The sequence below is a fragment of the Pseudomonas sp. BF-B-26 genome (assembly GCF_019956495.1).
Classification (GTDB): Bacteria; Pseudomonadota; Gammaproteobacteria; order Pseudomonadales; family Pseudomonadaceae; genus Aquipseudomonas.
Map to the genome: position 1 here is coordinate 1 of NZ_JAHBDP010000069.1, position 57671 is coordinate 57671.

Annotated in this window: 49 protein-coding genes and 1 pseudogene (1 of these 50 running past the window's edge); 13 read left to right on the forward strand and 37 right to left on the reverse strand. The window is 59.5% G+C overall.

Annotated features, from left to right (window positions below; genetic code table 11):
* Positions 1-118: 118 nt before the first annotated feature.
* The 19 genes and pseudogenes from KGB03_RS12495 to tssA form a co-directional block, all read right to left on the reverse strand.
* Positions 119-1135: a serine/threonine-protein kinase gene (locus KGB03_RS12495; RefSeq protein WP_223527195.1), complete on the reverse strand. Its 1017-nt coding sequence runs from the start codon at positions 1133-1135 to the stop codon at positions 119-121.
* The gene (locus KGB03_RS12500) at positions 1132-1860 is read right to left on the reverse strand and encodes a PP2C family protein-serine/threonine phosphatase (RefSeq protein ID WP_218536574.1); all 729 of its coding nucleotides are present in this window, start codon (positions 1858-1860) and stop codon (positions 1132-1134) included. Before KGB03_RS12500 ends, KGB03_RS12495 begins: the two co-directional genes overlap by 4 nt.
* Positions 1860-5384 carry a type VI secretion system membrane subunit TssM gene (gene tssM, locus KGB03_RS12505; RefSeq protein ID WP_223527196.1) on the reverse strand — a complete coding sequence of 1175 codons (3525 nt, stop codon included), beginning with the start codon at positions 5382-5384 and terminating at the stop codon, positions 1860-1862. The genes KGB03_RS12500 and tssM overlap by 1 nt, the downstream gene beginning before the upstream one ends.
* 13 nt (positions 5385-5397) lie before the next feature.
* The gene (gene icmH, locus KGB03_RS12510; protein WP_046045023.1) at positions 5398-6273 is read right to left on the reverse strand and encodes a type IVB secretion system protein IcmH/DotU; all 876 of its coding nucleotides are present in this window, start codon (positions 6271-6273) and stop codon (positions 5398-5400) included.
* A gap of 5 nt (positions 6274-6278) precedes the next feature.
* On the reverse strand, positions 6279-7610 hold the full coding sequence (gene tssK / locus KGB03_RS12515) for a type VI secretion system baseplate subunit TssK (RefSeq protein ID WP_046045022.1): 1332 nt from the start codon (positions 7608-7610) through the stop codon (positions 6279-6281).
* Between the two features lie 2 nt (positions 7611-7612).
* Positions 7613-8113 (reverse strand): type VI secretion system lipoprotein TssJ, encoded by a 501-nt coding sequence (gene tssJ / locus KGB03_RS12520; RefSeq protein ID WP_134098426.1) that lies wholly within the window; start codon positions 8111-8113, stop codon positions 7613-7615.
* A gap of 5 nt (positions 8114-8118) precedes the next feature.
* On the reverse strand, positions 8119-9315 hold the full coding sequence (tagH, locus tag KGB03_RS12525) for a type VI secretion system-associated FHA domain protein TagH (RefSeq protein WP_111448258.1): 1197 nt from the start codon (positions 9313-9315) through the stop codon (positions 8119-8121).
* A gap of 17 nt (positions 9316-9332) precedes the next feature.
* Positions 9333-9473, reverse strand: a complete 141-nt coding sequence (locus KGB03_RS12530; protein ID WP_008150087.1) for a hypothetical protein — start codon at positions 9471-9473, stop codon at positions 9333-9335.
* A gap of 348 nt (positions 9474-9821) precedes the next feature.
* A complete protein-coding gene (locus tag KGB03_RS12535) occupies positions 9822-11339 on the reverse strand; it encodes a sigma-54 interaction domain-containing protein (protein ID WP_218536571.1) in 1518 nt (505 codons plus the stop codon).
* Between the two features lie 10 nt (positions 11340-11349).
* On the reverse strand, positions 11350-14004 hold the full coding sequence (tssH, locus tag KGB03_RS12540; RefSeq protein WP_223527197.1) for a type VI secretion system ATPase TssH: 2655 nt from the start codon (positions 14002-14004) through the stop codon (positions 11350-11352).
* A 13-nt stretch (positions 14005-14017) separates the two neighbouring features.
* Positions 14018-15025, reverse strand: a complete 1008-nt coding sequence (gene tssG, locus KGB03_RS12545; protein ID WP_033059313.1) for a type VI secretion system baseplate subunit TssG — start codon at positions 15023-15025, stop codon at positions 14018-14020.
* The gene (gene tssF, locus KGB03_RS12550; RefSeq protein ID WP_192408861.1) at positions 14989-16776 is read right to left on the reverse strand and encodes a type VI secretion system baseplate subunit TssF; all 1788 of its coding nucleotides are present in this window, start codon (positions 16774-16776) and stop codon (positions 14989-14991) included. The genes tssG and tssF overlap by 37 nt, the downstream gene beginning before the upstream one ends.
* A gap of 66 nt (positions 16777-16842) precedes the next feature.
* The gene (locus tag KGB03_RS12555; RefSeq protein WP_111448254.1) at positions 16843-17226 is read right to left on the reverse strand and encodes a hypothetical protein; all 384 of its coding nucleotides are present in this window, start codon (positions 17224-17226) and stop codon (positions 16843-16845) included.
* A gap of 20 nt (positions 17227-17246) precedes the next feature.
* Entirely contained in the window at positions 17247-17630 is a 384-nt protein-coding gene (locus KGB03_RS12560; RefSeq protein ID WP_218536569.1) for a hypothetical protein, read from the reverse strand.
* 1149 nt (positions 17631-18779) lie between these two features.
* Positions 18780-19074: pseudogene (locus KGB03_RS31185) on the reverse strand (PAAR domain-containing protein); the annotation flags it as partial.
* Positions 19075-19084: 10 nt separating this feature from the next.
* Positions 19085-19492: a type VI secretion system baseplate subunit TssE gene (gene tssE / locus KGB03_RS12570; RefSeq protein WP_008150080.1), complete on the reverse strand. Its 408-nt coding sequence runs from the start codon at positions 19490-19492 to the stop codon at positions 19085-19087.
* A 13-nt stretch (positions 19493-19505) separates the two neighbouring features.
* Positions 19506-20981, reverse strand: a complete 1476-nt coding sequence (gene tssC / locus KGB03_RS12575; RefSeq protein WP_111448251.1) for a type VI secretion system contractile sheath large subunit — start codon at positions 20979-20981, stop codon at positions 19506-19508.
* 28 nt (positions 20982-21009) lie between these two features.
* Positions 21010-21513, reverse strand: coding sequence for a type VI secretion system contractile sheath small subunit (gene tssB, locus KGB03_RS12580; protein ID WP_008150078.1), 504 nt, complete (start codon positions 21511-21513; stop codon positions 21010-21012).
* A gap of 32 nt (positions 21514-21545) precedes the next feature.
* Positions 21546-23102 (reverse strand): type VI secretion system protein TssA, encoded by a 1557-nt coding sequence (tssA, locus tag KGB03_RS12585; protein ID WP_111448249.1) that lies wholly within the window; start codon positions 23100-23102, stop codon positions 21546-21548.
* A gap of 675 nt (positions 23103-23777) precedes the next feature.
* Here tssA and tssI point away from each other — a divergent pair.
* The 4 genes from tssI (at position 23778) to KGB03_RS12605 (ending at position 29815) form a co-directional block, all read left to right on the forward strand.
* Entirely contained in the window at positions 23778-27200 is a 3423-nt protein-coding gene (tssI, locus tag KGB03_RS12590) for a type VI secretion system tip protein TssI/VgrG (protein WP_223527264.1), read from the forward strand.
* Positions 27193-27879 (forward strand): DUF2931 family protein, encoded by a 687-nt coding sequence (locus KGB03_RS12595; RefSeq protein ID WP_111448247.1) that lies wholly within the window; start codon positions 27193-27195, stop codon positions 27877-27879. The genes tssI and KGB03_RS12595 overlap by 8 nt, the downstream gene beginning before the upstream one ends.
* A gap of 14 nt (positions 27880-27893) precedes the next feature.
* On the forward strand, positions 27894-29000 hold the full coding sequence (locus tag KGB03_RS12600) for a hypothetical protein (RefSeq protein ID WP_111448246.1): 1107 nt from the start codon (positions 27894-27896) through the stop codon (positions 28998-29000).
* A 419-nt stretch (positions 29001-29419) separates the two neighbouring features.
* On the forward strand, positions 29420-29815 hold the full coding sequence (locus KGB03_RS12605) for a DUF6124 family protein (protein ID WP_111448245.1): 396 nt from the start codon (positions 29420-29422) through the stop codon (positions 29813-29815).
* Positions 29816-30263: 448 nt separating this feature from the next.
* On the opposite strand, the gene KGB03_RS12610 is transcribed toward KGB03_RS12605, so the two are convergent.
* From KGB03_RS12610 to KGB03_RS12625, 4 genes are all read right to left on the reverse strand, one after another.
* Positions 30264-31538 (reverse strand): glycoside hydrolase family 68 protein, encoded by a 1275-nt coding sequence (locus tag KGB03_RS12610; RefSeq protein WP_111448244.1) that lies wholly within the window; start codon positions 31536-31538, stop codon positions 30264-30266.
* Positions 31539-31956: 418 nt separating this feature from the next.
* Positions 31957-32232, reverse strand: a complete 276-nt coding sequence (locus KGB03_RS12615) for an HU family DNA-binding protein (RefSeq protein ID WP_003213368.1) — start codon at positions 32230-32232, stop codon at positions 31957-31959.
* Positions 32233-32424: 192 nt separating this feature from the next.
* Positions 32425-33573 carry an NAD(P)/FAD-dependent oxidoreductase gene (locus tag KGB03_RS12620; RefSeq protein WP_008150072.1) on the reverse strand — a complete coding sequence of 383 codons (1149 nt, stop codon included), beginning with the start codon at positions 33571-33573 and terminating at the stop codon, positions 32425-32427.
* 20 nt (positions 33574-33593) lie between these two features.
* The gene (locus KGB03_RS12625; RefSeq protein WP_007954349.1) at positions 33594-33761 is read right to left on the reverse strand and encodes a rubredoxin; all 168 of its coding nucleotides are present in this window, start codon (positions 33759-33761) and stop codon (positions 33594-33596) included.
* Between the two features lie 200 nt (positions 33762-33961).
* Here KGB03_RS12625 and KGB03_RS12630 point away from each other — a divergent pair, with 200 nt between their 5' ends.
* Complete coding sequence (locus KGB03_RS12630; RefSeq protein ID WP_223527199.1) at positions 33962-34525, forward strand: chorismate--pyruvate lyase family protein; 564 nt, start codon at positions 33962-33964, stop codon at positions 34523-34525.
* Positions 34525-35415, forward strand: a complete 891-nt coding sequence (ubiA, locus tag KGB03_RS12635; protein WP_223527200.1) for a 4-hydroxybenzoate octaprenyltransferase — start codon at positions 34525-34527, stop codon at positions 35413-35415. Before KGB03_RS12630 ends, ubiA begins: the two co-directional genes overlap by 1 nt.
* Before the next feature lie 89 nt (positions 35416-35504).
* Here ubiA and KGB03_RS12640 read toward each other — a convergent pair whose 3' ends face one another.
* Positions 35505-35888 carry a hypothetical protein gene (locus KGB03_RS12640; protein WP_111448241.1) on the reverse strand — a complete coding sequence of 128 codons (384 nt, stop codon included), beginning with the start codon at positions 35886-35888 and terminating at the stop codon, positions 35505-35507.
* A gap of 152 nt (positions 35889-36040) precedes the next feature.
* On the opposite strand from KGB03_RS12640, the gene phoB reads away from it, so the two are divergent.
* From phoB to KGB03_RS12655, 3 genes are all read left to right on the forward strand, one after another.
* Positions 36041-36730: a phosphate regulon transcriptional regulator PhoB gene (gene phoB / locus KGB03_RS12645; RefSeq protein ID WP_046045002.1), complete on the forward strand. Its 690-nt coding sequence runs from the start codon at positions 36041-36043 to the stop codon at positions 36728-36730.
* Between the two features lie 45 nt (positions 36731-36775).
* The gene (gene phoR, locus KGB03_RS12650; RefSeq protein WP_095126878.1) at positions 36776-38098 is read left to right on the forward strand and encodes a phosphate regulon sensor histidine kinase PhoR; all 1323 of its coding nucleotides are present in this window, start codon (positions 36776-36778) and stop codon (positions 38096-38098) included.
* Positions 38099-38221: 123 nt separating this feature from the next.
* Positions 38222-39562, forward strand: coding sequence for a hemolysin family protein (locus KGB03_RS12655; protein ID WP_033059291.1), 1341 nt, complete (start codon positions 38222-38224; stop codon positions 39560-39562).
* A 197-nt stretch (positions 39563-39759) separates the two neighbouring features.
* On the opposite strand, the gene KGB03_RS12660 is transcribed toward KGB03_RS12655, so the two are convergent.
* The 7 genes from KGB03_RS12660 to KGB03_RS12690 all read right to left on the reverse strand — a co-directional run bounded on the left by KGB03_RS12660 (position 39760) and on the right by KGB03_RS12690 (position 49053).
* On the reverse strand, positions 39760-40656 hold the full coding sequence (locus tag KGB03_RS12660) for a peptidoglycan DD-metalloendopeptidase family protein (protein WP_223527201.1): 897 nt from the start codon (positions 40654-40656) through the stop codon (positions 39760-39762).
* A 224-nt stretch (positions 40657-40880) separates the two neighbouring features.
* The gene (locus KGB03_RS12665; protein ID WP_223527202.1) at positions 40881-41831 is read right to left on the reverse strand and encodes a response regulator; all 951 of its coding nucleotides are present in this window, start codon (positions 41829-41831) and stop codon (positions 40881-40883) included.
* Between the two features lie 167 nt (positions 41832-41998).
* On the reverse strand, positions 41999-42760 hold the full coding sequence (phoU, locus tag KGB03_RS12670; RefSeq protein WP_008150055.1) for a phosphate signaling complex protein PhoU: 762 nt from the start codon (positions 42758-42760) through the stop codon (positions 41999-42001).
* 71 nt (positions 42761-42831) lie between these two features.
* Positions 42832-43665, reverse strand: a complete 834-nt coding sequence (gene pstB / locus KGB03_RS12675) for a phosphate ABC transporter ATP-binding protein PstB (protein ID WP_008150054.1) — start codon at positions 43663-43665, stop codon at positions 42832-42834.
* Positions 43666-43858: 193 nt separating this feature from the next.
* On the reverse strand, positions 43859-45529 hold the full coding sequence (gene pstA / locus KGB03_RS12680) for a phosphate ABC transporter permease PstA (protein WP_192408848.1): 1671 nt from the start codon (positions 45527-45529) through the stop codon (positions 43859-43861).
* A 15-nt stretch (positions 45530-45544) separates the two neighbouring features.
* Complete coding sequence (locus KGB03_RS12685; protein WP_411740297.1) at positions 45545-47578, reverse strand: ABC transporter permease subunit; 2034 nt, start codon at positions 47576-47578, stop codon at positions 45545-45547.
* A 473-nt stretch (positions 47579-48051) separates the two neighbouring features.
* On the reverse strand, positions 48052-49053 hold the full coding sequence (locus KGB03_RS12690) for a phosphate ABC transporter substrate-binding protein PstS (protein WP_111448236.1): 1002 nt from the start codon (positions 49051-49053) through the stop codon (positions 48052-48054).
* A gap of 187 nt (positions 49054-49240) precedes the next feature.
* On the opposite strand from KGB03_RS12690, the gene KGB03_RS12695 reads away from it, so the two are divergent.
* Together KGB03_RS12695 and KGB03_RS12700 are read left to right on the forward strand one after the other, a co-directional pair.
* On the forward strand, positions 49241-50299 hold the full coding sequence (locus KGB03_RS12695; protein ID WP_223527204.1) for a helix-turn-helix domain-containing protein: 1059 nt from the start codon (positions 49241-49243) through the stop codon (positions 50297-50299).
* A complete protein-coding gene (locus KGB03_RS12700; RefSeq protein WP_223527205.1) occupies positions 50296-50787 on the forward strand; it encodes a type II toxin-antitoxin system VapC family toxin in 492 nt (163 codons plus the stop codon). Before KGB03_RS12695 ends, KGB03_RS12700 begins: the two co-directional genes overlap by 4 nt.
* An 18-nt stretch (positions 50788-50805) precedes the next feature.
* On the opposite strand, the gene KGB03_RS12705 is transcribed toward KGB03_RS12700, so the two are convergent.
* On the reverse strand, positions 50806-52104 hold the full coding sequence (locus KGB03_RS12705; RefSeq protein ID WP_223527206.1) for an MFS transporter: 1299 nt from the start codon (positions 52102-52104) through the stop codon (positions 50806-50808).
* 362 nt (positions 52105-52466) lie between these two features.
* Between KGB03_RS12705 and KGB03_RS12710 the strand changes: the two genes are divergently transcribed.
* On the forward strand, positions 52467-52871 hold the full coding sequence (locus KGB03_RS12710) for an acyl-CoA thioesterase (protein ID WP_111448233.1): 405 nt from the start codon (positions 52467-52469) through the stop codon (positions 52869-52871).
* A 57-nt stretch (positions 52872-52928) separates the two neighbouring features.
* Positions 52929-53828 (forward strand): D-hexose-6-phosphate mutarotase, encoded by a 900-nt coding sequence (locus KGB03_RS12715; protein WP_223527207.1) that lies wholly within the window; start codon positions 52929-52931, stop codon positions 53826-53828.
* Positions 53829-53953: 125 nt separating this feature from the next.
* On the opposite strand, the gene KGB03_RS12720 is transcribed toward KGB03_RS12715, so the two are convergent.
* The 5 genes from KGB03_RS12720 to KGB03_RS12740 form a co-directional block, all read right to left on the reverse strand.
* Positions 53954-54490, reverse strand: coding sequence for a DUF3299 domain-containing protein (locus KGB03_RS12720; RefSeq protein WP_192408840.1), 537 nt, complete (start codon positions 54488-54490; stop codon positions 53954-53956).
* 89 nt (positions 54491-54579) lie between these two features.
* Complete coding sequence (locus KGB03_RS12725) at positions 54580-54825, reverse strand: GlsB/YeaQ/YmgE family stress response membrane protein (RefSeq protein ID WP_008030708.1); 246 nt, start codon at positions 54823-54825, stop codon at positions 54580-54582.
* A gap of 110 nt (positions 54826-54935) precedes the next feature.
* Positions 54936-56018, reverse strand: coding sequence for a 5-(carboxyamino)imidazole ribonucleotide synthase (locus tag KGB03_RS12730; protein ID WP_008150034.1), 1083 nt, complete (start codon positions 56016-56018; stop codon positions 54936-54938).
* Between the two features lie 11 nt (positions 56019-56029).
* Complete coding sequence (purE, locus tag KGB03_RS12735; RefSeq protein WP_008150032.1) at positions 56030-56521, reverse strand: 5-(carboxyamino)imidazole ribonucleotide mutase; 492 nt, start codon at positions 56519-56521, stop codon at positions 56030-56032.
* Positions 56522-56852: 331 nt separating this feature from the next.
* A protein-coding gene (locus tag KGB03_RS12740) for a LysR substrate-binding domain-containing protein (RefSeq protein WP_008150030.1) crosses the window boundary here: on the reverse strand, positions 56853-57671 show its 3' portion. 99 nt of this gene lie beyond the right edge of the window; the window shows 819 of its 918 coding nt (coding positions 100-918); its start codon lies beyond the right edge, outside the window; the stop codon is at positions 56853-56855.

The window sequence follows — 57671 nt, forward strand, 5'->3', positions numbered from 1 at the left end:
TTCGGTGCCGGTGAACGACAGCACTTGCAGGTCGCCGACGTAGTCTTCAACGGTCAGGCTGAAGTGGGTTTCGTTAGCTGGGTTGAACATTGCTTGCTCCCTGTTCGGTAGTCATCCGTTACGCCCGCAGTCGCAGACGTTGCAGCAAAGACGAAGTGGCGCCCAAGGCGTCACGCAATTGGGCGGCGGTGATGGTGCGCTTGGCCGCATCGAAAGCCAGCGCCGTTCGTAGCGCTGGCCAGCAGTGTTTCGGAAGATTCCTGGGGGCGTGCAGCTCGCGTTCGAGGTGGCCGTCGCGGGCTTCGGTCGAGGGCAAGCGGCGGAACGGGTGTTTGCCGCCCGCCAATTCGTAGAGCACGCAGGCCACGCCGTAGACATCGGCACTGGCCGACAGCGGCTGGCCTTCGAGCAGTTCGGGGGCGGCGTAGCCGGGGGTCCAGGCGTTGAAGCGGTTACGGCTCAGGTGTGGCAGGCCGGGCAAGATGCCCTCCTCGGCCTGGCCCAGACCGAAGTCGAACAGGCGCACGCCTTCTTCGCTGAGCATGACGTTGCTCGGTTTCATGTCACCGTGCAGCACGCCGCGAGCGTGGGCGAAGGCCAGCGCGTCGAGCAGCGGCAGCGCGATGTCGCGCAGTTCTTTCCACGGCAGGCCCAGCGGCCGCTCGCAGAGTAATTTGTCCAGGGTCAGCCCACGCATGAGTTCCATGGTGATGAAGGCGCGCTGGCAATCGGTGTCCACTTCAAAGCTGTGCAAACGCAGCACGTTGTCGTGGCGCAGGCGTCGGGTCAGGGCGAACTCGCTGTAGAGCAAGGCACTGGCGTCCGGCGATTCGGCAAATTCTTCGCTGAGGATTTTCAGCGCGATGTAAGGGTCGGGGTCGCCGAACTGTTCGCTCAGCAAGTCCCGTGCGCGGTAAACCGCGCCCATGCCGCCGGCACCGAGCAGGCGCTCGATGCGGTAACGGCCTGCAAGTACATCCGGCATTTCGCCGACGCTGGCCTTGGTTGGCGCCAGCGCGGGCTCAGCCTTATGCGGCTTTCCATTTAGAGGCTTGGCGAACGCAAAGTAAGTCAGGTTATTGGCTTCCTCGTCGGTCACCAGCAGGTCGTCGAGCGGCGGCATGAGTTGGGTCATTTTCGGATCACCACAGCGGTCAAGTTGTCCCGGGCCGAGCCACGCAGAGCGCCGTCGAACAGACGCTCCAGCGCAACGTGCGGCGCGGTCAGGCTCAGGGCGTTGCCCAAGGCATCGGTGCTCAGCCCTTGGTACAAGCCATCGCTGCACAACAGAAACGCATCGCCGGGGTAAACCTCGAGTTCGAGCACATCCAGCGTCAACTGCTCGGCGGCGCCGACCGCTCGGGTCAGCGCGTGAGCGGAAGGATGGGCACGGGCGTCTTCGACGCTCATGTTTTGCTCGTCGATGAGCTGCTGTTGCAGCGAATGGTCCTTGGACAGCTGATACAAACGCTGGCCGCGCCACATATAGCAACGGCTGTCACCGGCCCAGATGCAGGCCGCGCGATTACCTTCTACGAGCAGCGCCACTACGGTGCTGCCCATGATGCTGTCGTGACGCCCGGCCGTGACGGTCAACTCCTGACCCAAGCGGCGGTTGAGCCAGTGCAAGCACTGGCGAATGCCTTTGAGTCGTTCGTCGAAGTCGTCCTGCTCCGGCAATTCCGCCAGGCTGGCGACGATCAACTGGCTGGCGATGTCGCCACCCTGATGACCGCCCATGCCATCCGCGACCACCCACAGCCCCTGCTGTGGGGAGTCGAGGAAAGCATCTTCGTTGCGCGCCCGAACCTTGCCCGGATCGGTACGCGCAGCGCTGCGCCAGGGACTGGCAACCAGCATCAGAGCTGCACCGGCATACGGAAGGTACGCAGCACGCCCATGTCGAACGGGTTCGGGGTGCGCTGGCTCGACAGCAAGTAGTTGGCGCGCAGGCCGCCTACGTCAGCTTTGAGCACCAGCACATCGCGACCGCTCAGGTACTCGGTCTGCATCAGGTCGAACAGACGGAACAGCGACCATGGGCCGGTGTTCTTCTCGATGCCGATCGGGCGGCCAGCCATTTTGTCGAGGACCAGGCTGGTGCGACCGTCTTCAGCATCGGTCGGCCATTTGAACGACACCGGCACGATCGGGCCGTGACGGTACTCGATGGTCTTGTCGCCAAACTTGAACTCGGAACGGCTGACGGCCGGGTCGAGAGTGTACGGCTCCAGTTTGAATTGCACTTGCGGCTCGGCCGGGTTGATCGAGAAGAAGCTCTGGCGAATCACTTGTGCCGCGGCCATCTGGTCGAGGTAGACCTTGGAGATCGGCATGCTGTGACCGTCGATGTTGCGCAGACGGTAGTTGCCTGGATCGCCACTCACGAACGGACGCATGTAGGTCTCGAAGAAGCGATCGTTGATGCCCTGCGCCTTGAAGAACTCGCGGAAGTCGCTGATCGCAACGTCGCTGGTGCTGTGGGCGCTGAACGGGTAACGCTTGTTGATCGCCTTGCCGTAGAAGCTGTACAGCTCGCTCTGATAACGCTGGTTCAGGTACTGGTAGGAATCGTTCAGCACCAGACGCCAGGTGTCTTCAGCCAGGACGTTGAACCACACGCTGACCGGACGCGGCAGACGGTTGGAAGCATTGCGCAAGTTGCTCAGCGCATCACGCTGGCCGCTCATGCGGGTCTTGGCCATTTCGAACGCGGCCTGTTCCGGCGCACTGGCACGCGCCAGGCTCGCCAGTTGCAGTTGCAGGTCGTTGAGCGCCGTCAGGGCCGGGGTCAAATCAGCGGCCGGGCCGTTGTTGTCGTCCAGCAAACGGTGCAGCGGTTCGAAGCGGCGTTGCAGGGATTTCTTCGCGGTGTCCGGTAGGTTCTTGGTCATGTCTGCGGCTTTGTCAGCCGCGGCCGCCGCGAGTTTGCCGAGCTTGCCGCCCTTCTCGCCCAGTTTCTCAGCCGCTTCGGCCGCTTGATCAGCATTGTCGGCGATCACCGAGAAACGGGTGTTCTCGCGCACTTCCACCAGCAGTTGCAGCACGGGGGAGTTGGCGGACGTCAGGCCCGCCAGTTGCTCGGCGCCCTCACTGAAGTCGCTGATTGGAGGCAGTGCAACCTGGCCGACCGCTTCGCTCCAGAAGTTGGCGTAGTCGCGGAAGTACAGTTGCTCCAGTTCGACCATCAGGCGACGCAAGTCCATGCCGCTGATGCCCGAGCCTTCGCCCAGCACCCAGTTGTCACGCAGGATATCGGTGACCAGCGCAGAGCCCTGCACCGAGAAATACTGCTGATAACCCTGTTGGGTGTAGAAACCCGGGATCACGTATTCGGTGCCGACAAACAGCGCACCTTGTGGGCCCAAGTGTTGGCTGAGGCGATATTCCGGCAGGTTGCGGGCCTGCTCGCGCAGCATCCGGTAAACCACGTTGGCCAGCGATTCGCTGCGCAGTACCTGACGCGCTTGGGCCACCAGTTGATCATTCAGCGGGTAGATAAACGGCTGCTTGAGCAAGCGCTCGAAGTGGGTGTTCAAACCGTTCTGCACCGCGGTGTTGCCGGCGTAACGCTGGGACCATTCGGTGGCCACCCAATCCTTGAGCCACGGGCCGTCGCGACGGTCTTTCATGTTCAGCATCAGGTACGCACGCAGGCTGTTGAGCAGGCGTTCGCGGTCCTTCATGTTGGCGCGGATCTGCCCTTCCAGCAGGGTCGCAACCTTCGGCAGCAGTTGCGCTTCAAGCTCACGCTCGTAGGCCTCCTTGACCACCGGATTGACCTCTTCGCCTTGGTACAGGCCACCCCGTTCGTGGTACGACACATCACCTTTTTTCGGGAAGACCTGAGTCGCCGCGTAGCTGGTGTCGAGAGGCTTGAGTACCGCCATGGAATCATCACGCGCGGTCAATGCCGAGCGCTGTTGTGTCCAGTTGGTCGCCAGATTGCGCAGGTTTTCCAGGCGCTCGTAGTTAGCCGAGAATCCGCCCGCCCACAGCATGCCGAACAGCGCCAGTGCCGCCAATGCGCCCACGTACAGGGCACGCTGGCCCCAATGGATACGACTGCGTTCGCGTTTGTCCAGACCGGCCAGGTCGGCCTCGGGGAAAATCACCCGGCTGAGCAAGTGGTGAATGAAGCGCGAACGGCCGCTGCGCAAGGTCGGCAGCACACCAGCGTTCATCCCCAGATTGGCGCCGATACCGGCGGTGGTCTGGTCCATTTCTTGAGTCAGGTGCGGTGCGCTGGTCAGGTAGAAACCGCGCAACTGGCTGACACGCTGATAACGGTTGCCGGTGAACGCCATGTCGACGAACAGGCACAGACGCTCGCCGATCTGCCCCAGTTGATGCGGGAAGTCGAGGATGCGACCACGGCGCTGAGTGTCGCGCTCCTGGTGCATGCGCATGATCACTTGGCTGTTGAGGCGACGCAGCAGCTCTTCGAACTCGGCGCGCAGGACGGCGACGTCGGTGCCGCTCTGCTCTTTGCGGAAGCTGGTGCCGAGCACCTGATCGCTTTCTTCGCGGGTCAGTTGATCGAAGAACTCGTCAAAACCGAGCAGCTTGTCCGCCTTGCTCAGCACCAGATAAACCGGCACATCGACGTGCAGTTTCTGATGCACGTCTTGCAGACGCGCACGCACCTGGCGAGCCAGGGTGTCGAGGTCTTTCTCGTCGGGGCACAGCAGGGTTTCCACCGGAATGGTCACCAGCACACCGTTCAACGGACGGTTGCGGCGACGCTTGCGCAGCAGGTCGAGCAAGGTGCTCCAGGCGCTGCCATCGACTTCGGCATCCGGCTGGGTCAGGTAACGCCCGGCGGTGTCGATCAGCACACCGTGGTCGGCGAAATACCAGTCGCAATGACGGGTGCCGAGGGTGTCGCGGGTCAGCTTGCGGTCGATCTTGTTGATCGGAAACTCAAGGCCCGAGAAGTCCAGCAGGCTGGTCTTGCCGCTGCCCTGCGGGCCGATCAGCAAGTACCAAGGCAAATCGCTGCGCCAGCGTTCGCTGCGACCGCGATACAGGCTCGAAGTCTTCAGGGTTTTCAACGCATCCTTGAAGCGCACGCGAAGCTCTTTCTGCTCTTCGTCGATCAACTCTTCACGGCGGATACGATCCTGGCCGTCTTCGGTGTCTTCGATGGCTTTCTTGCGTACGCCAGCGCGCCAGCTGACGAAGACCATGGTCAGGCCCCAGATCAGGAACAGCACACTGATGGTCAGCAGGCGGGAGGTCGAACCTTCCCAGAACTTGTAGTCATTGACCGCCAGCAGCGGCCCGACGAACCACACCAGCAGCGCGACAAACAGCACCAGCAGCAAGGTCCAGACCCAGGTCTGACGCAAGAATGCGCCGACTTTCTTGAAAAACTTTTTCATCACACGTCCCTGTTTACGGCTGCGACTGCGGCTGGACCGCGGCCGGATCTAGCTGCTGATAAGGTTGCAGAACGGTTTCGCGTTGCTCGCCCAATACCCAGGCGAAGCCCGAATACATCACCACCAGGCAAACCACGGTGAACAGCACCACCATCCACGCCGGCACGATGCGCACCAGGCTGCGGCGCTGATCGTTCAAGCCTTCCCAATGGGGCGACAGTTCGCGAGGCACGTCACCGCGCAACTGACGAATCTGACGATACAAGGCGTCGCGGATGCCTTCGAGCTCGAGCATGCCGCGGGCTTGCACCCGGTACTTGCCTTCGAAGCCCAGCGACAGGCACAGGTACATCAGCTCCAGCATCGGCAGATGCTTGACCGGGTTTTTCGACAGGCGATCCAACAGCTGGAAAAACTTCTCGCCGCCGAAGGTTTCGTTGTGGAAGCTGCTGAGCAAGCTCATCTGCGACCACTCGCTTTCGTTGCCCCACGGCGTGGTCACGACGGCTTCGTCGACCACGGTGCACAGCACGTAACGCGCGGCCATCACCTGGCTGCTTTCGGCGCCGTTGTGCAGCGCCCGCACTTCAAACAGCTTCAGCCCGGCAGTCAGTCGCTCGTTGAGCGCGTACATGTCTTCGCGGGTGTCGCTGTGCTTGAGTCGCACCACTTCCGACAACAGGTCAGAGGCGGCTGCGACCAACGAATTGAGGCTGATGTTGAAGGCTTCGGCCGGGCGCAGGCGCGCGGCATAAATCATCCGTTCTTCGAGCTGTTCAAAACGCGGCGGTGCAGCGAAATCTGTCAGCGGACTCGAAGCAGGGCCGTGGCCCTGGCGGTCGAGCAGGACGGTTTTGTCGTCCTGGGTATGTTCCATGTCCTTGATCATGTCGGTCAGTTCCTGATGGCCCAGAATTTCAGTTCAAGCTCGGCAAATTCGCCGGACACGTGGAACGCGAAGCCGCCGGAGCGCTCGAGTTGTGCCAGGTCTTCGGAACTGAGTTCGAGGATGAAATAGGTTTTGTTGGAGTGGAACGCGATCTGCCGCGGGGCCACCGGCAACGGTTTGACCTTGATGCCCGGCAGATGCAGGTTGACCAGTTGGCGGATGCGCTCCACCGGGCCGACCTTGAGGTGCGCCGGCAAGCGATGGCGCAGTTCTTCGGAGTCGCAGTTGGCACTGGCGGCGAGCACGAACGAGGCCGAACCCAGCAGTTTGTGGTCGTGCAACGGCGAGACGATGATCCCGTACTGGCGCGCTTGCAGGACCAGTTCGATGGCGTGCTGTTCGAGCACCATCGACAGCACCTGACGAATCGCTTCCATCAGCTTGCGGAAGCTCGCGCCCTGGTCGCTGTGCTGGTAACGGCTGTCCAGACGCGGGCGTTTGCTGTCGCTGGAAAACGTCGCCAGATCGCCGAGCATGGTCAGCAGCGTGCGGTACAACTCTTCCGGGTGAACCTGTTCCAGGCCGAGGTAGTGGCGCAGCAGCAGTTCGGTGCGGTTGATCAGTTGCAGCATCATGAAGTCGCCGACTTCCGCGCCACCGACCTTGCCGTTGGAACGGATCCGCTCGGCGATGGTGTCGCCACGGTGGCCGAGCATGCTGATCACTTCTTTCAGGCACGACAGCAGGTAGCTGGACGAATGCGCCTGAATGTAGGTCGGCACGAAATCCGGGTCGAGGCTGATCACGCCGTCGGGCGTGGTGTCGAGCACTTCACAGATCTTCAGTTTCACGTAGGCCTGGTCGCTCTGCTGCTCGCCGAGCAACAGTTTGAAGTCCGGGCGCCCGCAGCTGACCTGGCTGGCGGAATCGTCGCCGGCGTTGGAATCGGCGACTTCCGCTTCGTACGCGGTGTAGCGCGCCAGCACGTCGGATTGCTCCGGACGGCGCGACTCGATGTGGTTACCGGTGACCAGCGGCAGCGCCAGGTAGATCGGCGTGTTGCCGGTGTTCGGCGGCACGTCGAGGGCCAACGGTTCGGTGTTGCCGCCGAGTTCGAACAGGCTGCCGTCCGGCAGAATCCCCGAGGCCTGGCTGATCACCAGTTTGCCCATGTTGAGGAACTGCAAGTCGATGTCCAGGTTCAGGAAGCCCCAGGTGTAGCTGCCCAGCAACTGCGTGCGGGTCTTCATCTGGTGGTCGTAGTAGCGATCGTTGTGCTGGAAGTGCTGCGGACGCAGCAGCATGCCTTCCTGCCAAATCACTTTATGGGAATTCATGATCAGTCATCCGCCTTGGCGAGCGTTTCGTTGCTATTGCGAATACCGGCCTGGTCGAGGGTCAGATCAGCGTCGGTGACTTCCACCGGGGTGACTTGCACCGTGTAGCGCCATTTGGTTTCCGGCAGATCGCGGTAGGCGGCGAGGATGCCGACGTAGCGACTGCCCTCCTCCACGCTGAGTTTCATCTCCACGGTTTCACCTGGACGCAGTTCGATTTCTTCGCTGGCCACCAGGTCCGGGGCCAGGGATTCCTTGGCGCGCTCGTACAGGCTGAAGAAGTCAGCGTTCTCGAACGTCACCGGATGCTTGAGCTCGAACAGACGCACAACGATCGGCGACGGACGCCCGTTGAGGTCCGGGTTCAGCTGATCGCTGGCGGTCAGCTTCAGGTTGAGCTTGGTGACGTGGGAATACGGCGACAGTGACGAGCAGCCAGCCAGCAGCACCAGGGCCGCGAGCGCCGTCAGCGTCTTGAAAAAAGCGGTCGAGCAGCGAGACATGCGCATCATCCTTGGTGGTCGGTGTGAAGGGTGGAAATCAGGCGGATCTGTTCTTCGTAGGCCTGAGCGAAGTCGCGGGCCAGCAGGCGCTCGCTCCAGTCATCGTCCTGACGCAGGGCCTGGTGATAACGACCGTAAGCTCTCCAGCGACTGCCGGACGTGGCGAGCAACGGCTTGTTGTCGCGCTCGAAACGCAGGGTCAATTGCTGTGGCGAGAAGTGCTCCAGCGTGCCGCGAACGGCAGCGCGGCTGGCGGTCAGCAACGCCACCTGATGCGCCTGCAAATCGCGGAACGCACGGGAGATCGCCTGCTCGGCCGGCAACTGGCCCGGCTTGTTCGGCTGCAACAAAATGCCCAGCGCTTCGCCGGCATCGACGGCAAATTTCAGCGGGTTCTTTTGGGTGCCTTGCACGGTGGTCTGGGCCAGACGCAGTTCATTTTTCAGTTCGCTGCGGGTACGCAGGCTCTGCTGCAAACCGCCGACGCTTTGCTTGAGCAGGCGTGCAGCGTTGAGCGCCAGGGCTTCGCGGGCGTCGTGGTCGAGGCCTTTGAGGTCCACGCCCAACGCGGCGCCGAAGTGCTCCCAGAAACCTTCACTCTGACGCTCGACCACTTTCGGCGGCGGAGCTGGCGCAGGTTCTGCCGGGGCGTCGATCAGCTCCGGCACCATCAGGCTTTCCATGTCGATGCGCGCATAGTCGGCGCGCTGACGGGTGTCTGAGAGGGTGGTGCTCGGGGAGATCAGTTCGTCGATTTCCGAATACACGCGCTCTTGCTGATCGAGGGCATTGAGCGGGTCGAGATCGAGAAACGCATCGTCCGGAATGATGCTGCCTGCTGCTTGCGGACGGCCGACTTCAACGTCGAAGGTCGCCGGATCGCGTACCAACCGCGCACGGATCTCGAAGTCACCCAGCACGTAGACACTGCCGTGCTCGATGCGCATCGCTTCGCCCTTGCGCAGGCGCGCGCCGCTTTCGCTGTCCGAAATACCGTTGCTGCTGGTATCGGTCAGGAAAAACGTGCCTTCGCGGTAGCTGATCAACGCGTGGTGGTTGGACAGGTGACGCTTGCGGTCCGGGATGATCCAGTCGCAATCCTCGCCCCGACCGATCACGCCACCGGCCTGTTTGAAGGTCTTCTGGCACAAATCCGTGGGCACGAACTGCTTGGTGTTGAGCATTTCGAAAACCAGTTCCATGGTGATACTCCTTGCGGTCACTTGCCGCGATTGACCGCCTGCGGATCACCCAATGGGCGATAGGTGTTGTCGTTGTATTTGTAATTGCCGCTACAGCCGCCGAGGCCGCATAGAACGACGAGGGTCAGCAGGACGGCTTGCCAGTGACGAACAGACATCAGAGGGTCTCCAGGGGTAGACAAAGTACAAAGCGCCGACCCGTTTGGGCGGCGCTATCAAAAGCGGATGAGGTGAAGCCGAGCGCTCTAGTCAGTGGCCTTGAGCCGATCTCCCGTAAAAGGGTGATTCCCTGCTGCCAGTGAGATTCCTGTGGCGAGGGGACTTGTCGGAATGCCGCACCACCCCGTTGGGTCGCGAAGCGGCCCCAAAACCGGCTACCCCGTTTATTCAGGCAGACCGCGTTGGCTGAATTGCGACTGCTGCGCAGCCGAACGGGGATAAATCCCCTCGCCACAGAGAATTCGCTGGCCACAGGTGGAATTCCAACCAAGGTGAGGAAATTGATATCAGCCATCGAAATCACCCAAATTGATATTCAGGCGCCCGAGGCGGTACAGCAGCGTGCGGCGTGGCAGCCCGAGTTCGCGGGCGGCGAGGGTCTGGTTGCCGTCGTTTTTACGCAGGGAATCGAGCAGCAGCCTGCGCTCGACCTGCTCCAGGCGTTCGCGCAGGTTCAGGCTGCTGTCTTCCGGCATGGCTTCCATGCGCAGGGAGAAATGCTCGGCCAGTAACTCACCGCCCTCGCACAGCAGCACCGCGCGTTCGACCAGGCCTTTGAGTTCACGCACGTTGCCGGGGAAGGTGTAACCGGACAGGTGATCCAGCGCCGCATCGGACCAGCACACCGCATCGCGCTGCAAGAACGAGCAGGCCTTGTCGGCGAAGTGCCGGGCCAGGTCGAGGATGTCGCCTTCGCGCTGACGCAGCGCCGGCAACTCGATCGGGAATTGCGCGAGGCGGTAGTACAAGTCCTCGCGGAATTTGCCTTCGCTGACCAGCACCGACAAATCCCGGTGCGTCGCTGCGATGATCCGCACGTCGATCTTGTGGGTGTCGTTGGAGCCCAGCGGGCGGATCTCGCCCTCCTGCAGAACCCGCAACAGCTTGGCTTGCAGGGACAACGGCATGTCGCCGATTTCATCGAGCAGCAAGGTGCCGCCGTTGGCCGCGTCGAACAGCCCGGCACGGTCGCGATCAGCACCGGTGAACGCACCTTTGCGGTAGCCGAACAGTTCGCTTTCCAGCAGGTTCTCGGGGAACGCCGCGCAGTTCTGCACGATGAACGCCTGGGAACGGCGCGGACCGCAATCGTGAATCGCCCGCGCCACCACTTCCTTGCCGGTGCCGGTTTCACCGCGCAGCAACACGGTATACGGGCTGTGCAGGACTTTGCTGATCAGCGAGTAGGTCCCGCGCATGGCCTTGCTCTTGCCGATCAAGCCGTAACCGCTGGCGCTCGGGACGAGGACCTTCACCGGTCGTGCATCACCGGTTGGCTGACGCAGACGTTGCAGCAAATGCAGCTGGCCGAGTACGAACGAGCCCAGTTGCCCCAGGGAGTCGGCAAAGCCTTGCAGGTCGATGTGCCGGCGACTGGCGCACAGGAGCAAGCCTTCGACGGCTTTCTGCTGATTGACCATTGGCACGCACAGCAGCGACTGCCAAGGCGTGGCCTGAGGCGGCAGGAAACTGGTTTCGTGCAGGCTGCCGCTCAGTTCGCTGAGGCTCACCACGCGGTTCTGGCACAGGGCGAATTGCAGCAGTTGTTCACCGTTGTAATCCGCCGGCAGGCTCGCCGCTTCCCGGGGTTGCAGGATGCCGTTGAGGCATTCGGCGTTCATCCCCAGGCACGTGTGAGTCGCGTCCAGCAGGTACAGCTGCGTCAACTCGCAACCGCTGAGCTCGGCCAACCCGCGCACGAAGTCACCCAGCAGCGCAGCACCGTCCGCCGCGCGCGACAAGCGGGCGAACTGCGCCAGCAAGGCTTCGGCATAGACCAGCGGTTGCGGCACCTGAGTGAACATCACACCCACCTCAGGCGAACTCGCACGTCACGCTGGCGTTGCCGTCGAGCGTCGCGTGGACACGCTTGAGGCTTTCGCCCGTGGCCATCGCATCGAGCAAGCGGTCAGCCACCAGCGGCAGCACGTGCAGGTCGAGCAAATGGTCGATCAGGCGCGCGCCGCTGTCGCTCTGGGTGCAGCGATCTGCCAGGTGATCGACGAGGTCTTGCGAGTAAGTGAAATCCAGCTGACGACGGTTCAGGCGCTCGCCCAAACGGCCGAGTTTGATTTCGATCAGCTCGCGCAGCACCGGGCCGCCCACCGGGTAGTAAGGCACCACGCGCATGCGCGCCAGCAGCGCCGGTTTGAAGTGTTTGCTCAGCACCGGGCGGATGGTTTCTTCGAGTACTTCGGCCGACGGCCGCGCGCCGTTTTCACAGAGCTCGGCGATGCGGTCGCTGCCCAGGTTCGATGTCATCAGAATCAGCGTATTGCGGAAGTCGATCTCGCGCCCTTCGCCGTCGTTGGCCACGCCTTTGTCGAAGATTTGGTAGAACAGGTTGAGCACGTCCGGGTCGGCCTTCTCGACTTCATCGAGCAGCACGACCGAGTACGGCTTCTGGCGCACGGCTTCGGTGAGCATGCCGCCCTCGCCATAACCGACGTAGCCCGGCGGCGCGCCGATCAGGCGCGACACGGTGTGCTTCTCTTGGAACTCGGACATGTTGATGGTGGTGATGAAACGATCGCCGCCGTACAGCAAATCCGCCAGGGCCAGCGCGGTTTCGGTTTTGCCGACGCCGCTCGGGCCGACCAGCAAGAACACGCCGACCGGCGCATCAGGTTTGTTCAGGCCGGCAGCGGTGGCGCGCATCGAGCGGTCCAGTGCGTGAACGGCTTGTTCCTGGCCCCGGATGCGGGTGCGCAAGTCGGTGGCGAAGCTCGCAACCTTGGCGTTGTGCTCACGGGCCAGTTGGGCCAATGGCACACCGGTCCAGGCGCTGATCACTTCGGCGACCAGACGCGGGCAGACTTCGAAGCTCACCAGACGTTCTTTGATCTGAAGTTCGGTCAGGGCTTTGTGGGTTTCGTTCAGCGCAGCTTCCAGGGACGCGACGCTTTGCGCTTCGTCCACAGGGGCTTCGAGTGTTTCGATCACAGTGCCTTCGGCATCTTCTTCAACCGTGACAGTGGGCTCGACGGCGGCAGCTTCGCGGGCCTTGGCCAGTTGCTGACGCAAGTCCAGCAGGCGCTCGGCCAGTTCTTTCTGTTCGGTCCAAAGGGTTTCCAGCGCGACCCTTTCGTCTTCAGCTTCGGCCAGGCGATCTTCCAAAGCGTCCAGCGCTTCGTGGTCGATCAGCAGACCGGCCTCGGCATCACGGCGCAAGGCCTGACGCTGACGGCCGCCTTCAGCCAGTTCACCCCGCAGGCGCTCAAGGCTTTCCGGTGCGGCGGCGAGGCTGATGCGCACGCGAGCGCAGGCGGTGTCGAGCACGTCGACGGCTTTGTCCGGCAGCTGACGGCCCGCAAGATAGCGAGCAGACAACTCGGCCGCCGCCACCACTGCGTCGTCGCGCAGGTAGATGCCGTGGCTCTTCTCGTAGACCTGGGCCAGGCCACGCAGAATGGTCACCGCTTCGCTGACGGTCGGTTCGTGCAGTTGCACCGGTTGGAAACGACGGGCCAGGGCCGGGTCTTTTTCGAAGTACTTCTTGTACTCCGCCCATGTGGTGGCGGCGATGGTGCGCAACTCACCACGGGCCAGGGCTGGCTTGAGCAGGTTGGCCGCGTCGGAACCGCCGGCATTGCCGCCCGCGCCGATCAGGGTGTGAGCTTCGTCGATGAACAGGATGATCGGTTTCGGCGAGGCTTTGACTTCGTCGATCACGCCTTTGAGGCGACGTTCGAATTCACCTTTGACGCTGGCGCCCGCCTGCAACAGGCCCATGTCCAGCGACAGCAGTTCGACGCCTTTCAAGACTTGCGGCACTTCACCCGCCGCGATGCGCGAGGCCAGGCCCTCGACAATGGCGGTTTTACCGACGCCGGCTTCACCGACCACAATCGGGTTGTTTTTGCGGCGACGGGCGAGGATGTCGACCATCTGGCGGATCGCGCCATCGCGGCACAACACCGGGTCGAGTTTGCCGTCGCGGGCTTGTTGGGTCAGGTTGTGGGTGAAGCGCTGCAGCAGCGATTCGCCGGGCACAGCGGGTTTACCGGTGGCCGGTTGCTCTTTCTGTGACAGGGCGAATTCTTTCAGGCGCTCGATGTTCAGTTTGGACAGCAACGACTGGTAGCGGCTGCCGGCGTAGCGCATCGGGTTGCGCAACAGCGCGAGGATCAACGCGGCTTGCTCGACCTGGCTTTGGCCCAATTCAAGGTTGGCTACCAGCAACGCGTCTTGCAGCCACTGCACCAGTTCCGGGGCGAACACCGGGTTGCGCGACGCGCTGTGCTCGACCCGCGATTGCAACGCGGCGCTCAGCTCACCGGCATCGACTTCGGCGTCTTGCAGCGCGCGTGCGAGCAAGCCTTGCGGGCGCTCCAGCAAGCCCAGCAGCAAGTCTTCGACGAGGATCTTGCTGCCGCCACGGGCGACGCAGCGTTCGGCCGAACTTTCCAGGTCACGACGGGTTTCGGCATCCAGCGCCTGGATAAGTTGTTGCAGGTCTACGTTGATCATTGGTCATCTGTCCTTAATGAATTTTGCTGCCCAGGGTCACCACGCCGTCCGCTTTTTCGCGGCCGAGCCAACTGGTCCATCCCAGGCGACAGGCGTTCTGCTCACCGATGCGCAGTTCGCGGATTTCTTCCTGGCGCAGCACCAGGCGAATGTCGTAATCGAGCGGGTCACGCAGGGTGAACCGCACCAGCGCACAGAGCGGCTGGTAGCCGAAACCGATCGGCAGGAACTCGTGGAAGCGTTGCCAGTCGAGTTCGCGGATGTGGATGCGGAACTTGCCGCTGCGGTCGCGCACGTGTTCGCCCAGCACCAGGTCTTCGCCGAGCAGGCTGTTGGCGCGGCCCAAGCGATTGCGCTGCTCGTCGAGGATTTCGACGCGACGCTCGATGCACTGCTCGATAGTCAGTTCTGCATGTTTGAAGTAGTAACGCAGCACCGCTTCGATCAGCGCCGCCGAATGCGCGCGCAAGCTGAGCAAGCCGAGGTACGGCAGCAGGCGTTTCCAGTTCAGTTCCTGAGCCCTGCGGATCTCTTCACCGCCGAGGCCGATCAACGCAAACAGCTGCGACGAAAACGGGTCGAGGGCGCCGCTCTGGAAGCTTGCGCGGTAGCGGTATTTTTTCCAGATCGGCAGCATCAGCCGTTGCAGGCGATGGTGGAACAGGTCGAGGAAGTTGCGGGTCGGGTTGCCGTCTTCACTATCGCCCAGGGCCTGTTCGCCGTAGAACGCCGGGAGCGGCGAGCCGGAACCGACCAGGCCGATCAGGTTGAAACGCAGACGCGCGCGCATCTGCCCGTGCTCTTCGAAAAACTCCACGCGATCGACGTCACTGCCGGGGAAACCCAGGCTCGGATTGGCCTGGAATTCCAGCTGGTCGTACAGATCGTCTTCGCTCAGGTACGGGTGCGCCTCGCGCAGCCGGTCAACCACCAGCAGCACGGCCTGAAACAGCGAGTACTCGCGTATTACCCGGGTCAGCCCGCTTAAAGCAGGGGTTGCAGACCCATACGTGGTGTCCATTGGTACACCTCTCCCTGTGTGCTTTTTACCCGCAGCTCGTGGTACGAATTGAGACTGGCGTAAAGCGCGAAAAACTCGTTAAGAACCGAAGCGAAAACGAACAGGTCGCCCTCACCGATATACCCTTCCGGGTCGATGGTCAGCTCGGTGCGCAACCCGCGTACCGGCAACCCTCGGTGCAAGCGGTCGACGTGTTGGTGCTTGATCGACTTGAGCCCGCCCAGCAGACGCTTGCTGACTTTTTCAGCGTGTTGGTCGTAGTAGCGCGGCAGGTCGTAGGTTTCGAGAATCACCTTCAACGCATTGACGTCGGCCAGCGACAGGTAGTTAAGCGACATGTTGCTGATCAGCTTCCAGAGGAAGTCACGGTTCAGCGGCGGCGCATAACTGGGCGTGGCCGGGGTGATGTTGCGGAAACTGAGGAACTCCGGCGTCTCTTCGCAGGCCATGCAGATGTCGCCGAGCTTGAGCTTTTTGGGCAGATTCTGGTTGGTGCACATCAGCTCGATCGACAGGGTTTCGTGGGCTTCGGTGTGACGGATGCCGAAGCTCAGGTACGTGTCGAGGCCGTCGTGCAACGAGGACGAACGCTGGCGGATGCTGTAGTGCGGACGGCTGTTGGGCACGTCGAAACTCGGGTCGTGCTCGAACGATTCGAACGGCACGTACGCCTGATAACCGAGGCCACCTGGCTTCCAGCCGGTGACGGTTTCCACCGAAAACACACCGCAGTTTTGCAGGTCGTATTCGGCGGGCAGCAGCAGGTATTCGTCCTGCTTGCCGTCGAGGCGGATCGGCAACGCATCGTGCTTGAACAGGTTAACGATCGGCGTGCAGTAGAGCTTCACATTGTCCAGCGTCGGACGCAGGCGCTGGATGCCGCTCTTGCGAATATCGAAGCGCAATTCCAGGCCGCGCATCTGCTTGAGCGTGTCTTCCGGCAGAGCCTTGAGCAGGTCCAGGCCGTTGATATCGACGAACAGGAATTTGTCCTGGAAGGCGAAATATTCCTGCAGGTAGCGGTAGCCGCGGAAAGTGTTCAGCGGATACGGGATCAACGCCTCTTCTTCGGCAAAACCCACTGGCTGCACGCGGTCGCCGGGCATCTTGAATGCCATCGGCGTGCCGTTCACGCCGTTGATGGGCTTGCCGGCACCGTCCAACGGGATCAGCTCGATGCCTTCCAGGTTGCGCAACAGGCTCAGATAGAGCATCTGGCTGATGTAGCGCTCGCCGGCGAAGTGCAGACGCAGACGGCTCAGCTCCAGCTCACCGAGGTGACCGTCAGCGCTCATCTCCAGACGCAGGCTCAACAGCGAACCGTCGCCCTTCACTGAGTAATTCAGTGCAGCCAGGTCCAGCGGCAAGACTTCGGTCGGGTAGCAGGTGCGGAAACGGCAACGCACGTCATCGATTGGCATGCTCTCGACCGGTGTGTCGCGCTCGACCATCAACGCAGGACCGGAGCGTTTCAACGGATCGAACTGCAAAATGCTGAACGCCGGCAGCGGCCGCATGTAGTTGGGCCACAGCAGGTGCATCAGCGAGTGGCTGAGCTCCGGCAATTCGTCGTCGAGCTTCTGACGCAGGCGACCGGTCAGGAACGCAAAGCCTTCCAGCAACCGCTCCACGTCCGGATCCCGACCGGCCTGACCGAGGAAAGGCGCCAACGCCGGGCTACGCTCGGCGAAACGACGACCTAACTGGCGAAGTGCGGTGAGTTCGCTTTGGTAGTAGTGGTTAAAGGACACGGGGGGTTACCTGTTTGTCGTTTTTGCAAAATTTTTCAGAGCTGGAACATCCAACAACTGCGTGCGTCATGGGCAAAAAGAACGGTCATCGACAGTCCATGAACGCACGGCTTTTTCTTCGACCTTCTCAACCCGCGCCAAAGCCGTGCGCAGCGCTTGCCCATCAATGGTTTTGACGGCGCTGGCGCTTTTAATCGACAGGCTGTACTGGTCGCTTATCTGGCCCGACACGTCCTTGCCCGCCGACGTGTAGTTGGCGATGGAACGGCGCTCGTCGGGCCTCAACGTAAAGCTGCGGGGCTGATCGTCGTAGTTGGAGTCATGGGCCAGGGACAGCTCCAGCGGGACTCCGCAGGTGTTGAGCAGGTACACATCGTTGCGGTAGACCTGCTGCGCAGCGCAGGCCGTCAATGACACGAAGAAGGCAAAAAGACCGGTCCACTTAAACATCGAATTCATCCTTGGCAGCTTCATGGGCACACCGACGTATCGTTGATCGTCCACTCACGCTGAGTGCCGTCGCTGATCTTCTCCACGCCGCTCAGACGCTGTTTCAGCTGGGCGCCATCAATCACTTTGCTTCCAATGGCATCGGTGATTTTCAGCGAATAGTTGGCCGGGATTTGCTCGATCACGTCTTCGCCATAAGAGGCGAAGCTCGCGACCAGCGCCCGGGAGCCCGCTGCGGATGTCACGTTACGTTCCAGCGAATGCATGTTGGAGCTGTTGGAAATCTTCATTTCCAGAGGCTGGCCGCAGCGGTTTTCGACATACACGTGGTTGTTGTAAACCTGTTGTGTCGCGCAACTGGTCAGGGAAACGAAAAGCAGGCTGAAGCCGGCGAACTTAATCATCGAATTCGACCCTGGCCAGCCATAGCAGGCTTTTGACGTCTTGTTCAGAGGCTGCCGTACGGCTTTGCCGTTCGGAAGTTGTACTGGTGTAACTGCTGAAGTACTGCATGACGTCGAGCTCGCCCGCGCCTGGCGTCGGATGATCTGCCTTCGGGTTTTGCATCAGCGAGGATGAATCCTTGTGGGTCCACGAGTAGGTCGGAATCAGACCACCGCCATACTCGTTGAGAATCAAATGCCCGAACTCATGGGCAGACGTTTCCTTGAACTCTTCGGTGGCATAACTCGCCGCGTAGCCCGCGCCGATACCTTGTCGAGTGACGAATTGGTCATACGCATAACCGGCGTTGTGATACACCTTTCTGGCAATCGCCAGACTGGTAGAGCGTCCGAAGTCCTTGGACAACGAATCAATCAGCGGGAAGTTTCCAGCTTTGGGTGTGGCATTGATGTCAGCTTTGACCGTAACTTTGTAAGCACCCTTGCCAGTCGTGATCCCACTGGCAATACCACTGGCTCGTGAGCCATTACGCGACCAATAGAGCTCGATACCTTCCTTGGCCCAGCCCAGCAACGTGCTGAACGGCGTCGGCGCCAGGCCCGGGGTAGAGCCGCTGCTGCCGCCATCGGAAAAGCTCGGCCGCAACACGACATCAACCGTCTTCGCATTCCGATCAACCCGAACATCAACCCACTTCACTTCTTGCGCCGAGCACTCAAGCGTCAGATCGGTGACCTGTTGTTCGCCGCCCTGAGTCGCGGTCAGACGCACTTTAAGGTTCGGGCTTTTCAGAACACGGGTATCGAGAATGCCCGCCGTGTCGTAGCCATCCCACTGCCACGGATGCTCACCGCTCGGCAGGAACTGGGCAGTGTTGGGTTCGGTGTAGATCAGCTTTTCGCCGTCCAACACCTCCAGCTTCACGGTGTCGGCAGCGGCTTTGCGGTTGTCGATGAGGAAGTCGATCAGCTCACGATTTTTCGTGGCACCGCTTTTGATTTCATCGTAATCCGGGACCTCCAGCGGCGTCAGAACCGAATTGCCCCCGGACTTCAGCTTCAGCCGGTAATCGAGTTTCTTTTCATCGGCACTGGCCTCTGGAATCAGCGCCGCGACCACAGCACCCAGCGCGGTCGCGATAATCCCGGAGAACGGTGCCGGCGAATGCGAGTTACCGATAATCACGGTCCCGGAACCCGCCGTCACCTTGTTGCCATGAGTCCCAACGGAATCCACAGTCGCCGCCGCTTTGCCGTTGATCAAAACCGTCGTCGCCAACCCACCCGACATCGCACCACCACACGCCGAGGCATCGCCTTGGCGGGCGGCCGCGAGGCCGTCGAAGAATACGTCGCCGGAACCGGCGGCGATCGGGTTGGTGCCGTGACCGGGGAGCGGGCAAGCGGTAGGGTCGGTGACACGTGCTGCGGGTTTGCCGGACATACGAATCTCCTTAGTTGACCTTCACTTGACCGCTGCCATCCAGGCGCGCGGCGAAACTGACCTGACGCTTGAAACCATCAACTTCCAGCAAGCCTTCGATGCTGAAGGACAGGCGAAGCTGATCGTGATCACGCGGCAGGGAAATGACACGCACATTGCTCAGGCGTGGCTCGTAGGCTTCGATGAAATTTTCGATGGCCAGACGGGCCTGACTCAGGGAGTCGTGCAGGCTCAGACGCATGTCATTGAGATCGGGTAACCCGTAATCGGACAGCGTTTGCACGCTGCCCGCACGGGTGCTGAGCATCTTGGCCAGATGGGCAGCCACGGACGCCATGGCGGAGACCTCGCGGCTCCAGCCGACGCGTTTGTCCGCGTCGCCACCCAGGCGTTCGAAAAGGCTGCCGTATCCAGTCATGAATTAGCTCCGCTTACTCTTTGTCCAGCTTGCCAACCAGCGACAGGGTGAAATCGGCCCCCATGTACTTGAAGTGCGGGCGCACGTTCAGGCTGACGCGGTACCAGCCAGGCTCGCCTTCAACATCGCTGACGATGATCTGGGCAGCGCGCAGTGGACGACGGCCACGCACTTCGGCGCTTGGGTTTTCCTGGTCGGCCACGTACTGGCGGATCCACTTGTTGAGTTCCAGCTCGAGGTCGGTACGTTCTTTCCACGAACCGAGTTGCTCGCGCTGCAGCACTTTCAAGTAGTGAGCCAGGCGGTTGACGATCATCATGTACGGCAGTTGGGTGCCGAGCTTGTAGTTCAGCTCTGCTGCCTTGCCTTCTGCGCTGATGCCGAAGAACTTCGGCTTCTGCACTGAGCTTGCGGAGAAGAACGCCGCGTTGTCGGAGCCTTTGCGCATGGTCAGGGAGATGAAGCCTTCCTCGGCCAGTTCGTATTCACGACGGTCGCTAACCAGAACCTCGGTAGGAATCTTGGTTTCGATTTCGCCCATGCTTTCGAAATGGTGCAACGGCAGGTCTTCAACCGCGCCACCGCTCTGCGGGCCGATGATGTTCGGGCACCAGCGGAATTTGGCGAAGCTGTCAGTCAGCTTGGTGCCGAACGCGTAGGCGGTGTTGCCCCACAGGTAATGCTCGTGGCTGTTGGCGACGGTTTCTTTGTACACGAACGATTTGACCGGGTTTTCTTCCGGGTCGTACGGGTTACGCAGCAGGAAACGCGGCACGGTCAGGCCAACATAACGGGAGTCTTCCGACTCGCGGAAGCTCTGCCATTTGGCGAATTGCGGGCCTTCGAAGTGATCTTTCAGATCCTTCAGGTCCGGCAGACCGGTGAAGCTTTCCAGGCCGAAGAATTTCGGGCCGGCCGCGGCGATGAACGGCGCGTGGGACATGCAGGCAACGCTGGACACGTACTGCATCAGTTTCACGTCCGGCGAGCTTGGGGACATGAAGTAGTTGGCGATGATCGCGCCAACCGGCTGACCACCGAACTGACCGTATTCAGCGGTGTAGATGTGCTTGTACAGGCCAGACTGCATCACTTCCGGCGAATCTTCGAAATCGTCCAGCAGGTCGTCTTTGGAGACGTTGAGGATTTCAATCTTGATGTTTTCGCGGAAGTTGGTGCGGTCAACCAGCAACTGCAGGCCACGCCACGACGATTCCAGGGACTGGAAGGACGGGTGGTGCAGGATTTCGTCCATCTGGCGGCTGAGCTTGGCATCGATCTCGGCGATCATGCGGTCAACCATGGCCTTCTTGACTGGCTCACCGTTGTTCTGCGGCTTGAGCAGCTCTTCGATGAAGGCCGACACACCGCGCTTGGCGATGTCGTAGGCTTCGTCGTCCGGCGTCAGGCGGGTTTCGGCGATGATGCTGTCGAGAATGCTGTATTCGCCGTTCTCTTTGCTCTTTTGCTGTGCTGCGCTAGTGCTCATTGTGTTGGCTTCCTTGGCTGATGGAGACTCAGGCGTCCTGGGCTGCGGCATTCAAGCCCAGCTCACCCAATACGCGACCGCGGGATTCGTCGTCGGCGAGAACGCCTTCGATGGCTTTGCGGAACGCAGGCGCGTTACCCAGCGGGCCTTTGAGGGCCACCAGCGCGTCGCGCAGTTCCATCAGTTTTTTCAGCTCAGGCACTTGCTCGACCAGGCTGGCCGGGTTGAAGTCCTTCATCGAGTTGACACGCAGTTGCACGCCCAGCTCTTCAGTGCTGCCCTCTTCCTGAAGACGGTTCGGCACGTTCAATGTCAGGGTCAGCTCTTGCTTGGCCAGCACTTCGTCGAAGGTCATCTTGTCGATGCTGATCGGCTTGCGATCTTCGACTTTACGTTCGTCCTTGCGGTGGGTGTAGTCACCGATTGCCAGTAGTTTCAACGGCAGTTCAATCTCTTCCTGAGCACCACCGGTGGCAGGTTTGAAAGTGACGTTGATGCGTTCCTTGGGGGCTACCGAGCCTTCTTTGGCCATGGCTATTCTCCTTGCGGTTGTGGCCCTGGGGCCTATTCGAGTACCACTTCGAGATCGAGGTGGCACAGCCTGCGATAAATCTCTTCCTTGCGTTCACGTACGGCATGGTTCTGCGGCAACAACTCGCAGCAGCTATGCAGTAAATGCAGCACTTCCAGCGCAAGATCGGGCTCCCAGGCGTTCAGGCCTGAGTCCTGTAATGTTTGGTCCAGTGTTTCGAGTTGGGTCCTGGCCAGTTCGTATTTCTTGGCCATGAAGCACAGCCGCGCGAGGGCGAACTGCCAGAAGAACCGGGCGCGTCCGCCTTGGGCGCTTTGCAGGCCTTGCTTGAGGATCTGCACGGCGGCCTTGAGGCCGTCCTTGCGCAGGATCGGCAAGACTTCTTCCAGGGCCACTTCCCAGGCTGGCTGGGTGTCGGCGACTTCGACCTTGCGCGGCGCACTGGCGCTTTGCAGGTGCGGCATGACGTGGGCGCTGACCCAGGCGCGGGTGGCCGGATCGGCAAACGGGGCGCCGTCATGGAATCGCAATTCGATGATGCCGGGCAGGCGTTGAATCAAAAGCGCGAAGTGGATTTCCACTTCGCGCATAGCCATCTCGGCGTTGAGCCCCTGGAGGCACTCCCAAACCATTCGCTGGCCATCGAACCAGAACGGCGCCTTCGCCAGGCTCGCCTCCAGTTCCACCAGCAGGTCAGCGTACTTGGCCTGGTCGTAACGGTCCTGGTAGGCCTTGAGCTTGTCGGCCGGCAAGCCGCGCAGAACGGTGATTTGCTCGGCGTTGCGCTCGGGCACCGCGTCGATGGGCAACCACAACAGTGTGCGATTGAGGCGCAAGGCGCGCAGGTCCGTGGCTTTCTGCTTGAGCCACCAGGCACACAACGGCCGCGCGCTTTCCTGCTGGGCACGCAGGGCCTTGTGGGCTTCTTTTTCGTTATCAATCGGCGCGCCGGGGGTGAACAGCTGCGTGGCGGCCTGTTTGACCTGGGCCACCGCGGCACCCACTACACCCGGTTCGGGCTGGTTGTCGGCGGCGCGCTGAACCATGTTTTTCAAGCGGCGGGAGATCGGCAGCAGCAACGGCGCATCGTCGCCCAAGTGCTCGGTGCAAGCGGCATCGAGGCCTTCAAGGTGTTCGACCAGCCGCCGGAACATCGGCAACTGCTCTTTGATCGCGACGTTTTCAGTCAGCACCTGCTCAAGACGCGGCACCAACCAACTGATGGCAGCGGAGCGGGTGCGGGCCTTGTTGGGATGAAGCTCGGCCCAGTGGCTTTCGCACAGGTGGTGCAAAAGTCCGAGGCCGGCCAGCAGCCCTTGAAAGGATTCGCGCTGGTACAGGGCCCAGGTCAGCCAGGCGCCAACCCGCAAGTCCTTGGACTGGGTGCGCAGCAGGCTTTCACTGTTTTCACGGATTTTCAGCCAGTCGATCTGACCGCTTTCGTGCATGGACGAGGCTTTGGCCAGCTCGCTTTCCAATGCCTCATATTCGCTCGAAAAGCGAACATCCTCGCCCGCGAAATTCTCTTTGGAAACAGAGGCTTTTGCGAGGTCGAGGTAATGAGCAGAAAGTTTGCTTGAGTAGGACATCCATGGCCTTTAATTAGGATTACAGTCATACGTCTATTGGATTTCCAACGACGCGGGACAGAATCAAAGAGCTGCGATGAGTCTCATCCAATTGAGTTCGTGCTCTTTCAAGTGCGCGCATCGTAATCACAATGATGGCCACTAGCAAGCATCTGATTAAACAACAAGACGAAGTGTGTTTTTATCTCGTAGGAGATGTCCCTATATGTAGCAGGGGAATCCCTGAGATTGGTTTAATTGTTCATCGTGCGACCAGCTGGCCTGAAACCACTGAGATAGAGGCTTCAGCCCCTCAACCTTAATAAACGCCGTATTCATTGCCGATTCGCCCCCTGAGACAGGCGCGAATCATGCCAAAAATACAAAATGATGAATGTAGGAGCATTCCGAAATGTTACCGATATCTATGAATTAGACGATGAGTGACAACCGTCAATAAGAAAAGTGCCATCATTTTGATAGCACTTTATATTTCAAGCAAAGTTCCAAAATGGAACTTCCGGTATCGCGGGAATTTCATACCAAATTTCAAGACCCCTCCTACATCAATACTTTGGATGCCTTGTTAGCGTGCACGGCATTTTTGGCGACCTGTTCGGGCCAGGCACGACTCGGGCATCGCGATTTTTTCTCTCTCAGCTTAAGGACGAGCTAAAAAAGCAAAAGGACAAGCGCATGTTCGCACCGGCTAATGCCCCTCAATTCACCCTCGTAATCCCGACGGTTCGCAACGACTTTAAGGTGCTGGCCTTTAAAGGCACTGAAACCATCAGCGCGCTGTACTCAATCAGCGTCGATCTGGTCAGCGAGTACCCGGATATCGATCTGGAAAGCCTGCTTGACCAACCTGCCTATTTGCAATTCGGACTTAACGGCGAAGGTATTCACGGTCACATCGTAAGCGTGTCCGCGGGTGATGCTGGTAAACGCCTGACCCGCTATCGCGTAAACCTTGTCCCGGCGCTGCATTACCTGCAGTTCAGCCAGGATCAGCGAATTTTCCAGGGTCAGACGGTGCCGCAAATCATCGCTCAGGTCTTCAAGGGGCACGGCATTCTGGCCGATGCGTTTGCCTTCCACGTCAAAGCAAGCCCCCCGCGCGAATACTGCACTCAATACCGGGAAAATGATTTGGAGTTCGTCCAGCGGCTCTGCGCCGAGGAAGGCATTACGTGGCATCACCAGCATTCCTTGCAAGGCCATGTGCTGGTGTTCACCGATGACCAGACATTCTTCCCAAAACTGGGCGAAACGCCGTATCAGCAAGACTCCGGCATGGTGGCGGAGCATCCGGTCGTCAGCCAGTTTTCCATGGGTTTCAAAACCCGCCCCAGCGTGGTAACCCGCCGTGACTACGACCTGAAACGCCCGAATGCGTTGTTGGAAAGTCGCTTTACTGCTGAGTTCGACCCCAAGCTGGAAGACTATAGCTACCCGCTACCATTGGAGAGCGAAAAGCGCGGTAAACAACTGGCCCGGCAGGCACTGGAACGGCATCGGGTCGATTATCAGTTGACGGAAGGCAAAAGCGACCAGCCCACGCTGCGCAGCGGCCACTTTTTCGACCTGACGAATTGCCCACACGAAACGCACAACGATCTATGGCTGCTGTTAAGCGTGACCCACTCTGGAAAGCAACCTTCGGTGCTCGAAGAGTCAGTCACCAACGCGACCGAACCTGAGGACGGCTTTTCCCAAGGCTACCGCAACAGCTTCAGTGCGATTCCCTGGGATGTGTTTCATCGGCCACCGATGCCTGCACCAAGACCCATGCTGAACTGCCAGACCGCCCGCGTCACCGGACCTGTCGGTGAAGAGATCTATTGCGATGAATACGGTCGCGTCAAAGTCAAATTTCACTGGGACCGGTCTGAACGCAACACTGAAAACAGCAGTTGCTGGCTGCGGGTAGCGTCCGGCTGGGCGGGGGACAACTTTGGCACAGTGATCATTCCGCGTATCGGGATGGAAGTCCTCGTCACCTACCTCGAAGGCAATCCCGATAATCCATTGATCACCGGCTGCCTGATCAACAAGGTCACGCCGCCGGCCTACCCATTGCCCGAAAACAAAACCAAAACCGTACTTCGTACCCACAGCTCCCCCACTACGGGTGGCTACAACGAATTGTCGATGGACGATCGCGCTGGCGATGAGTTGGTCCACCTGCGTGCTCAGCGGGATATGGAGCAGAAGGTTGGAAACGACAGCCGGATTGAGGTGGGTAATGAGAGTCGAGTCACCATCAAGGGCGACCGTATTACGGTGCTCGGATCTGAAGAGCACCTCACTATCACGTCGGATCGAAAAATCCAGGTCAGCGGCAACGACTACCTGCATGTCTCTGGCGACAGCCACACGAGAACTGATGAAACGCTGGTTATAGAAGCCGGTGAGCACGTGCACATCAAGGCAGGCGCGCACCTCGTAATTGATGCGGGTGAGAGTATTTCTGTGAAGGTCGGCGGTCAGCACATCGTGATGAACGCCGACGGTATTTTCAGTAGTAGCGCGATTGAGATCGGTGGCTCTCCCAAGCCGGGTGCGGCCGCACATACATTGCTTCAGGGGGCTGCGGCGGGCTTGTTGGTATCCGTCGCGCCTGAGCCATCAGAAGAAAATGAATCGGATGAGCTGGAGGAAGAGGAGGAAGAAGTCGAAGAGGAAGGGATTACTTTGCGGATTGGCGTGTTTTTTGATGGCACCGGGAATAACCGATCCAACAGTGAAATGGTTACCGGGTGTTATGCGCGGGATGTGAATCTGCTGGAGGAGGCTGAGGATATTCGACAGTTTTGTCAGGCACATGGGTATGACGTTCAGGGGAACACGCCGGACAGCAGTTATGGGAATGACACGAGTAATGTGGCGAAGCTGCATGACTTGTATGGCGATGACAGTAAGCGGTTATTGGCTATTGAAGAAACCATTGGGTACATCCCAATTTATCTGGATGGAATTGGCACCAGCAGTGGTGAAGAAGATTCACCTTTTTCATTGGCAACCGGCGTAGGTGCACACGGTGTATTAGCACGGGTTGCGCAGAGTCCAGCGCGTATTCTCGAAAGGGTTGAGCGGTTCAAGCGATCTAATCCTGATCGAAAGGTTGAACGTGTCGAGTTCGATATCTTCGGTTTCAGTCGCGGTGCCGCCGCTGCGCGGCATTTTGCCAATGAAGTCCAGAAAGGAGAGAAGAGTCCATTGGCAGCGCTGCTTCCAGGCAATGCGACGTTGTTTACCGAGGACTTTTCCTGGCGCACCAACACCGATGTCTCCATCAACTTTATCGGCATTTTCGACACCGCTGCCGCAATAGGCAGCATGGCTGACGGTGACTTTAGCGTCCACGACGCCAACAACCCCGGTGTTAACTTGTATCTGGCGCCCGATGTGGCAAAAAAGGTCGTGCATTTGGTGGCGCGGGATGAGCGTCGCCATAACTTCTCACTCAATAGCGCCGGCGCTGCTGATATCAAGCTGCCCGGCGTCCACTCCGACTTGGGTGGAGGTTATATACCAAATTTCATTGAACGAGTTCTGCTTAGCAAGCCGCGCTGCAGCCGCGATATGGAACTTCACGTGCCTTCCACAGCGTCAACCGCCTATCGTTGGGCTGAGCAAGAGCTAGGCCGCCTTCAGGATCAACTCAATCTGTATGGGCTAACACTGGAGGTGAAAACCTGGGCGGTGGAGATGACTGGCAACGCAAAAGGCGACAGATCCAAATCGAAAAATGCTTATGCCGCGGTCCACAGCGAGCGGACTGTCCGCAACGATCTGGCGTTGGTTTACCTGCGAATCATGCGCGAGTTGGGGGCCAGGCACGACGTCCCGTTCAAGGTTATTGACGAAGAGGATCAAACGTACGCATTACCGACAGAGCTGAAACCGATTGCCCAAAAACTGATGGCTTATGCGTTAGGTGACACTCGCCGCACGAGCCTGAGCCTCGACGAAGAGGAGCTGCTTTACCGCCGTTATATCCATCTGTCTGCGAACTGGAATGCTGCCAAAGGCTGGAACAATAGCGATCTGAACGTCGTGTTTATTAATCGACCTGCCGAAAACTATAAACGCGTGGTGCATCCCAATGCATAGGTGCTCACCCTTGCTTAAGTCCGGCTTTGCACTGCTTTTTGTGTTGTTGGGAGGATGTGCCTCTGTCGAGAGCAGATCACTACCTTATGACGCGTGGAGCCTTGATTTTTTTTCGCCTGACTATATGGAAGTCTGGATCGAAACGGCCAGTGTCGTTGATATCAATGAGCGCGTGTTCCTTCGCGCGGGCAGCGGTATACCGGCTATGGGGTATCCACGCGCAATGAGCAAAGGCGTACCGTCCGAGTTCAGAGGCAAACCAGCTGGATGGCGAGAAGATCCTGCAGGAAAAGGCCGGTATGTCACCGGGGCTGACCTGCCTCGTTTGGTCTATGTACGTTGGCAGTCCATGGCAGAACCGCAGACCTACGGGGCCTACATCGAGATCCCTGAATCTGCGCGGGACACCATGCTCAAGGGTGAAACAGCTTATTGCGGTGCGGTAGGCAAATGGAAAACCGATTACCGAAAGTTTTTGACTATCGGCCTGGCGCCAGGAGGAATCGCCAAGGTGTGGTTGGGAGGGCCTTGTCTTAAATCGACCGAAGTCACCCGAGTCCAAGGCACGATCCATCCCAAAGGCCCCTACGGGGGCACATCCAACGGGAAACACCGCCCGCTTTCAGAAGAATCAAAAGCCTACATCGACAAATTCGGCATCCCGTTCGAAAGCTGGTAAGGAGAGAGAATCAAATGGATTTAAGAACAATATTTTTCGCAGCGCTTGTGTGGCTGCCTTTTGCAAACGCCGCAGAGTCCCGCCCAATAGAGGGGGATTATTATTTGTACGGGGCCATGGAAATGGCCGCTAGGCTGGTTCTTCAAAAGGACGGATCTTTTGCAGCAGCTGCTGCGTACGGGAGTGCCAACGGTGCTGCGAAGGGAACGTGGAGTATCGAGAGTAATACGCTGACGCTAACAAGTGAAGCTGACCCTCATGCAGCTAAAAAACTGGCTTTCGAAATGCCCAGAACAAGGAACCTGGCTGAATTGGAGGAGAGTTATCGAATCCAGCACGGCAATTACGACGAGATCGATAACGACACGGCTAACTTCGCACAGACTCACTACATTTTGCAGATGCAATACGACCAGCGCCCAAAACCTCCGGCCATCGATCCTGTGTACCTTTATTTTGAGTTTTCCGCAGGCCCCGGGAGCCAGCAGTTATTGAAGTCAAATGAAACAACGGACCTCTGGCTGCCTTACGACCCACAAAGAACGCTGACAAAAATAGGCTTTGGGACCTCCCGTGATTCCGGCCCGACTCAATGGATTGACGTTTCGCCGGATAGCCGCTGGTTCGGTATCGGCTGGAAAAAAGAGAAAAGCCAGCCTATCGCGTTCACCCCGCGTAAAGAAAAGGGACTGGCCGAAATTCAACGTGATCTGAACGATGATGAGCAAAGTCGAATTCTGAAGAATTACCTCATCACGGTTTATCACTTCGATCCAATCAGCACGCCCGCCATAACGCCTGTCGATGTGTACTGGAGATTTGACGATGGCTCTACCAAGCAACAGGTCTGGGCGGATTCGAAGCAAGAGAGATTATCCCTGCCCTACTCTCCCACGAGGACCTTGGAGAAGATCGGCCTGCACACTCAAGGCTCAAAGGACGAAATCGAGTGGATTCCTACCCTGCCTGATATGAGATGGATGCGTGTGGATTGGAAGGATTACGCCGTACCCGCCAATGGTGAGTTGTCTCTTCTGTTTCAGGACCTGCGACTCGCCATCGAGCCTGACTGCCTCGCGGTAGATTTTGGCAACGGCAAGGCATGCTTTCGCCGTCGTTAACATGCTCGGTCTGGTGAGGATTTTCAGGAAGCTCAGGTGTTGCTTCTCCACGGCTTAAACATCGCTCGACAACGACCCGTTTAAAACGCCTCAAGGTTACTTCCTGCAAGCTACAACACCTTGCGCCGTTGCCTACGGCTACGCCAGAATCCGCCGGCTTGTGCGCCTTGGGCGCGGTCGGTAACTTGGTTCCTGTCACTGCCCATCAGTGATCGGGTTTAGTCGCTCGCTGGTAATTGAAGATGCACAAGCTTCTGTCAGACAGGTATTTCCTACCTGCATTTGATGGTGGCTGTGCGTAGGGCACCTTCGGGTGCGCCGGCTTCTTCAATTCCCCGGTCCGACTAACCTGCGCACAGCTGCCACCCCTTCGTTTAGTCGGCGAAGTGTTGTCAGCATCATTCAAGGAATTGAAGATCATGTTCAAGGTCACACCCAACCCACCCGACACCGATCCAGTCTCCCCCTACGAAAGCCCCGATTCAAACAAACTCAACGAAGCCGCCGAGCGCGCCCTCAATCACCACTTTCCACCAGCCGAACCGAAACCACCCAAACGCAACGGCCAGCTCTTCAGCGTCTGCCCGGGCATCAACCCTGAAACCCTTCTCGCCAATGCCTCGGAAGATTTGCTGTCCATCAGCGCCATCGCCGCCAACCTCGCCGACGATGTGGACGGCTCACGCCGCTCCGTAGCCCTGGCGCTCAGCCGTATGGCTGACGGGGTGCATTTGTTGGTGGAGCGAATGCTGGATCATCTGGATGAGCCGGAGATGGCGGCGATTCTCGCCAGGCAACACAGCCGAGTCAGTTGATCGACCAAGAAAAAAAGTACTCCGCCCCCCATAAAAAAAAGGTTCTTCCCCGGAAAACCGTGAAGAACCTTTTTATGGGTGCGCCAGGCATGGCGAGTAACGCCGTGACTGGCGCCGTTTGGCTCACTGTGGTGGTGAGTTGGAGGTAGAAGCCCTTTACACACCCGGCAAGAGGAGGTGTTCGCCAGAGGCAAGGGTGTCGCGGGTGACTGCGAATCTGAAGGAAACGCGAGGCAAAATGCTGGCCTGACGAACAGGAGGCGGTAGCGCAGGGAAGATATTCGTTACTGGCTGCATCCTTGCAACCAGCAACGAAGGGCTGTTACTTCACATTGTTCAATGGGGCTTGCGAGCAACGTCGCAGTGAATCAGGCGGGATATCTCGATCATATCCACAACGGTTTTTTCGTCGACCTCAAACCCGCAGCCTGAAAGCCCTGTATCGCTATTACTTGAGCGTGACGTCGAGCATCGGCGGGATATAACCGTAGTCGTACTCGGCCACCACGAACGTCTGCTGCCCTTTTATCTTCATGCCCACCGTCGGCGCCTCAGTGCCGCCGATACGAATCTGCGTGCCGGTTTCGTCGGTCGGTACGCTGTCGATAAAGGAGGTCACCAGGCCGTTGGGCATCACATAGTGCGAGTAGGTCTGGAACGGCTGAGAAGACGGGTTGCCCAGCACCAGGCCGGAACCGTTCAACGGCACGTAAGGGCCGAACAGCGAATCCGCGACAAAACCGTACACCCCGTCCGGCCCGGTCACACCATCGGCATAGGTGAACGTATGGCTGATGGTGAACAGGTAGTACTTGCCGTCCTGGAACACGAAGTGCGGGCGTTCGGTCTGGTCGTTGACCCCCACAGCGGTCAGCAGCGGCGGTAGCATTTCCCAGTCGTCACCGTCCGCGTCACGGGCCACCGCGATGCCGACACAGGCGGTCTGGAAGCGCGAGTTGCCGACGTTTTCATAACCCGGCGGTACATCGCCGATTTCCGCTTCACCCACCTTGTGCGAGCCGCGCTCGCCGGCCACGTTGCCTTCGAACAGCATGTACAGCTTGCCGTCCTTCGGGTCGCGGAATGGCCATGGATCACGGAAGCCCCAGAAGGAATTCTGTGCTTCGGTCTGGTACATCTTGCCGTCGGCCTCGAACAGCGGCTTGACCTTCTCGAAGCCGACCATGCTGACGCCATGTTCGGTGGTCACCACCCGGCCCCGCACCTTGACGATGGTCGCGCCCGGGGTGACGGCGGTGTAATACAGGTCCACCTCACCCTGGTCATTCAACAGGATCGGCGAACCGGCCCATTCGCGAACGGTCGGCGAAACCCCTTCAGCCATCACACGGCCGCCGAGTTTCCAGTCCTTGCCGGTACGAGAAAACCAGTAGTACATCTTTGCCCGACCGTGGCGATCGTTCCAGTCGCGGGTGATGTTGTAGTTGCCGTTCTCGTCGATGTACTCCGGGTCGTTTGGATGACGATCGGCAGTCAGGGTGAAGATCACCGACCAGCCATCGACGGACGTCACGTTACCATCCAAGTCGCGCAGCGGCATGGTGTCCCAGATGAACACTTCGTTGCTCAATACCGGGAAATCCGCGCTAACCAGCGGTTGGGTGGTGGTGGGATCGTCCGCGCGGACTTTCAGCGCATCAGCGCGGGTCCAGAGGCTGGATTGATGGGGCGTTTTGCCGAATTTTTCAGTGTTGCTTTTCATAGGGTAATGCCTCGTCCATGAATGGATTAAATATTGATCAAAAAATACTGTATGTGCATACAGTGACTTAACCTTAAGAGACTCAATCTTATGGGTCAAGAAAAAAATGCATTTGTGCATAATTAAATGTTTTTCTGAAGCTGATACGTTTCAGCTTGCGATTTTTATAGAAGTTTTTTCTGAGCCAGATCGACGACGTTGCCTGCAAAACAGGTGCGTTTAACCGCTGGTCGGTCGAGGGTATGCGTAGCGGATGCAACGGGCGGAAGCAGGGACTGGGCGGATCGGTCAACTGAGTCAGCGCATCCTGCGCAAAGCCCAACAAGGCCGTGAAGAACCAAAAAAAAATGGGCACCCAACCCAGTTGGCGTGCCCATTTTTTATCCCGCTCCCGCGCTACGCGGGAAGTCGGTGCGTGTTACGGATTAACGCTGTCTTTCAACGATTTGCCTGGCTTGAACGCAACCGTGTTGCTGGCCTTGATTTTGACGGGCTCACCGGTTTGCGGGTTTTTGCCGGTGCGGGCACCGCGGTGGCGTTGCAGGAAGGTACCGAAGCCCACCAGCGTGACGCTGTCCTTGCGGTGCAGAGCGCCGGTGATTTCTTCGAGAACGGCGTTGAGAACGCGGTTGGCCTGCTCTTTGGTGAGGTCTGCTTTTTCAGCAATTGCAGCGGCGAGTTCTGGTTTACGCATTAGTGAAGCCCCTTTGACGGTTTTTTGTTGTTATGTCCGTGCTGTTCTCGTTGGAACAGCGCCCAAAGCGCCGCAGATGCTCTACTCTGCGGCAGACGGGAGTGAGGATGGCACGCAGTGAAGAGCCGCGCCAGTCTCGACGCGACCTTTGTAGGGGCAAAAGAGGGGTGATTCCGACAGAACGACCGGTATTTACGCCAGCAGTGCCGGAAGCTCTTTGTTCAGGGCCAGTTTTTCCATCACCGCCGCGCCTGTCAGGGCATAGCCCAGCAATTTGCCGCTGGCATCGCGGCACAATACCTTGATGTCCGCGCCCTGCCCTTCGACTGTCCAGACGCCCTCCAAACCCCGTGGTGGCGGCGAAACCACCAATGGGCAGACCGGCGTTTTAACGGTGATGGGCATCGGGCCATAGCTCACCGCCGTCGGGTTTCCGGCGAGGGTCTGAGCCAGCGCTCTCGCACAGCTCATGAGGGGCATCACGTACAACAGATTCAGCCCATCGACTTCGGCGCAGTCGCCCAGGGCATAGATATTGGCGTGGGAGGTTTTCAGGTGGCGATCGACCACCACGCCGCGATTGACCTGCACACCGGCCGCAGCCGCCAGGTCGATGCGCGGACGCAGACCAATGGCCGACACCACCACATCGCAAGGGATCACCTGGCCATCGGACAGATGCGCTTCCAGTCCATCTTCAACGCGCTGCAAGCGGTTGAGCACCGGCCCGAGGTGGAAGCGTGCGCCCAGGCTTTCCAGCCCGGCCTGGACCGCAGCGGCCGCCGCCGGGTGCAACAGGGTCGGCATGACTTGCTCGCACGGTGCAACCAGTTGCACCTCGTAGCCGCCAAGAATCAGGTCGTTGGCGAATTCGCAACCAATCAGGCCGGCGCCGAGCAGCAACACCCGACGTTTGCCGGCCGCCGCGGCGCGAAAGCGTGCGTAGTCTTCCAGGTCGTTGATCGGAAAGACTGCGTCAGCCGCATCGCCTTCGATCGGCACTCGCACGGTTTCAGCGCCCCAAGCGAGGATCAGGTCACGGTAAAACACCGCTTCCTCACCGATCCACAAGCGCTTGTGGCCAGGATCAATGCCGCTGATGCGCGTGTGTGTGCGCACTTCGGCCTTCAACTGCTCGGCCATGGTGCCGGGTTCGGCCATGCTCAGGCCGTCAGCGTCTTTGTTTTTGCCGAAGCCGGTGGAGAGCATCGGCTTGGAGTAGGAGCGTCCGTCATCGGCAGTAATCAACAGCAGCGGGGTTTCGCCATCGAGTTTGCGAAACTCCCGGGCCAGGTTGTAGCCAGCCAGCCCGGTGCCGACGATCACGACAGGTGCGTTCATTCCTTACTCCTCTAAAAGTCTTAGTTGATTTCGATCATTTCGAAATCCATTTTGCCTACGCCGCAGTCCGGGCACAGCCAGTCTTCCGGCACGTCTTGCCACAGGGTGCCCGGCGCAATGCCGTCATCCGGCCAGCCGTCGGCTTCGTTGTAAATCAGGCCGCAGACCACACATTGCCACTTTTTCATTCACGTACATCCTCAGGATTCAGGCTTTTGCCGGCACGAACGGTCGATGGTTGGAGCGCTGCCGTCCGGCTCAGCGCGTTTTGTACTGATCGGGCCCGGCAGATGCAAGCCTGTTCGACGCAATGGCCGGCCGGATCAATCAAAATCGCAGGCTGACATGGTAAGCTCGCCGCCTCATTTGCTGCCAATAATGACTCACTGTGCCGCACTCAAAATCCCCCGCCGTGACCCCGCTTTGGCTCCCTCGAAGCCAACTGACGCCCCTCCCCGACACGTCTACGCTCGACTGGTTGTTCGATGAAGGCTCTTTGACCCGACGGCTGATCCGTCTGTCGAATGACGGTTTCAGCGTCACGCCACTCTTCGAAGGCTGGCAATCACTGCGCGCCGACGAATGTGCCGCGCTGGACCTGGCCGAAGGCAGCGAGGGCTGGATTCGCGAGGTGTATCTGCGTGGCCACGGCGAAGCCTGGGTGTTTGCCCGCAGCGTGGCGGCGCGCAGTGCATTGCAGGGCGATGGTCTGCACATGGACGAATTGGGCAGCCGCTCCCTGGGCGAATTGCTGTTTTGCGATCAGGCATTTCAACGGCGCGTCATTGAGGTTTGTCATTACCCTCAGGCGTGGCTGCCGATGGAGTGCCGCGCACCTGAACTGTGGGGCCGCCGTTCGCGTTTCGACCGCGGCGCCTTGAGCGTGCTGGTGGCCGAAATTTTCTTGCCGACCTTATGGAACGCTACCCGCGCCCATCCGGAGAACTGCTGATGTACCAGAGCCTGCTCAAGTCCCTGAATCGCTTGAATCCACGGGCCTGGGATTTCATTCAGCTGACCCGCATGGACAAACCGATCGGCATTTACCTGCTGCTGTGGCCGACGCTGTGGGCGCTGTGGATTGCTGGTAAAGGTTCGCCGTCGCTGGCCAACATCGTGATTTTCGTCCTGGGCGTGGTGCTGACCCGCGCCGGCGGTTGCGTGATCAATGACTGGGCGGATCGCAAGGTCGACGGCTACGTCAAGCGCACCGAACAGCGGCCCTTGGTGAGCGGCAAGATCAGTTCCAAAGAAGCACTGGTGTTCTTTGCGCTGCTGATGGGCGTGAGTTTCCTGCTGGTGTTGTGCACCAATGCGGCAACGGTCTGGCTGTCGTTCGGCGGTTTGGCACTGGCCTTCACTTACCCGTTCATGAAGCGCTACACCTATTACCCGCAAGTGGTGCTGGGCGCGGCGTTCTCCTGGGGGATGCCGATGGCATTCACTGCCCAAACCGGTGAATTGCCGGCGGCGGCGTGGTTGCTGTGGATCGCCAACCTGCTGTGGACGGTGGGCTACGACACTTATTACGCCATGACCGACCGCGACGACGATTTGAAGATCGGCGTGAAATCCACGGCCATTCTGTTTGGCGAAGCAGACCGGGTGATCATTCTGACGCTGCAAGGGATGGCGCTGGGTTGCCTGCTGCTGGCCGGGTCGAAATTCGAACTCGGTGGCTGGTTCCACTTGGGATTGCTGGCGGCGGCGGGCTGTTTTGCGTGGGAGTTCTGGTACACCCGTGGCAAGGACCGGATGCGTTGCTTCAAGGCGTTTCTGCACAACCATTGGGCCGGGTTGGCGATTTTTGTCGGGATCGTGCTGGATTACGCGCTGCATTGACCGTTGGAAAAGATCGCAGTCTGCGCCAGCTCCAACAGGGGGATGGAGCGACCGCAGGCTGCGAACTGTTTACGGCGCAGGCGAATCGCTTATTTATGCTCGCGCATGATGTGCCAGACTTCTTTCATATTGTCGCCTGCCATGTCACCCGGTTTTTTGTCCTTCATGAACGTGTAAAGCGGCTTGCCGTCATAGGCCCACTGCATCTTACCGTCGTCACGCTTGATCGTGCTCCACTTGCCTTCGGGCTTGGCGCCCGCCGGCGCCATCATTGGCGGCCAGTATTCTGCGCACTCGCCGTTGCACATCGACTTTCCGCCTGAGTCCTTGTCGTATGTGTACACCGTCATGCCCTTATGATCGACCATCATCCCGTCTTTCATCATCGCCGGATCGGCGGCGAAGGCCAGTGTCGGCAGCGTTAGCGCAGCCGTGACCAGCAGAGCCTTCCAAGTTTGAGCAATGTGTTTCATGGAAACCTTCCTTTGTGGTTGTCAGGAGTCGGACTTAGAGCTTAGTTCAGGATCATGACAATCGCCGGGCGACTAAAATACTGTCACACGACTGCAATAATTCCGTTATCTAATGCGGCGCAAGACAGTTAAATGACAAGAGGATTAAAGGCATGGTTGGCAGGAGCATTCTGATCGTCGACGACGAAGCGCCCATTCGCGAAATGATCGCCGTTGCGTTGGAGATGGCCGGCTATGACTGCATGGAGGCTGAGAACTCGCAACAGGCCCACGCCATCATCGTCGACCGCAAGCCGGACCTGATCCTGCTCGACTGGATGCTGCCCGGCACGTCCGGCATCGAGCTGGCCCGACGCCTCAAGCGCGATGAGCTGACCGGGGACATCCCGATCATCATGCTCACTGCCAAAGGCGAAGAGGACAACAAGATCCAGGGCCTGGAGGTCGGCGCCGATGACTACATCACCAAGCCTTTTTCCCCACGTGAGCTGGTTGCGCGCCTGAAGGCCGTGCTGCGCCGTGCCGGGCCAACCGATGGCGAGACGCCGATCGAAGTCGGCGGCCTGCTGCTGGACCCGATCAGCCACCGCGTGACCATCGACGGCAAACCCGCCGAGATGGGCCCGACCGAATACCGCCTGCTGCAATTCTTCATGACCCACCAGGAACGTGCCTACACCCGTGGCCAGTTGCTGGATCAGGTCTGGGGCGGCAACGTGTATGTTGAAGAGCGCACCGTCGACGTGCACATCCGCCGCCTGCGCAAAGCCCTCGGTGATGCTTACGAAAATCTGGTACAAACCGTGCGCGGCACCGGCTACCGGTTCTCCACCAAGGCCTGATCCGGATCTATCTCGCTCGACAAGCTGACAAGGACGCGCGTTCAAGTGAACCAAAACTGGCATGGCACCCTGATCCGCCACATGCTTTTGCTGGTGACCGGTTGCCTGGTGATCGGCCTGATTACCGGCTATTACGGCTGGAGCCTCGCCGCAGGCCTGGGTCTTTACCTGGCCTGGACCCTCAAGCAACTGCTGCGTCTGCACGAATGGCTGCGCCTGCACAAACCCGATGAAGCACCGCCCGATGGCTATGGGCTGTGGGGCGAAGTGTTCGACAGCATCTACCACTTGCAACGTCGCGATCAGCGCGTACGCGGGCGCCTGCAAGCGGTGATCGACCGGGTCCAGGAATCGACTGCCGCGCTGAAAGACGCGGTGATCATGCTCGACAGCGACGGCAATCTCGAATGGTGGAACCGCGCCGCCGAAACCCTGCTCGGCCTCAAGACCCCGCAAGACAGCGGCCAACCGGTAACCAACCTCGTGCGTCATCCGCGCTTCAAGGAATACTTCGAGCAGGACAGCTACGCCGAGCCGCTGGAAATTCCGTCACCGATCAATGATCGCCTGCGCATTCAGCTGTACATCACCCGCTACGGCAACAATGAACACTTGATGCTGGTGCGCGACGTGACGCGTATCCATCAACTGGAACAGATGCGCAAAGACTTCATCGCCAACGTCTCCCATGAACTGCGCACGCCGTTGACGGTGATCTGCGGTTATCTGGAAACCCTGCTCGACAACGTCGAGGACGTGAACCCGCGCTGGTCCCGTGCCCTGCAACAAATGCAGCAGCAAGGCGGACGCATGCAGACGCTGCTCAACGACTTGCTGCTGTTGGCCAAACTGGAAGCCACCGATTACCCGTCGGACAACCAGCCGGTAGCCATAGACGGCTTGCTGCAATCGATCAAGAGCGACGCTCAGCAACTGTCCGCCCAGCGCAATCAGAAGATCACCCTGGAAGCCGACCCGACGATTCTGCTCAAGGGCAGCGAAGCCGAGTTGCGCAGCGCGTTTTCCAATCTGGTGTTCAACGCGGTGAAATACACCCCGGCCGAAGGCAATATCCGCATTCGCTGGTGGGGGGATGAGCAAGGCGCGCACCTGAGCGTGCAGGACTCCGGCATCGGTATCGACAGCAAGCACCTGCCGCGCCTGACCGAACGCTTCTATCGCGTCGATTCCAGCCGCAACTCCAACACCGGCGGCACGGGGCTGGGACTTGCGATCGTCAAACACGTGCTGCTGCGCCATCGCGCGCGGATGGAAATCAGCAGTGTGCCGGGCCACGGCAGCACGTTTACCTGCCATTTTGCGCCGGCCCAGGTCACCAAATCCCGGGTCATCAGCGCGACCGACTGATACCGGCCGGCACGCGCCACTAGGCAATCGACCAGTCAGCCGCTACATTGGCTGACTTGTGCCTGCCCTTCAGGCGCACTTTTTTCTTTCCTTTCGAATACACGGAACCCGCAAAACTCCATCATGGACCCTTCCCCTGGCTTGACCCTCGCGACACTCTTCGCCGATTTCGGCATGATTCTTTTTGCTCTGATCCTGGTTTTGCTCAACGGCTTTTTCGTTGCGGCGGAATTTGCCATGGTCAAATTGCGCTCGACCCGGGTCGAAGCCATCGCTGATAAAAACGGCTGGCGCGGGCATATCCTGCGCACCGTTCACAGTCAGCTCGATGCTTACCTGTCGGCGTGCCAATTGGGTATCACCCTCGCCTCTCTCGGCCTCGGTTGGGTCGGTGAGCCGGCGTTCGCGCACATCCTCGAACCGATCCTTGAAGCCGTCGGTGTGCAGTCGGCCGAAGTGATCAAAGGCGTGTCGTTCTTCGCCGCGTTCTTCGTCATCTCGTACCTGCACATCGTGGTCGGTGAGCTGGCGCCCAAATCCTGGGCCATCCGCAAACCCGAGCTGCTGTCGCTGTGGACCGCCGTGCCGCTGTACCTGTTCTACTGGGCGATGTATCCGGCGATTTACCTGCTCAACGCCAGCGCCAACACGATCCTGCGGATCGCCGGCCAAGGCGAGCCCGGCCCTCATCACGAGCACCATTACAGCCGTGAAGAACTGAAGCTGATCCTGCACTCCAGCCGTGGCCAGGACCCGAGCGACCAAGGCATGCGCGTTTTGGCCTCGGCGGTGGAAATGGGCGAGCTGGAAGTGGTCGACTGGGCCAATTCCCGGGAAGACCTGGTGACCCTGGAGTTCAACGCGCCGCTGAAGGAAATCCTGGCGATGTTCCGTCGCCACAAGTTCAGCCGTTATCCGGTGTACGACAGCGATCGCCAGGAGTTCGTCGGCCTGCTGCACATCAAGGATCTGCTGCTGGAACTGGCGGCCCTGGACCACATTCCCGAGTCGTTCAACCTCGCCGAACTGACCCGGCCGCTGGAGCGGGTTTCGCGCCATATGCCGCTGTCGCAGTTGTTGGAACAGTTCCGCAAAGGCGGCTCGCACTTCGCCCTGGTCGAAGAAGCCGATGGCAACATCATCGGCTACCTGACCATGGAAGACGTGTTGGAAGTACTGGTCGGCGACATTCAGGACGAACACCGCAAGGCTGAGCGCGGGATCCTCGCGTACCAGCCGGGCAAGCTGCTGGTGCGCGGCGACACGCCGCTGTTCAAGGTCGAGCGCCTGCTGGGCATCGATCTGGACCACATAGAAGCCGAAACCCTCGCCGGGCTGGTCTACGAAACCCTGAAACGGGTGCCGGAAGAGGAAGAAGTGCTGGAAGTCGAAGGCTTGCGGATCATCATCAAGAAGATGAAAGGGCCGAAGATCATTCTGGCCAAGGTGTTGATGCTCGATTGATCCGGGCCTGCAGGGCTTTTGTGATGAGGGGATTTATCTGTGGCGAGGGGATTTATCCCCGTTGGACGGCGAAGCCGTCCCAATGCTTCTAAATACGACGGGATCGCTTCGCGACCCAACGGGGATAAATCCCCTCGCCACATTTAAACTCTCTCACCAAAGATAAATCCTCTCACCTCAATAGATTCTCACCGCCTCTACTGCTTGCCCAACGCAAAGTTGGGCAGGTTGCCCACCGGTTGATTGAACTGGTACGGAATCGACACCAGTCCCAACCCGGTATTGCGCTGCACCACGAAATGCAGGTGCGGCCCGCTGCTGTTGCCGGTGTTGCCCGACAAGGCCAGCGGGCTCCCCACCGACACCCGTTGCCCCTCGCGAACGCTCACCGAACCTCGTTTGAGGTGCAGATACACGCCCATCGTCCCGTCATCGTGCAGCACCCGCACGAAATTACCCGACGGATCGGTGCCGCGCCCGGTCTGGGCATTCTCGGTTTTCACCACCACACCGCCACGCGCCGCGATGATCGGCGTGCCTTCGGGCATGGCGATGTCCATGGCGTAGCGGTTCTTGGGACCAAAGTGGCTGTATTGACCGTTGGCGCCCTGACTCAGCCGAAACGGTCCACCCCGCCAGGGCAGCGGGTATCGATAGGCCATAGTGGCCCCTGAGGGGTCGCCCAAGGAGTATTCAAATTTCGGGGTGTACGCGAGCGGCCTTTCGGACTGCGTGGCCGTGAGCAGCGCCAGACGAATACTGCTGCGTGCCGGCATCACCCGACGAATCGGTCGGCTTGGCGCACCGCTGACGTTCTTCAGCCCGCCGAAGCTCAACTCGATTTCTACCGGCGCATACAGGTCATTGCGCACGTAAACGCTGTCCACGCCCTTCTTCTTCGTGATGACGAGGTACACCTGACGCTCGAGATTCTCGACCATGCGATCACGAAAAACCAACACCTTGGAGCCTGTCGTGGGGCGGTCGCTGTAGGAGACCACGCCATTGGCGTCGGTGGACTTGTAGATCGTCATGGCCAACGCCGAGGTGGAGGCCAGGAATAGACCGCAAAAAAACAGCAGGCGCGCGAGCATGGGCAAGATTCTGTCGAGTAAGTACTGGGTAGGAGCCTAGCAGCTGCAATGGACCCGGGTAGTCGGCAGATGTTTCAAAATGGGCCGTTCAGCGGATGTGTGGTGAATCTGGTGGCCCCTTCGCGAGCAAGCCCGCTCCCACATTCGACCGTATTCTTCTAGGAGAACTCGATTAAATGTGGGAGCGGGCTTGCTCGCGAAGGCGGCCTGTCAGGCGACGAAGATTACGCGCCCGGTACGAAATGCTTCTGCGCCGTACCACGTGCGATCAACCGGGAGATGTAGTCGAGCTTCTGCGCATCCTGGTCGACGAAACGGAAGGTCAGTTGCAGCCAGTCGCTGTCGGGTTTTGGCTCGTGGGCGACGATGGCGTGCAGGTAGCCGTTCAGACGGGCGGTTTCGGCGTTATCGCCCTGCTCCAGGTCGAGCACGGCGCTGTCGAGCACTTGTGGCAGGGTGTCGGTGCGTTTCACCACCAGCAGCGCTTCCTTAAGGCTCAAGGCCTTGATCACACATTGCGCAATGCCGTTCGGCAGGCGCAGTTGGCCCTGGCCACGTCCGCCCGTTGGCGCTGCGGAGGACGCGGGAGGCTTGATCGGAGGGCTGTTGAGCAGACCGCGAGACGGAGCAGCCGCCGGGGCTGGCGCGGCGGCAACAGGTTTGGCGAACGGGTTGACCGGCGCCGCGGCGGGAGCGACCACGGCAGCCTTGCCACCGGTCAATGCGCTCAGGGAATCGTTGCCGAACGCCGAGTTCATTTTGGTCGGCGCGCTGTTCATCAAGGTGTCGAGCTTGCCGACCTTGTTCAGGGCCTGCTTGACCTTGGTCAGCAGTTGCTCGTTGGTGAACGGCTTGCTGACGTAGCCGGAAACCCCGGCCTGGATCGCCTGGACGACGTTCTCTTTATCGCCACGGCTGGTCACCATCACGAACGGCATGGTCTTGAGGTTGTCCTGCTCGCGGCACCAGGTCAGCAGCTCCAGGCCGGACATTTCCGGCATTTCCCAGTCGCACAGGACCAGGTCGAACGCTTCCCGTGCCAGCAAGGCCTGAGCCTTCTTGCCGTTGACCGCGTCTTCGATCCGGATCCCCGGGAAGTAGTTGCGCAAGCACTTCTTCACCAGGTCACGAATGAACGACGCGTCGTCCACGACCAACACACTGACCTTACTCATCCATCACCCCTTTAAAAAATCCCGGCAAGCATACCGCTTTGCTGATGGCACATTGCCAAAAACCTTCAGTCACGCCGGGACTTTTCGTTCGCGGGTGCTGCTTTCGAATTCATCGACCACAAACAAAAACGCCCGGCCAAAAGGCCGGGCGCTTTTCTCAGGCAATCTTACTTATCGTCAGCTTTGCCCGGAACATTAGCGGTTTCGCCACTTGTGCCTTCAACTTCTTCTTTCATGCGCTTGAGGCCCAAGTGCCGCACGTCGGTGCCGCGCACCAGGTAAATCACCAGCTCCGAGATATTGCGCGCGTGGTCGCCGATCCGTTCCAGCGAACGCAGCACCCAAATGATGCTCAAGACCCGCGAGATAGAGCGCGGGTCTTCCATCATGTAGGTGGCAAGTTCACGCAACGCGGTTTTGTATTCGCGGTCGATGATCTTGTCGTACTGGGCCACCGACAACGCCAGGTCGGCGTCGAAGCGGGCAAAGGCGTCCAGTGCATCGCGAACCATGTTGCGCACCTGATCACCGATGTGGCGAACCTCGACGTAACCCCGTGGAGCTTCGCCTTCTTCGCACAACTGGATGGCACGACGGGCGATCTTGGTCGCTTCGTCACCAATGCGCTCCAGGTCGATCACCGACTTGGAGATGCTGATGATCAAACGCAAGTCCGACGCCGCCGGCTGACGACGGGCCAGAATGCGCAGGCATTCTTCGTCGATGTTGCGTTCCATCTGGTTGATCTGGTCGTCGATCTCGCGAACCTGCTGGGCCAGGCCGGAGTCGGCCTCGATCAGCGCGGTCACCGCGTCGTTGACTTGCTTTTCCACCAGCCCGCCCATGGCCAGGAGGTGGCTGCGCACCTCCTCGAGCTCAGCGTTGAACTGCGCGGAGATGTGATGGGTAAGGCCTTCTTTACTAATCATGTTGGCGTCCTTGGAGCGTCCGGTAAGGTGCGGTGGACCGCAGCGTCAGTTCAGTGAGCAACAACAGCTTCCTAGCCGTAGCGACCGGTGATGTAGTCTTCGGTCTGCTTCTTCGCCGGATTGGTGAACAGGGTGTCGGTGTCGCCGAATTCCACCAGTTTGCCCATGTACATGAACGCTGTGTAATCGGAAACCCGCGCGGCCTGTTGCATGTTGTGGGTCACGATGACGATGGTGAACTTCGATTTCAGTTCGTAGATCAGCTCTTCGACTTTCAGCGTGGAAATCGGGTCAAGTGCCGAGCATGGTTCGTCGAGCAGCAGCACTTCCGGCTCCACGGCGATGGTGCGAGCGATCACCAGACGTTGTTGCTGACCACCGGACAGGCCAAGTGCCGACTCGTGCAGACGGTCTTTGACTTCGTCCCACAGCGCCGCGCCTTTCAACGCCCACTCGACGGCTTCGTCGAGGATGCGTTTCTTGTTGATGCCCTGGATGCGCAGGCCGTAGACCACGTTCTCGTAGATGGTTTTCGGGAACGGGTTGGGCTTCTGGAACACCATGCCAACACGACGACGCAGCTCGGCCACGTCTTCGCCCTTGCGGTAGATGTTGTTGCCGTACAGGTTGATCGCGCCTTCGACTCGGCAGCCATCCACCAGGTCGTTCATGCGGTTGAAGGTGCGCAGCAGCGTGGACTTGCCGCAGCCGGACGGGCCGATGAAGGCGGTCACGCGCTGTTTCGGGATGTTCATGCTGACGTCGTACAGCGCTTGTTTGTCGCCGTAGAACAGGCTCAGGCCCGGCACTTCAATCGCGACGGTTTCCTGTTCAAGGCTCAAGCTCTGTTTGTCGCGGCCCAGGGCCGACATGTTGATGCCGTGGGTATGTGCTTCGTGCTGCATGGGAGGCTCCCTGTGCTAACAAATTCGGTTCGGGACGCCCTTGTGGCTGCCCCATCAATATTCCGGTAAACGCCGATCAATGTGGGAGCGGGCTTGCTCGCGAAGAGGCCATCACATTCAACATCAATGTTGCCTGACCCACCGCTTTCGCGAGCAAGCCCGCTCCCACAAGGGACCGCGCCTGCCTATTAACTTAACTATCCAGCGCTTTGTATTTTTCGCGCAGGTGGTTACGGATATAAACGGCCGACAAGTTAAGCGTGGCGATCACCAGCACCAGCAGCAGCGCCGTGGCGTACACCAGCGGCCGCGCGGCCTCGACGTTCGGGCTCTGGAAGCCGACGTCATAGATGTGGAAGCCCAAGTGCATGATCTTCTGGTCCAGGTGCAAGTACGGGTAGTTGCCATCCAGCGGCAGCGATGGCGCCAGTTTCACCACACCCACCAGCATCAGCGGCGCCACTTCACCGGCGGCGCGAGCCACGGCGAGGATCATGCCGGTCATCATTGCCGGGCTGGCCATCGGCAGTACGATCTTCCACAAGGTTTCAGCCTTGGTTGCGCCGAGGGCCAACGAGCCTTCGCGCACGGTGCGAGGAATCCGCGCCAGGCCTTCTTCCGTGGCCACGATCACCACCGGCACAGCCAGCAGCGCCAGGGTCAGGGACGCCCAGAGCAGACCCGGCGTACCGAATGTCGGCGCCGGCAGCGCTTCCGGGAAGAACAACCGGTCGACCGAGCCGCCCAACACATAGACGAAGAAGCCCAGACCGAACACGCCGTATACGATGGCTGGAACGCCCGCCAGGTTGTTCACCGCGATGCGGATCAAGCGCGTCATGGTGTTCTGTTTCGCATATTCACGCAGGTAAACCGCGGCCAGTACGCCAAACGGGGTCACGATCATCGCCATGATCAACGTCATCATCACGGTGCCGAAAATCGCCGGGAAGATCCCGCCTTCGGTGTTCGCTTCACGCGGGTCGTCGCTCAAGAACTCCCAGACCTTGCTGAAGTAGAAGCCGATCTTGGTGAAGGTGTTCATGGCGTTCGGCTGATAGGCGTGAACCACTTTGCCGATACCGATTTCGATCTCTTTGCCGTTCGCGTCGCGGGCCGTCAGGCTGTCGCGGTTGAACTGGGCGTGCAGGTCGTTCAGGCGTGCTTCGATGTCCTGATAACGCGCGTTCAGTTCGGCACGCTCGGACTCCATGTCCGCTTGCGCGGCAGCGTCCATCGTTCCGGTCAGTTCCAATTTGCGACCGTGCAGACGGACGCGCTCGAGGCCCGCGTTGATCGCGCCAATGTCGGTTTTTTCCAGGCTCTTGAGCTGGGCGGCGAGCTGGTTGACGCGAGCGACACGGGCCTGCAGCTCAGGCCATGCAGCTTCGCCTTCAGCGATGACCTTGCCGTCCTGTTTGACGTTGACCAGGTAGCCGTAGAAGTTGCCCCACTCGCGACGCTCGATGGTCATCAACTCGGGTGGAGTCTTCTGATTGGTCAGCCACTCGCCGACGATCCAGGTGAAGTCGTTGCCATTGAGGTCACGGTTGCCGACCTTGATCAGCTCGCGGGTCATGAACTCCGGGCCCTGATCGGGCACCGGCAGGCCAGCACTTTTAAGGCGCTCGCGCGGCACTTCTTCTTTCTGCACCACTTCGCCGATGACGAGGTGATTGGCCTGGCCCGGTACGTCGTAACTGGCGTGCACCAGGTCCGCCGGCCAGAAATGGCCCAGACCGCGCACGGCAATCACGGCCAGCAAGCCAATGGTCATGATGACCGCGATGGACACCGCGCCACCGCTGATCCAGACGCCAGGGGCGCCGCTCTTGAACCATCCTTTCAGGGAGTTCTGTTTCACAGACTTCTACCTTTCTTAAAGCGACGAGTATTTCTTGCGCAGACGCTGACGAATCAGTTCCGCGAGGGTGTTCATGACGAAGGTGAACAACAGCAGCACCAGCGCCGAGAGGAACAGCACGCGGTAGTGGCTGCCGCCGACTTCCGATTCGGGCATTTCCACCGCAACGTTGGCCGCCAGGGTGCGCAGGCCTTCGAACAGGTTCATTTCCATGACCGGGGTGTTGCCGGTGGCCATCAGCACGATCATGGTTTCACCGACCGCACGGCCCATGCCGATCATCAGCGCCGAGAAGATGCCCGGGCTGGCGGTGAGGATCACCACGCGAGTCATGGTCTGCCACGGCGTGGCGCCGAGGGCCAGGGAGCCGAGGGTCAAACCGCGCGGCACGCTGAACACGGCGTCTTCGGCGATGGAGTAGATGTTCGGGATCACCGCAAAGCCCATGGCCAGACCGACTACCAGTGCGTTGCGCTGGTCGTAGGTGATGCCCAGGTCGTGGGAGATCCACATGCGCATGTCGCCGCCGAAGAACCAGGTTTCCATGTATGGGCTCATGTACAGCGAGAGCCAGCCCACGAACAGGATCACCGGAATCAGGATCGCGCTTTCCCAACCGTCCGGCACTTTCAGGCGGATGGACTCAGGCAGGCGGCTGAAGGTGAAACCGGCGACCAGAATGCCGATCGGCATCAACAGCAGCAGGCTGAAGATGCCCGGCAAATGTCCTTCCACATACGGTGCGAGGAACAGACCGGCGAAGAAACCAAGGATCACCGTCGGCATCGCTTCCATCAGTTCGATCACCGGCTTGACCTTGCGGCGCATGCCCGGGGCCATGAAGTACGCGGTGTAGATGGCAGCGGCGACGGCCAGTGGAGCGGCCAGCAGCATGGCGTAGAACGCGGCTTTCAAGGTACCGAAAGTCAGCGGTGACAGGCTCAGCTTGGGTTCGAAGTCAGTGTTGGCGGCGGTCGATTGCCAGACGTATTTAGGCTCGTCGTAGTTCTCGTACCAGACCTTGCTCCACAACGCGCTCCAGGAAACCTCTGGGTGCGGGTTGTCGAGCAGCAGAGGTTGAATCTTGCCACCCGCCTCCACGATCACCCGGTTGGCCCGTGGCGACAGGCCAAAGATGCCTTCGCCATCGACCACCTGATCCACCAGCAAGGTGCGGTGGGCGGTGCTGTGGAACACGCCGAGCTTGCCGGACGCATCGAGGGCGATGAAGCCTTTGCGACGTTCTTCAGCGGTGATTTCAACGATCGGCGCAGTGCCCATCTGGAAGTTACGAATCTGCTTCAGACGCAGTTCGCCATCGTGGTCGCGGGCCATGAACCATTGGGCCAGACCACCCTTGGAATCGCCGAGGATCAGCGAGATGCCACCCACCAGTTGAGTACTGGCAGTGATTTGCGCTTCGCCATCATCCAGCAGTTTGTAGCGACCGTTGAGGCTCTTGTCGCGCAGGCTGAACACGTCGGCCTGGGCGCGACCGTTAATCACGTACAGCCACTGCTGACGTGGGTCGACGAAGATATTTTTCACCGGCTCGGTCATCTGTGGCAGATCGATACGCGTCTGCTCGTTGGTGACTTCACCAGTCATCATGTTTTCTTCGCTGGTCAGCGACAAAACATTGAGTTGCGAACCGGTGGAACCGACCAGCATCAGCGTCGTATCGGTCGCGTTGAGGCTGACGTGCTCAAGGGCTCCGCCCGCCTCATTCAGCGCGATCGGCGTTTCGCCGTACGGGTATTCAATGGCGGGCGAGATGGTTTTCTTGCCGTCCGGGTAGCTGACTTTATAAGTGTGACGGAACACCAGCGCCTGGCCGTTGGACAAGCCCACCGCCACCAATGGATGGCCTGGTTGGTCTTTGCCGATGGAGGTCACGGTAGTGCCGGCCGGAATCGACAGATCGACACGCGCGAGTTCAGCGCCACTGTCGATATCGAAGAACAACGCCTGGCCCTTGTCGGAAACCCGCATGGCGACCTGGTTCTGTTCTTCCAGGGAGATCATCAACGGCTTGCCGGCGTCCGGCATCCAGGCGGGCGTGATGGCTTCCTTGGCGGTCAGGTCGGCGCCCTGAAACAGGGGCGCGACAACGTAGGCAAGGAAGAAAAAGATCAGCGTGATCGCGCCGAGAACGGCGAGGCCGCCCACGAGGACGTACCAGCGGGTCAGGCGATCTTTGAGCGCGCGGATGCGGCGCTTGCGTTGCAACTCAGGCGTATTGAAGTCAATTCGCTTGGGGGGATTTGTAGTCATGGTGGAATTGGCCAGATCATTCATTCGCACACCCTAGCGATCCTGTATGACAGAAAGATGACAATGCAGTGACGCAACAAATCCGCCGCCAGCGGGAACTGGCAGTGGACTGAAAAATTGGGGGTATGTGGGAGCGGGCTTGCTCGCGAAGGGGCCGTCACTTTCAACATCAATGTCGATTGATCCACCGCTTTCGCGAGCAAGCCCGCTCCCACATTGAACCCGGGGATTACCCCGGGCTCAGGGTTTTACTTTTTTGCGACTTCAGCGCCGCCTTCCTGCAGACCCAGGTCAGCCAGTGCTTTTGCAGCAACCTTGGCCGGCAGTGGGATGTAGCCGTCTTTCACCACAACTTCCTGGCCCTGTTTGGACAGAACCAGTTTCACGAACTCGGCCTCCAGCGGGGCGAGAGGCTTGTTCGGGGCTTTGTTGACGTAAACGTAGAGGAAACGCGACAGCGGGTACTTGCCGTTCAGGGCGTTTTCTTCGGTGTCTTCGATGAATTCAGTGCTGCCTTTCTTGGCCAGGGCCACGGTCTTCACGCTAGCGGTCTTGTAGCCGATGCCCGAGTAACCAACGCCATTCAGCGAGGAGCTGATCGACTGCACGACCGAAGCCGAGCCTGGTTGTTCGTTGACGTTTGGCTTGTAATCGCCTTTGCACAGGGCTTCTTCTTTGAAGTAGCCATAAGTGCCGGATACCGAGTTACGACCGAACAGTTGAACCGGCTTGTTGGCCAGGTCGCCGGTCACACCCAGGTCGCCCCAGGTTTTCACGTCGGCTTTGGCGCCGCACAGACGAGTCGAGGAGAAGATCGCGTCGACCTGTTCCATGGTCAGGTGCTGGATCGGGTTGTCTTTGTGAACGAAGACAGCCAAGGCATCCACAGCGACCGGGATAGCCGTTGGCTTGTAGCCGTATTTGGTTTCGAAGGCCTGCAGCTCGTTGTCCTTCATCTTGCGGCTCATCGGGCCCAGGTTAGCGGTGCCTTCAGTCAGCGCAGGTGGCGCGGTAGAAGAACCGGCAGCCTGAATCTGGATGTTTACGTTCGGGTATTCTTTTTTGTAGTTCTCAGCCCACAGGGTCATGAGGTTGGCCAGGGTATCGGAGCCGACGCTGGACAGGTTGCCCGACACACCAGTGGTTTTGGTGTAGCTCGGGATAGCAGGGTCAACAGCGGCAACCGCGTTGGCAGTCGCAACGCCAGCAGCGACAAAAGTCATTGCCGCCATCAAACGCTTCAGTTTCATGCCTTACTCCTAGCAGATAGGTGTGTTAAGTCGGGGCCAAGTATCAGCAGGCCGTGTGAACACTCTATGGCTGAAATATGACAATTGGATGAAAGGCCAGCATTCGAAATACAGAAACACCGAGGCAATGAATCAAGGTTGACAAATCACATTCAAAAGATAGTCTTGTCAACCACGAGAGGAACCGATGATCAACGACCGAATTCGCCGCGCTCGCCTTCTGCGAGGCATGTCCCTGGAAGCCTTGGCTCTCCAGCTTGGCGACATCACCAAGCAAGGCCTGAGCAAATACGAGAAAGGGTTAAGTACCCCGAACTCCTCTCGCGTGCTGCAACTGGCCAAGGTGCTGCAGGTCAGTCCCGAGTACTTCTTTCGTGCCGAAGCCGTGCCTCTTGCGCCGCTGGAGTTTCGTAAACTTGCCAAGATGCCCAGGTATCGCCAGGTTCAAGTCGAAGAACAGATTCGTGAACACCTTGAGCGCTACATTGCTCTGGAAGAATGCTTTGACCCGGCAGACATCCAGACTCCGGCCACCCCCGCGCAAATGCTGCCGGTCTCCTCTATTGAGGAAGCTGAGCACGCTGCCGAGGCACTACGCGAATATTGGGGAATTGGCAGCGATCCAATTTCTAACCTCACCGAGCAACTGGAAGAGCACAGCATCAAGGTCGCGATGCTCATGGGGCCGGCTGACTTCGACGGGGCCTGCGCCGCTACCGGTGACGGTCGCCACGTCTTGATTGCACTCAATGCCGAGCGCCCAGGCGAACGAATACGCTTTACCGCAGCACATGAACTCGGTCACTGGGTCATGCAATTACCCGACGACATGCCCGAGCGTGACAAGGAAAACTGCTGCCATCGCTTCGCTGGCGCGTTCCTCTACCCGGCTAAAGGTGTCACCAGTGACTTCGGTAGCCACCCTCGCTCACGCGTCCATCCCCGCGAATTGCTCATCGCCAAGCGCCAATATGGGATCTCGATGCATGCCGCTCTGCGACGCCTCAAAGATTTGAAGCTGCTTAGCGATGGGGGCTACAAATCCATCACCATTCAATTCAGCGTGAACGGCTGGCGCAAGGCCGAGCCTGAACCCTTGCCATGCAAACCACCACAACGTTTTGAATCGTTGGTGTTCTGGGGCTTAGCGGAAGGGTTGATCACCAAATCCCGTGCAGCCGAACTTCTACGCAAACCAGTGAGCGCTCTTGACCCCAATTTTCTGGGCTCACTGGAGAGTGCATGAGTCTGATCTACATCAGCGATACGAATATCTGGATCGACTTCAGAAATGCCGGACTGCTGGAGCAGATGTTCAAACTGCCATTCACTCTTTGCTGCACAGATTTCGTATTGCATGAGCTCGAAGATTTCCCCCATGACGAATTACTCGGTCGGGGATTGATTGTTGAATCCTTCGACGAGCCAGGGGTTACCAGGCTGTTCACTCTCAAAATAGAGCACAACAACAGCTCATTGGCCGATGTGTCGTGCTACCTGCTCGCACAAGAGACAGGTCGGCCGTTGCTCACTGGAGATGGCAAGCTGAGGCGTCAAGCGCAGAGGGATGGGTTACAAGTGCATGGCGCACTCTGGTTGCTCGATTTGATGGTGGAACATCAGGTCATTAAACCCAAGAATGCTGCGGATGCTCTGGGCCATATGCTTGAGCATGGAGCACGTTTACCGGCGGGCGAATGTGGAGTAAGGCTTTCGCACTGGCGAAAGCCTTAACAACTGGCGGTTTTAGCGTTATCGACCTTTCTTCCAGAGGTAGGCACCCACCAGAACCCCGACACCACAAATGATCGCTACGTAATAGGCAGGCCCCATCGGGCTTTCCTTGAGCAGCAAGGTGACCACCATCGGGGTCAGGCCGCCGAAGATGGCGTAGGCCAGGTTGTAGGAGAACGACAGCCCGCTGAAGCGCACCACCGCCGGGAAGGCTTTGACCATCACATACGGCACCGCACCGATGGTGCCGACCAGCAAGCCGGTCAAGGCGTACATCGGGAACAGCCAGTCCGGGTGGTTGAACAGGCTGTGGTAGAAGGTCCATGAACTGATCAGCAACGCAGCACTGCCGAACACGAAGACACGACCCGCGCCAAAGCGATCAGCCAGTGCACCGGAGGCGACGCAACCCAGGCTCAGAAACACAATCGCCAGGCTGTTGGCCTGCAACGCGGTGGTTGGCGAGAAGTGGTACACGGTCTGCAGCACGGTCGGGGTCATCAGGATGACCACGATGATGCCGGCGGACAGCAGCCAGGTCAGCAGCATGGAAATCAGGATCGCCCCGCGATGGTCGCGCAACACGGCGCGCAGCGGCACTTCTTCTGCCAGGGCCTTGCGCAGTTGCAGCTCGGCGAATACCGGCGTCTCGTGCAACCAGCGGCGCAGGTAAACCGAGAACAGGCCGAATACGCCACCCAACAGGAACGGAATCCGCCAGGCGTAATCCGAAACTTCGACCGGGGTGTAAAGGCTGTTGATTGCGGTGGCGACCAGCGAGCCCAGCAGGATACCGGCCGTCAGGCCGCAGGTCAGGGTGCCGCAGGCGTAGCCGATGTGCCGCTGCGGCACGTGTTCGGAAACGAATACCCACGCGCCCGGTACTTCACCGCCAATCGCAGCGCCTTGAATTACCCTCATCAGCAGCAACAGGATCGGCGCCCACATGCCGATCTGCGCGTAAGTCGGCAGTAGGCCCATGATCAGGGTCGGCACCGCCATCATGAAAATGCTCAGGGTGAACATCTTCTTGCGTCCCAGCAGGTCGCCGAAGTGCGCCATGACGATGCCGCCCAGTGGCCGCGCCAGGTAGCCGGCGGCAAAGATCCCGAAGGTCTGCATCAAGCGCAGCCACTCGGGCATGTCGGCCGGGAAGAACAGCTTGCCGACCACCGTAGCGAAGAACACGAAGATGATGAAATCGTAAAACTCCAGCGCACCGCCCAGGGCAGACAGCGACAAAGTCTTGTAATCGCTGCGGGTCAGCGGACGTGCGGATTGAGTGGACGGCGCGATGCTCGAGGGCGCTGTGGTCATGGCAAGGCTTCTCTTATAGTCGGATCTGCAACCTCAACAACGCTGGCGGAGGCTTGGGCAGGTCCGGCACGATAGCAAATTGTTCGAAAAAGCACATAGAGGTGCGTATTTGACGGTCGAAAAGAGAACCGGACGGTCGTCTCGGAGTCTACCGATCGATATACTCGCAATCTTGCGACAGCTTGCAAGGGTTGCTGTGCGAAGACGCTGCTGGCTCTACCAGTCGATTTCGCAGAGTTTCCCTTTAGGCGCCTTACGAAAAACGTGACGAACGTAGTATGTTCGGGGCTGAATCGTTTTTCCTTGAGACGGCTATTCACCTGAAGTACTTATGAGAGTCACGGGTCAGAGGCACCCCCGGCATGATAGAGCTCGAACAAGAAGATCCAATCCCGCAAGGCGACCTGGCCCTGCAAATTACCGCGCTTCCCCGCGAAACCAACGGCTTTGGCGATATTTTCGGCGGTTGGCTGGTGTCGCAGATGGATTTGGCCGGCACCGCAATGGCCAGCAAAGTCGCGGCTGGCCGCGTGGCTACGGTGGCGATCGACCGCATGGCGTTTCTGGTTCCGGTCGCGGTGGGTGCCCAGCTCTCCTTTTATACCCAGGCACTGGAAATCGGCCGCAGCTCGATTCAGATGATGGTCGAAGTCTGGAGTGACGATCCGCTGTCCAGCGAATGGCGCAAAGTGACTGAAGCCGTGTTTGTGTTCGTCGCCATCGACGGCAGCGGTCGCACCCGTTCGGTTCCGCCAAGAGCCCGTTAAACACTGCGACCTTTCTGCGGTCCATTGCAGTCATTGTTCCTGATCGAGAGTTGCCCCATGAGCACGCCCAACGTTGAAGCCGTGAAACTGGATGAACTGAACTGCTGGCGCATCCGCCACGGGCAGGCCGAATTGCTGGTTGCCCAGCAAGGCGCGCACATCCTCAGTTATCAAGTGGCCGGGGAACCGCCGCTGATCTGGCTCAACGACGAGGCAGTGTTCAAGGCTGGCAAGAGCATCCGCGCCGGGGTTCCGGTGTGCTGGCCGTGGTTCGGCAATCTGGCGCGTAATCCGCAGAGCGTTCAAGCCATGCGCGCCAGCAACGAAGCGCCGACCGCCCACGGGCTGGTAAGGGCGATGGATTGGGAACTGGGCGGCATTGAAACCGAGGGCGAAAGCCTCAAGGTGGAGTTTGTTCTGCCTTACCCTGAAGGCGGCTTGCCAGGCTGGCCGCATCAGGTGGATTTGAAGCTGAGCATTCGTCTGGATGAGCAACTCCACATCAGTCTGACCAGCCATAACCAGGGCACAGACAAAGTCACCATCAGCCAGGCGCTGCATAGCTATTTCGCGGTCAGCGATGTACGCGAAGTGCATGTCGAAGGGCTGGATGGCTTGAGTTACATCGAAACCCTGGACGACTGGAAAACCGTCACTCAGACCGGCGATCTGCGTTTTGCCGGCGAGACCGATCGTATCTATCTCAATACCCCGGCGAAGCTGAGCATTGTCGATCCGGCCTGGGAACGGCGCATCGAGCTGACCAGCAGCGGTTCACGCTCGGCGGTGATCTGGAATCCGTGGATTGAACGCGCCGCGGCGTTCAGCGACATGGCCGACGATGGCTGGCAGCGCATGCTGTGCATTGAAACGGCGAACGTGATGGATGATGTGGTGACGCTGGCGCCGGGGGCCAGCCATACGCTCGGCGTCAGTGTCGGCGCAAAACCGCTCTAAGCCATACCGCAATACGAAATGTGGGAGCCAGCCTGCTGGCGATGGCGTCATGTCGGTCAAATTGAAATTATCTGACGGACCGCTATCGCCAGCAGGCTGGCTCCCACAGTTGTTTCGGGTGGCTGCTAGAGATCAGACTCCTTTACCACCCGCACTTTCGCCGCATCCAGCGCATACGCCGCGTCAGCCAGGTCATTGTTGACCTTCTCGATCTTCAGCGTGCCAGTCACCCACAGCGGTGTATAGATGTCATTCAGCTTCAAACCTTTCGGATAACGCACCAACACCAGTTGGTTTGGGGGCGGTGGTGGCACGTGGATGCAGGCGCCCGGATACGGCACGAGGAAGAACAGCGTGCTGCGGCCCTGGGCGTCGGATTCCAGCGGCACCGGATAACCACCGATGCGGATGTTCTTGTCGTTCATCGACGGCACGGTTTTGGTCGAATACATCACCGCCGGCAAGCCTTTGCTCTGCTTCATGCCACCCTTTTTGGTAAAGGTGCCATTGGCTTCGGGGGAGTTGTGGTCGATTTCGGGCATGGCCTCGAGGGCTTTCTGGTCCGACTTGGGCATCAGTTCGAGCCAGTCGGTTTCCGGCAGCTCGCCGGCATGGGCAAGGCCCGAGCCCAATAAAAGGATAGTCAGTAAAAGACGGCGCATGAAGGTGCTCGGCAAAGGAGAGGACGGTACAACGCCGAGCATTCTAGCCCTCTCTGCGTGCGGCGCAGAGGGGGCTTTGTCGCTTTGGATCAGTTCTTTTTGATCAAGCCGTAGATCACCAGCAACACCACCGCGCCAACCAGCGCACCGATGAAGCCTGCCCCTTGACCAGCCTGGTAGATGCCCAGAGCCTGGCCGCCATAAGTGGCCGCCAGCGAACCGCCGATACCGAGCAGGATGGTCATGATCCAGCCCATGCTGTCATCGCCCGGTTTCAGGAACCGAGCCAGCAGGCCGACGATCAAGCCGATAAAGATGGTTCCGATAATTCCCATGGCATTTCCCTCTGATTGAATGGCTATGCGAAAGCCTAGTCAGACTTCTGCATCCTGCCATGAGAGAACGGCGGCCCCTGAATGGTTCCGCCGCTGCCACATGAAACTGTTTACTCGGCGATGAGCGCTTCGACCTTGAGGATCTGCGCGGCCAGTGTTTCGCGGTTTGCACAACGCAGGTTAGCGTGACCGACCTTGCGACCGACCTTGAACGCCTTGCCATAGTGATGCAGATGGCAATCGGCGATGGCCAGGACTTTCTCGGTCTCCGGCACTTTACCGATGAAGTTGAGCATCGCGCTTTCGCCGACCTTGGCCGTCGAACCCAGCGGCAGACCGGCAACGGCCCGCAGATGGTTTTCGAACTGGCTGCACTCAGCGCCTTCAGTGGTCCAGTGACCCGAGTTATGCACACGCGGGGCGATCTCGTTGGCCTTGAGACCACCGTCGACTTCAAAGAACTCGAACGCCATCACGCCGACGTAATTCAGCTGCTTGAGCACACGGCTGGAATAGTCTTCCGCCAAGGCTTGCAGCGGGTGGTCGGTGCTGGCCACGGACAACTTGAGGATGCCGCTGTCGTGGGTGTTGTGAACCAGCGGATAGAACCTGGTTTCGCCATCGCGAGCGCGCACGGCGATCAACGAGACTTCACCGGTAAACGGCACGAAACCTTCCAGCAAGCAGGCAACGCTGCCCAGTTCGGCGAACGTACCGACCACGTCTTCAGGCTTGCGCAAGACTTTCTGGCCCTTGCCGTCGTAACCCAGGGTGCGGGTTTTCAGCACGGCCGGCAGACCGATGGAAGCCACAGCAGCGTCCAGATCGGCTTGCGATTGAATGTCGGCGAACGCCGGGGTGGGAATCCCCAGGTCCTTGAACATGCTCTTCTCGAACCAGCGATCACGGGCGATGCGCAGGGCTTCGGCGCTCGGATATACCGGGACGAATTGCGACAGGAACGCGACGGTTTCGGCCGGGACGCTTTCGAACTCGAACGTCACCAGATCGACTTCATCGGCCAGCTGACGCAGGTGGTCCTGATCGCCGTAATCGGCCCGCAGGTGTTCGCCCAACGCGGCTGCGCAAGCATCCGGCGCGGGGTCCAGGAAAGCGAAGTTCATGCCCAGCGGAGTGCCCGCCAGCGCCAACATGCGACCCAACTGGCCGCCACCGATTACACCGATCTTCATCGTCAACAACCTCAGGCGATGCGTGGGTCTGGATTTTCCAGGACGCTGTCTGTCTGTTCAGCGCGAAATTTTTTCAGCACCGCGTGGAACTGCGGGTGCTTGGCGCCGAGAATGCTCGCCGAGAGCAGCGCGGCGTTGATCGCGCCGGCCTTGCCGATGGCCAGGGTGGCGACCGGAATGCCCGCGGGCATCTGCACGATGGACAGCAGCGAATCGACGCCCGAGAGCATCGACGACTGCACCGGCACGCCCAGCACCGGCAGGTGGGTCTTGGCCGCACACATGCCTGGCAAGTGGGCCGCGCCGCCGGCACCGGCGATGATCACCTCGATGCCCCGCGCCTCAGCCTCTTCGGCGTACTGGAAGAGCAGGTCCGGGGTGCGGTGGGCAGAGACCACTTTCACCTCGTAAGGAATGCCGAGCTTTTCCAGCATATCGGCGGTGTGGCTAAGGGTGGACCAATCGGACTTGGAGCCCATGATCACGCCAACCAGTGCACTCATCGTCGTGCCTCTTCTCTCTGGGCGCCCGCAGGCGCGTCAAAAAACAACAAGCCACGCAATATGCGTGGCTTGATTGTACGAATTATGGCCGGACGAACCGGCCGAAGGCCGCGCAGTATACCTCAATGAAGCAGATAAACAGCCCCCGATACGACCATCTGTCATACGGCGCAAAGTGCCGGTTTTATTGACTCGAAGGTCAACCAAATACACCACAAATCCCTTGTGGGAGCGGGCTTGCTCGCGAATGCGGTCTGACATTCGCTATCTTCGTTGACTGACACTCCGCATTCGCGAGCAAGCCCGCTCCCACAGTTAGTCTTCCGCGAGCTCAGGATCCGGTTGTTCCTTGGGCTGCGCCGCCTTCCAGTTTGCGCCACAACAACCGCACGTTCGCCTTGCGCACCAGCGCGCAGCGGTACAGACGAATCTCCAGCGGCACATGCCATTGCGGGCCGCCGCACACCACCAGCTCACCCCGAGCCAGTTCGGCGCGCACGCTGAGCCGCGGCACCCAGGCGATGCCCAATCCTTCCAGCGCCATGCTTTTAAGGCTGTCGGCCATGGCGGTCTCATAGATGGTGGTGAAGCGCAGCGCACGCTGGCGCAGCAGCATGTTCACCGAACGCCCGAGAAATGCACCGGCGCTGTAGGCGAGCAGCGGCACACTGCCTTCGCCTTCCAGATCGAACAGCGGCTTGCCCTCGGCGTCCGCCGCGCAGACCGGGAGCATTTCGGTATTGCCAAGGTGCAGCGACGGAAAAATTTCCGGGTCCATCTGCATCGCCGCATCCGGGTCGTAGAACGCCAGCATCAGATCGCAACCGCCTTCGCGCAGGGCATGCACGGCATCACCGACGTTGGTCGCCACCAGGCGCGTCGCGATGTTCAGGCCTTCATTACGCAACTGCGCGATCCAGCGCGGGAAGAAACCCAGCGCCAGGGAGTGAGCGGCGGCGACCTGCATCACCTCGCCCTGCCCGCCTTCCAGGTGATGAAGGTGACGCAACACTTCACCGAGCTGCTCGACCACCGTCCGCGCAGTGACCAGAAACAGCTGCCCTGCCGCCGTCAGTTCGATCGGCGTGCGCGAGCGATTGACCAGGGTCAGCCCCAGCGCGGCTTCAAGGCTGCGGATCCGTCGGCTGAA

Bases quoted from the DNA above. Each gene is read 5' to 3' on its own strand.
- KGB03_RS12560 (WP_218536569.1), bottom strand. From the start codon at position 17,630: ATGATTAAGTTCGCCGGCTTCAGCCTGCTTTTCGTTTCCCTGACCAGT.
- ubiA (WP_223527200.1), top strand. From the start codon at position 34,525: ATGTACCAGAGCCTGCTCAAGTCCCTGAATCGCTTGAATCCACGGGCC.
- KGB03_RS12720 (WP_192408840.1), bottom strand. From the start codon at position 54,490: ATGCGCCGTCTTTTACTGACTATCCTTTTATTGGGCTCGGGCCTTGCC.
- tssG (WP_033059313.1), bottom strand. From the start codon at position 15,025: ATGGACACCACGTATGGGTCTGCAACCCCTGCTTTAAGCGGGCTGACC.
- KGB03_RS12610 (WP_111448244.1), bottom strand. From the start codon at position 31,538: ATGAAAAGCAACACTGAAAAATTCGGCAAAACGCCCCATCAATCCAGC.
- KGB03_RS12695 (WP_223527204.1), top strand. From the start codon at position 49,241: ATGATCAACGACCGAATTCGCCGCGCTCGCCTTCTGCGAGGCATGTCC.
- tssA (WP_111448249.1), bottom strand. From the start codon at position 23,102: ATGTCCTACTCAAGCAAACTTTCTGCTCATTACCTCGACCTCGCAAAA.
- KGB03_RS12640 (WP_111448241.1), bottom strand. From the start codon at position 35,888: ATGAAACACATTGCTCAAACTTGGAAGGCTCTGCTGGTCACGGCTGCG.
- KGB03_RS12690 (WP_111448236.1), bottom strand. From the start codon at position 49,053: ATGAAACTGAAGCGTTTGATGGCGGCAATGACTTTTGTCGCTGCTGGC.
- KGB03_RS12555 (WP_111448254.1), bottom strand. From the start codon at position 17,226: ATGTTTAAGTGGACCGGTCTTTTTGCCTTCTTCGTGTCATTGACGGCC.
- tssC (WP_111448251.1), bottom strand. From the start codon at position 20,981: ATGAGCACTAGCGCAGCACAGCAAAAGAGCAAAGAGAACGGCGAATAC.
- tssJ (WP_134098426.1), bottom strand. From the start codon at position 8,113: ATGTCTCGCTGCTCGACCGCTTTTTTCAAGACGCTGACGGCGCTCGCG.
- KGB03_RS12595 (WP_111448247.1), top strand. From the start codon at position 27,193: ATGCATAGGTGCTCACCCTTGCTTAAGTCCGGCTTTGCACTGCTTTTT.
- pstB (WP_008150054.1), bottom strand. From the start codon at position 43,665: ATGCAGCACGAAGCACATACCCACGGCATCAACATGTCGGCCCTGGGC.
- KGB03_RS12600 (WP_111448246.1), top strand. From the start codon at position 27,894: ATGGATTTAAGAACAATATTTTTCGCAGCGCTTGTGTGGCTGCCTTTT.
- purE (WP_008150032.1), bottom strand. From the start codon at position 56,521: ATGAGTGCACTGGTTGGCGTGATCATGGGCTCCAAGTCCGATTGGTCC.
- KGB03_RS12500 (WP_218536574.1), bottom strand. From the start codon at position 1,860: ATGCTGGTTGCCAGTCCCTGGCGCAGCGCTGCGCGTACCGATCCGGGC.
- KGB03_RS12620 (WP_008150072.1), bottom strand. From the start codon at position 33,573: ATGAACGCACCTGTCGTGATCGTCGGCACCGGGCTGGCTGGCTACAAC.
- KGB03_RS12665 (WP_223527202.1), bottom strand. From the start codon at position 41,831: ATGAGTAAGGTCAGTGTGTTGGTCGTGGACGACGCGTCGTTCATTCGT.
- KGB03_RS12655 (WP_033059291.1), top strand. From the start codon at position 38,222: ATGGACCCTTCCCCTGGCTTGACCCTCGCGACACTCTTCGCCGATTTC.
- tssK (WP_046045022.1), bottom strand. From the start codon at position 7,610: ATGAATTCCCATAAAGTGATTTGGCAGGAAGGCATGCTGCTGCGTCCG.
- KGB03_RS12530 (WP_008150087.1), bottom strand. From the start codon at position 9,473: ATGTCTGTTCGTCACTGGCAAGCCGTCCTGCTGACCCTCGTCGTTCTA.
- KGB03_RS12615 (WP_003213368.1), bottom strand. From the start codon at position 32,232: ATGCGTAAACCAGAACTCGCCGCTGCAATTGCTGAAAAAGCAGACCTC.
- tssM (WP_223527196.1), bottom strand. From the start codon at position 5,384: ATGAAAAAGTTTTTCAAGAAAGTCGGCGCATTCTTGCGTCAGACCTGG.
- KGB03_RS12495 (WP_223527195.1), bottom strand. From the start codon at position 1,135: ATGACCCAACTCATGCCGCCGCTCGACGACCTGCTGGTGACCGACGAG.
- tssH (WP_223527197.1), bottom strand. From the start codon at position 14,004: ATGATCAACGTAGACCTGCAACAACTTATCCAGGCGCTGGATGCCGAA.
- tssE (WP_008150080.1), bottom strand. From the start codon at position 19,492: ATGACTGGATACGGCAGCCTTTTCGAACGCCTGGGTGGCGACGCGGAC.
- tssB (WP_008150078.1), bottom strand. From the start codon at position 21,513: ATGGCCAAAGAAGGCTCGGTAGCCCCCAAGGAACGCATCAACGTCACT.
- KGB03_RS12685 (WP_411740297.1), bottom strand. From the start codon at position 47,578: ATGCCGGACGCCGGCAAGCCGTTGATGATCTCCCTGGAAGAACAGAAC.
- icmH (WP_046045023.1), bottom strand. From the start codon at position 6,273: ATGATCAAGGACATGGAACATACCCAGGACGACAAAACCGTCCTGCTC.
- KGB03_RS12705 (WP_223527206.1), bottom strand. From the start codon at position 52,104: ATGACCACAGCGCCCTCGAGCATCGCGCCGTCCACTCAATCCGCACGT.
- KGB03_RS12715 (WP_223527207.1), top strand. From the start codon at position 52,929: ATGAGCACGCCCAACGTTGAAGCCGTGAAACTGGATGAACTGAACTGC.
- KGB03_RS12730 (WP_008150034.1), bottom strand. From the start codon at position 56,018: ATGAAGATCGGTGTAATCGGTGGCGGCCAGTTGGGTCGCATGTTGGCG.
- KGB03_RS12710 (WP_111448233.1), top strand. From the start codon at position 52,467: ATGATAGAGCTCGAACAAGAAGATCCAATCCCGCAAGGCGACCTGGCC.
- phoB (WP_046045002.1), top strand. From the start codon at position 36,041: ATGGTTGGCAGGAGCATTCTGATCGTCGACGACGAAGCGCCCATTCGC.
- KGB03_RS12660 (WP_223527201.1), bottom strand. From the start codon at position 40,656: ATGCTCGCGCGCCTGCTGTTTTTTTGCGGTCTATTCCTGGCCTCCACC.
- KGB03_RS12535 (WP_218536571.1), bottom strand. From the start codon at position 11,339: ATGTTCACTCAGGTGCCGCAACCGCTGGTCTATGCCGAAGCCTTGCTG.
- tagH (WP_111448258.1), bottom strand. From the start codon at position 9,315: ATGGAACTGGTTTTCGAAATGCTCAACACCAAGCAGTTCGTGCCCACG.
- KGB03_RS12700 (WP_223527205.1), top strand. From the start codon at position 50,296: ATGAGTCTGATCTACATCAGCGATACGAATATCTGGATCGACTTCAGA.
- KGB03_RS12605 (WP_111448245.1), top strand. From the start codon at position 29,420: ATGTTCAAGGTCACACCCAACCCACCCGACACCGATCCAGTCTCCCCC.
- phoU (WP_008150055.1), bottom strand. From the start codon at position 42,760: ATGATTAGTAAAGAAGGCCTTACCCATCACATCTCCGCGCAGTTCAAC.
- tssI (WP_223527264.1), top strand. From the start codon at position 23,778: ATGTTCGCACCGGCTAATGCCCCTCAATTCACCCTCGTAATCCCGACG.
- KGB03_RS12725 (WP_008030708.1), bottom strand. From the start codon at position 54,825: ATGGGAATTATCGGAACCATCTTTATCGGCTTGATCGTCGGCCTGCTG.
- KGB03_RS12625 (WP_007954349.1), bottom strand. From the start codon at position 33,761: ATGAAAAAGTGGCAATGTGTGGTCTGCGGCCTGATTTACAACGAAGCC.